The organism is Pseudomonas sp. TE21435 (assembly GCF_056279265.1).
Genome location: NZ_JBWBQZ010000001.1, coordinates 1072008 through 1129678, shown reverse-complemented (window position 1 = coordinate 1129678; position 57671 = coordinate 1072008). Strand labels below are relative to the sequence as shown.

Sequence of the window (57671 nt, the reverse complement as noted above, 5' to 3'; positions counted from 1 at the left end):
TCATGCTCGCCGTCGAACAGTTCCTCGACATTGACGTTCAACGCCCGCGCCAGCTTCAGCGCCGCAGCGATCGACGGCGTGTTGAGGCCACGCTCGACCTTGGACATATAGCTCTTGGTCATGCCGGACTTCTCGGCCAGCTGCTCAAGGGTGATGCCCAGTTTCTTTCTCAGCAGTTTCAGTCGGATAGACATGTGAAGCAGGTTTCCCGAACAAACGCACTTGCGCATGACACTTTGTGTCATATAGGATTATTTGTGTCATCTGATGGTTCGCCCCCTCACCGTCCAAAGCTCGGGGGCGAGCCAGCCCTGACATCCGTCATCACGCCACAGAGGAAAGCTCCCCATGGCCAATACCCTTACCCTCAGCAAAGACCAGCTGGTGCAAAAGGCACTGACACAGATGCAAGGCTCGCTTGCCGATAATACGTGGACTGTGCGCGAAAAGCTGGCCCTGACCTGCCGAATTCTCTTCGATAACGGCCACGACTCGGGCCTCGCCGGGCAGATCAGCGCCCGTGGCCCGCAACCAGGCACCTTCTACACCCAGCAACTGGGCCTGGGCTTCGACGAAATCACCGCCGGCAACCTGCTGCTGGTCAACGAAGACCTCGAAGTGCTGGAAGGCGAAGGCATGCCCAACCCAGCCAACCGCTTCCACAGCTGGGTGTACCGCGCCCGCCCCGACGTCAACTGCATCATCCACACCCACCCTACCCACGTCGCCGCGCTGTCGATGCTGGAAGTGCCGCTGCAGGTCTCGCACATGGACCTGTGCCCGCTGTACGAAGACTGCGCATTCCTCGAAGCCTGGCCGGGTGTGCCGGTGGGCAACGAGGAAGGCGAGATCATCAGCGCCGCCCTGGGCGACAAGCGCGCCATCCTGCTTTCGCACCACGGCCAGCTGTCCACCGGCACCAGCATCGAGCAGGCCTGCGTCTACGCCCAACTGATCGAGCGCGCCGCGCGCCTGCAACTGCTGGCGATGGCCGCCGGCACCATCAAGCCAATCGCCCCGGAGCTGGGCCGCGACGCCCACGACTGGATCGACCGGCCCAAGCGCCACGGCGCCGCCTTCAACTACTACGCCCGGCAGGCCCTGCGCAGCCACGCCGATTGCCTGAACTGATCCCTTTACGCCTTGCTTGCGGAGCCTTGCACAATGACTAATCAATTCCACGGCATCATCGGCTACACCATCACCCCGTTCAGCGCCGACGGCGAACAGCTCGACCTGCCCGCGCTGGGCCAGTCCATCGACCGCCTGATCGCAGGCGGCGCCCACGCCATCGCCCCGCTGGGCAGCACTGGCGAAGGCGCTTATCTGAGCGACAGCGAATGGCAGCAGGTCGCCCAGTACAGCCTGGAGCGCATCGCCAAGCGCGTGCCGAGCATCGTCAGCGTCTCCGACCTGACCACCGCCGGCGCCGTGCGCCGCGCCCGCTTCGCCCAGCAGCACGGCGCCGACGCGGTAATGGTGCTGCCGGCCGCGTACTGGAAGCTCAGCGAAGCCGAGATCCTCCAGCACTACCGCGCCATCGGCGCGGCCATCGACATCCCGATCATGCTCTACAACAACCCGGCCACCAGCGGTACCGACATGCCGGTGGAGCTGATCCTGCGCATCGTGCGCGAGGTGGACAACGTGACCATGGTCAAGGAGAGCACCGGCGACATCCAGCGCATGCACAAGCTGCAACTGCTCGGCGAGGGAGAGGTGCCGTTCTACAACGGCTGCAACCCGCTGGCACTGGAAGCCTTCGTTGCGGGTGCCACGGGCTGGTGCACGGCGGCGGCCAACCTGATTCCCGAACTGAACCTGCGGCTGTACCAGGCGGTGCAGAACGGTGAGCTGGAACACGCCAAGGCGCTGTTCTACCGCCAGCTGCCGTTGCTCGATTTCATCCTCAAGGGCGGCTTGCCGGCGACCATCAAGGCTGGCCTCGAGATGACCGGGCTACCGGTAGGCGAGCCACGGCGGCCGGTGTTCGGGCTGGATGCACGGGGCCGTGACAAACTGAAGACGCTGCTCGACGCTTTGCGTCAGGGCTGATGTAACAAACGCACCTGTGGAGGTTCGCTTCCACAGGTCATTGCACACGCTTGAGAAGCCAACCCCAAACCCGGAGAATGCCCCAACCCAAACGACCAGAAGCCATGGAAAAGGACCTTTCCAGTGAACCAGAAACAACGCGACGCCCTCAGCAAGTTCCTCAGCTACGTACTGCGCCACGCCCCCGAATCCATCGAATTGTCCCTCGACCGCGACGGCTGGGCCGATGTCGATGCGCTGATCCACGGCGCCGGCAGGCAAGGTCATGTCTTCGACCTGCACGCCCTGCGTGAAGTGGTCGAGACCAATGACAAGCGCCGTTTCACCCTTTCCGACGATGGCCGCCGCATCCGCGCCGCCCAGGGTCACAGCAGCGCCCAGGTCGAAGTGCGCCACGTCGCCAAGGCGCCACCCACCCTGCTCTATCACGGCACCGCCTGCCGTTTCCTGGCCTCCATCGAAACACAGGGACTGATTCCTGGCAGCCGTCACCATGTGCACCTGAGCGAGGATCCGCAGACTGCGTTGGCGGTGGGCAAGCGCTATGGCCAGCCGGTGCTGCTCACGGTCGATACCCAGGCCATGTGTGCAGCGGGAGCAGTGTTCTATCAAGCGGACAACGGTGTCTGGCTGGTAGACCAGGTGCCGCCGGTGTATCTGTCACGCCAGGCAGAAGAATAAGCCGGCAGGAACGGCCTTGCGCCGCACCTGCAGGCGGACGCGGAGATCCGTGGGCTAATGCGCCATCCCCAGCTCCGCATCATCCATCAGCGCCTTGGCCAGGGCACTTAGGTAGTGCGCGGCCCAGACCATTCGCGGGTCTTCATCCATCACCCCGACCAAGGTCAGGTGCCGCACATAGTCCATCAGCTCCGACGCCTGTTCGCGGGCATGCAGGCAAGGGATGCCAGGTTCGATGCAGAACAGCGGTTGGGCATGCTTGCCCTCGCCCTGATAGTAACGGGTCTTGCCCGGCGTGAGCGGGGTCTTGCCATCGTCTGTGGTCATGATCGATCTCCCTGAAAACGTCGTCGGCTAGTGCAGCGTGCGGGGCTCGCCCGGCGCTTGGGCCGAGTGCTGTACCTGGGTCAGGGCGGATTCGAGCAACGTGCGCACCGCCTCCATCTCGTGGGCGGCGGCCAGCATCAGGATCGCGCCGGGTGACCGGGGCTTGAGCTGCACGGCCTGGTTGGCCACCGTGAGGGCGCAGAAGGCGTACTCGATGGCGCGTACCAAGGTGTCTTCGAGGAAGTGGGCGTGGTCTTGGGAGGAAGGTGGATCGGGGACAATCTTCAGCATGTCTTGACTCCAACGTGTGAAATGGAGCCGCCAAACTTTGCTTTTCAAAACTATTTTGCCTGGGGCAGGCGCGCCCTCTGCAGGAGCAGCCTTGCACCGCGAAGCGGCCACAGGTTTCAGCGCTGACGCATCAATCGCGGGGCTGCTACGCAAGGCCGCTCCTAAAGAGCAAGACGATCATCATCGGTTTACCGCGATGACACGTCACCACACCTCGTGCGTGTGCGCCCGATAACCTTGCTCGATGCGTTGCACCAGCAACGGTGCACTGATGATGCCCCTGACCGGATAGTACTGCTCTTGCGCGGTCAGCCCGCGGTCGAGCCGGACCTCATCTTCCCCATCCCACAGCCAGAGCGAGCCCCCCGGGCCGCCCGCGCGCGCGCGGAAAGTCGGCAGCGCCTGCAGTACCGGACTGACTGGCACATTGCCGACCACCGTCAGCAACCCCTGGTTGACCGCCGACTGAACCGGGAAAAACACAGAGAACTGCGGCTCGGCGTCGGCCAGGGCGGTGTAGTCGCTTGGCGGTTGCGCATGGAAGCCCGGTAATACCCGGATCAGGAAACCATACTCCGGGTGCTTGTGCGTGACCTGCGCATAGGCCACGCCTTCGCTGGTCAGTACTTGCAGGATGTCGCCCAGCTTTACTTTCTTTGCCATTTAAAAACCTTGGTATCCCACTTTTTTCAGTAGTTCGGCGCCGCGAACCAGAGCCCGCTCGTATTTACTCGGGTTCTTGGTCGCCGAGATTGAATTGATCTTGTTCAGTAGCGTACCGCCATCCTTGCCCAGGCCATGGTAATTGATCAACGTCTGTTCGACAGCACGGGCATCGGAACGCGACAGGTTCTTCAAGCCCGGGATCTGCTCGATGACGATGCCCTTTTCGCGCAAATGTGCCTGGCCACGCTTGGTAATGTCGCTGGTGATCCCGACATAACGGGTCACCCCATCGACCACACAGGAGTAGACGCAGTTCTTGCCACCGATGATGGTGCTCGCTCCGGCGGTTTTTGCAGTTTCCAGCGCCTCGGTCTCGGCCTTGCGGATCGCCTTGATCTCAGTTGCCCGCTCTACCGCCGCGCGCACGCCTGGCGATTTCATCGCGCCTTCCGTGACACCCAGCACCCGCTCTGTAACCAGCTTGCGACCTGGCAGTTCACCAATCAGTTGCAGGAACGGCTCCCAACTGCCGGTGACTTCCGCCAATGTCTGCATGCTAGTCACAGCACGCTCGATCAACTGGTCCTTGTAACCCTGGCACGTGGCATTGGTGCACTTGAGGCCTTCAAGCACCGTCAGGCCAGCTTCGATATCCAGCTGTTGAGAGCGTGCGAACGCCACGCCTCCGGTTTTCAGGGCCTGCTCGTAGTTCTCGTCGCTGAGTTTCTTGTGGCCATTGGCGATCCAGAACTTTTCCTGGCACGCGGTGTTGTTGCCGCAGTCGTTCATGTCGGCGACAAAGTCGCCCATGTCGCTGTGATTGAGGTTGTTGTACTGCGTCGCGGTACTGGCGATCCACGAGCCATCCTGCAAGCGCTTGCCATCACCCTCATCTCGCGCCGCCGCCGTCACCACACCCACCAGCTGAGAAGCGATCAGCATAAGCGCGTCGCGATTGACCGGGTCCATCTGCGTGGCGATCCGGCGCAACTGGTTGGCCAGCAACTCGTTGGCACCCGCCGCGATGGCCCCGGTGGCGAAGTCGCCGCCAGCGGCCTGGGCGACAAAACCACCGACCAGCGCATGCAGGGCGACCTTCTCCGGGCTGCCGGTACGCAGGTTGGCGTCCCCCACAGTGCTGAAGGCCGTCGCCGCCAGGGTGTTGAACACCGCCGACTGGAGGATCGCACGCACATCGGCGTCACGCCCGAACGCTTGCCCTACCGCGCCGGAAGCCGCACCGATGGCCAACTGCTGGGCGCCGAAACGACCGATACCTTCCAGCGACCCGAGGTCGACCACCGACTTGCCATCGACGATCTTGGTCTTGGCGATGTCGCCGAAGTAGCTTTCTGCGATGCCGGCAGTGATCGCAGCGATCGCGGCGTTGGTCAAGCTGTCCTTGCTCAGTGTGTCCTTGAGTGCCTGGCCAAGGTCGCCCTTATTGCTGATGGCACTGTTGAGCGCGGTGTTGGCCAGCGCCGCCGCGCCGGCCAACTGGGCGCCGGCAAGGCCGAGACCGGCCGGGCCGAGCACCGCTGCCAGGAGGATGGCCATGACCATCTGTGCGCCGGCGCCGAGCCCCGAGTTTTCATACTTGAAGCGGGTATGGATCTCCTGCACCTGGCGCCAGTCGACGCCGCCTTGAGCCTCGAGCTCCTTCAACCAGCCCAGGCTCGGATCGGCCTCGACCATCGCATCGATGGACTCGGACACCGATTCCTGGCTGACCTGCCTGACGTCTGCATGGATCTTGCCGGCGGCCTTGATCACCAGGTCGCCCTTGGCCGTCAGCTCACTCTGGCGGAAGGTCTCGTCGGTGCTGCCCTTGCCCTTCATGCTGAACCAGGCCAGGCTGCTCTTGCTCTTCTCGTGGCTCTCCTGGATGAGGTCCTTGACGCTCTGGAAGTAGATATCGCCGCCGCTGTCGAGGGTCAGGTCGCCGCCGCTGTCGAGCTTGGCCGCCTGATAGCGCTGGTCGCCACTGCTGACCAGGGTCAGGTGGCTGCCACTGCTGATTTCGCTGCCCACGTGGGTGACTCGGGTCGACTCGTCGCGCTTGGTCGCCTTGCTGCCCCAGCTGCCCTTGGACTTCTTGTCGTACAGCGAGTAGTCACGGTCTTCGGCCGACAGCAACGCCAGATCGTTGCCCGCCACCAGGTAGGCTTCGTCGCCCGCCTGGACGCGGCTGGCAATCAGGGTCAGGTCGTTGCTGGCCGACAGGTCGATGTTGCCGCCGGCCTTGAAGCTGGTGGCAACCTGGCGGACATGATCTTCCTGACGCGTGACTTTCTTGGTCTTGGAATAGAAATGGTCCTCGTTGGCGGCAGAGGTCAGCGTCAGGTCATGCCCGGCGTTGACGGCGATGTTGCGCTTGGCCTCGACCTCGCTGGCAATCGCGGCGAAATCGCGACCGGCAGCCAGGGTCATGTCACGGCCCGCCTCGATCGTACCGACGTGCTGGGTGATCGATTCTTTCTGGTGCCAGCGGCCCCAGTTGTCGCTGTTCTGCTGCTCGACCGAGCTGAGCACCAGGTCGCGCCCGGCATTGATGTCCAGGTCACGGCCGGTCTTGATCACGCCGCCCATGTTCATCACATCGCGCCCGGCACCGATGCTCAGGTCATTACCGGCCTCGATGCGCGCGGCGCTGTCGACGTAGTCGCGGCGGCTACCACCGACTTCGAAACTGGTGACACTGCGCTCGTTGACCACATCGCCCAGCAGCGCATTGAGGCTGACATCGCGCCCCTTGAGGATGCCACCGGCGCCATTGAGGATGCTGTCGCCGGCCAGCAGGTCCAGGCGATTGCCCGCCTCGATCAGGCCGGCGTTGACCAGGTTCTTGCCTGCGCTGGCCGACAGGTTGTTGTTGGCCTTGAGCGTACCGGCGTTGGTCAGGCTGTCACCGGCGATGAGGGTCACATCGTTGCCCGCGATCAGCGCGCCGTTGGGCGCCAGGCGATTGTTCGCCTGGGCCAGGTAGAGCACCGGCACCAGCACCTTCTCGCCGTTGACCACATGCTCTTCGAGCCAGACGATGTCGTGGGTCAGGGCTGCGACCTGCTGGGCGGTCAGGGTCACGCCTACGCTCAGGTTCAGTTGCTGCTTGCTGGCGATGGCGTTGTCCATCAGGTACTGGTACAGCGCTTCATTGCTGGTCTGGCCATCGATGAAACGTTGGCCGGTGCGCGCCAGCACCGCATCCTGGAGCAGCCGCTGCTCATAGAAACCGTCACCCAGGCGCTTCCAGCTCTTGTCCGGGTCATAGCCCAGGTTGCCGAGCAGATAGTCCGAGCTCATGAACGACTTGAGGTCGGTGAGTACCGGGTTGGTTTCGATCAGGTATTTGTGCGGCTGCGAGCGACCGCTGTTGTCCGGCAGGCCCTGGACCTGATGGATGCTGGTCGGCGGTACCACTTTGGACTGGCCCCACGGCGCCGGCCGGCTCAGTGCCAGCGGATCGAGCGCGGTCAGGCCCACGCCCTCGGTAGTGCGGCCCGGCAGCCGGCCACTGCCGTTGCCATTGTTGTCGAGGGCTACCGAGGTGGCACGGGTATCGAGATCCAGGCGTTCGCGCTGGGTGGGATCCACCGCGCGGACGCTCGCCTCCACCTGCGGCAGGTTGGCCAGTTGCGAATCCCGCCCCGGGGTAATCGGCAGTGGTCGGTCACGGTCGGCCAGGCTGATGCTCGAGCCGCCCAGGGTCCAGCCCGACGAAGACGGCACGCTGACCACGCCCTCGCTGGTGCTCAGGCGGAACAGCCCGTTCTGCCCGGTGGGCAGGCTGAAGCCCGGCAGCTCCAGCGGATTGACCTGTTGCTGGGCCAGCTCCGGCGGCAACTGTTTGTGGATGCTGATCAGCGTCGGCTGGGCGGAGGTGGCTGCCGTATTGGTCCCGCGCCCCCCAAAACCATTGGGCGCGCTGAACGGTTTTTCCACACCGTTGCCCAGCCGCTGACCGGCATTGATGGTGACATTGCCACCCGCCTGGATCACGGCAGGCACATAACTGCTGACGGTGCCGGTCTCGATCACCTTCTCTTCGAATACCCGCGCATTGGCGACGTAGGCGGGAAGCTCCATGCGTTGCCCGGAGCTGAACATCGACTCACCCATGCCCCTGGCGCCGATGATATGGTCGTCGCGGGCGAATACCTCCAGGCCATAGGCGACGAAGGTTTCACTCGGCGTGGCACAGCATCGGTAAACGACTGTCGGCGCCCGAGACACCTCCCCTGCCGGGTTGATGAACCACCAGTCCTTGGCGTAGGAAGCATCGTTGTACTGGTTATAGGTGATCAGTTCGCTGATCTGGCCGAAGCCTTTGGGCTTGACCTCCAGGTATTTGGCACTGATGTAGTCACCCAGCGCAGTGCCGGTGTTCTGGAAGTTCGCCACATTTACGGTGATGTTGCCCGTGGCCGATACCGTCGAATTGCTGTTGCTGAAGCTGGTCCCCTGAACGTCCAGGTTACCGCCTGCATTGATGCTGGCCGCAACCGAGCTTGGGTCGCCGGACACGGTGGTCTTGTATTGCTGGATCCATACCAGGTGGTAGGGCCACTTCTTCGAATTCGAAACTCCATACGGCAGGCTGGTACAGCTGTAGCAACGCTGGCCGATGGCCGACGAATACAACTCCGAGGTCACCTTGAAGTTGTTACGTTCGTTGATGAATTGCTCGGCCCTGATGTTGAAGTCGCGGGCGCTCTCCATCTTGCCGGAGATGTTCTTCAGCACCGCGGCGCGGGTGCCGGGCGAACGGCCCTCGACGGTGAGGTTGCCCAGGCTGTAGATCTCGCCGAGGGTGTTGCTCAGGCTGCCGACCGACCAGGTCATGTCGGTGCCGCTGAAGATCAGGGCATTGGCATTGTTCAGTGCCTCGGCGCTGTTGATCTTCAGGGTGGTGGCACTGGCGAGTGTGCCGTAGTTGTCCAGGCGCGACGCGCGTACATCCAGCGCCTGGGCCGAGGTCAGGCGCCCATGGTTGGTCAGGCTGGACAGGGTACCCAGGCCGCCGATGGTGGTGGTGCCACCGCCGGCAATGCTGGTGCTCGCCCCCAGGACGATGCTGTTGGCATCGAGCTTGAGATCGCCCAGGCTGCTGGCGCGACCACTGCCGCTGTAGCTGCCGCCGAGGTTCAGGCTGAAATCGCCGTCACTGGCGATCAGGCCATTGTTGACCCAGTTGCCGCCGCTGCCGACGAAGCTGCGCGAAGCCAGCAACCGCCCTCCCTGGTTCAGGGTCAGTTGGCCCACGTTGACGGTCAGGCGCCCGGCCTGGATCACGCTGTTGGTGGTCCAGTTGGCGGCATTGATGGTAAGGCCACCGAGGGTGGCCATTTCGCCACCGGCCGTGGACAGGTTTTCCAGGCTCACGCCGAAGTCGCCCTGGCCACCATGCAGCAAGCGACCACCGGTGTTGAGGAAGCTGCCGGCGCTCAGGCCCAGGTCATGGTTACTGGTTTCCAGCACACCCGAGCGGTTGTCGAGCAGGCCGGCAATACGTAGGTCGGTCTTGCCTGAGTTGCCCAGCGCGCGCAACTGACCGCCCTGGTTGTCGAAGCTGTCTGCGCCGATACTCAAGGCGGTATCGCTTTCGATGACCCCGCCACGGTTGTACAGCGCATTGCCCAGGCCGAAGTTCAGGCTCTGCCCGGCGATCTGTCCACCGGCGCTGTTGTCGAGGCGACCGCCGATCACGCTGATCAGGCCATTGGCGTAAAGGCCGCCGCCCTGGTTGATGAAATTATTGCTGCGAATGGTCGTTGCGCCGGCCTGGGAGGCCATGCGCCCGCCCTGGTTGTGCAACCCGGCCAGCGCCGTCAGGGTCAGTTGCCGGGCCTGGATGACACCACCCTGGTTGCTCAGCAGGCCGCCCTTGATCTCGGCCTGCAACGCCCCCTTGAGGCTGGCCAGCACACCGTTGCCGTTGTTCAGGTCGCCAGCGGTGAGGCCGACATCGCCTTGCCGGGCGATCAGCTGACCATTCTGGTTGACCAGACTGGCACTGGTGACGACGGTGATGTCAGTCAGGCTTTGCAGCTTGCCCTTGGTGTTGTCCAGGCTGCCAGCAACGATGTTCAGTGCTGCGGTGTCACTGTGCAGCAAGCCCTCATCGCTGTTGTTCAACAACCCTTTGCTGTCGATGTCCACGCCAGCCACGGCGGCCAAGGTGCCGCGATGACTGTTGTCGATACTCTGGGCGTGCACGGTCAGCCCCGCCTGGCTGCCCAGCTCGCCGCCCTGGTTGGTCACCTGCCCGGCTTTGGCCACGTGCAGCGAGGCGGCGCTCAGCAGCTTGCCGCGGCTGTTGTCCAGGTCACCGTCCAGCACCAAGGTCACGGGCCCCTTGGCTATCAGTCGCGCATCGCTGTTGTTCAGGCCCGCAGCCTTCAGATAAACCTCGGCGGCACTGTCCAGCAACCCACCCTGGCTGTTGTCGAAGCTACCTTGGGTTAGGATCAGGCGCTGGCCGGCACCACTGGCCAGCACACCGCCGCGGTTGTCCAGCGCCGTGGCCTGGATCGCCAGTTCCTGCCGGCTGGCCAGGGCGCCGCCCTGGCCATTGAGCAACACGCCATCAAGATCGACGACGACGCTGCCATCGCGACTGGACACTGTCCCGCTGTCGCGGTTGTCGACCTTGCCGCCGTCTAGGCGTACACCCTGCCAACCGGAGACCAGGCCCTTGGCGTTGGTCAGTTGCGTGGCATCCAGGTTCAACTGGCGATGACTGATCAGGCGGCCGCCGCTGTTGTCGAGGGTGCGCGCAAGTAGACTGAACTGCTCGCTGCTGGAGATTTCGCCGTCACGGTTGTACAGGTCGCGCAACTGCTTGATCAGCAGCAGCCCTGGGGTGTTGATCGTGCCGCCCTGGTTGTTCAGGTCGCCATTGTTCAAGTCCAGGGTGAGGCTGTCGGCGCCGAACAGCTTGCCGCCCTTCTGCTCCAGGCCCGTGACACTGGCCAACACGGACTTGCCGGCAATCTGGCCTGCGCCGTTGTTGCGTAGCTCGGCGGCATTCAGTTGCAAAAGGGTGCCGGCGATGATCCGTCCGCGCTGGCTGTTGTCCAGCTCAGCCGTTGTCAGTGTCACCTGCCCCTTGGCCGTGACCACGCCGTCTTCACGGTTGTCCAGGCCAGCGCTGGTGAGCTTCAGGTCGCCATCGCCGACCAGTTTTCCGCGCAGGTTCTCGATCTTGCCCTGGCTTTCCAGAATCAGGTCAAGGGCGCTGGAAAAACTACCGCCACTGTTGTCCAGGCTTGCGCCCGCCACGCTGAGACTGTCTTCGCTGCTGATGCGTCCGTCCACGTTGCGCACCGCGCCGGTCAAGGTCAGCTTCACCGGCCCGTCGCCGGACAGCCTGCCGCCGCTGTTGTCCAGCGAGCTGAGCGGGCCGCTGCCGATCAAGGTGATAGCCTGCTTGGCCGACAGCTCGCCCTTGTTCAGATTCAGCAGCCGATTGAAACCTAGATCCAGGGCAGCGTCGGTATGGATCCGGCCACTGTCGCTGTTGTCCAGGACCTTGCCGGTGAGCGTGAGTGCACCTTTGCTGGCGATCTCGCCATCGCGGTTGTCCAGGTCGTCGACGGTCATCTGGGCGTCAAGCCCTGCCTTGACCAGGCCTTTGTCACGGTTGTCCAGGCGCTCGCCGGTCAGCATCAAACCGCGTTCGGCAATCAATTCGCCGGCCTGGTTGTCGATCTGTGCGCCATGCACCTCCAGGTCCTGCCGGGAGGCCACATGCCCCTTGGCGTTGTCCAGGGTCTCGCCGCGCAGCAACAGCTTGCCATCGGCAAACAGCGTGCCGGCGGTGTTGCGCAACTGCCCCTGTTCACCGAGGTCGATGGTCATCAGGCCACGGCTGCTGAGCAGACCCTCCCGATTGTCGAGGCTGGCGGCTTTCACAATCAGTGACGCGGCGTGGATCTGCCCCTTGAGCGAGGTCAATGCCTGTTCGAGCGTCAGGGTCAGCGCCTGCTTGCTCAGCACCTTGCCTTCGCTGGTATCAAGCTGTCGCGCAACCATCTCGAAAGCCTGGTCGCTGGAAATCTCACCGCCTTGGTTGGCAACCTCCTTGAGCTGCTTGAGAGTCAGCTTGCCGCCGCTGTGAATCAGCCCCCCCTGGTTGTTCAGTTGGCCATGCTGCACGTCAAGGCTCAGGTCGCCGGGGCTGTACAGTTCACCGTTCTGCTGGTCCAGCCCGGTGACGTGGACCTGCAGTACCTGGCCTCCGGCAATCCGCCCCTTGGCGCTGTTGTCGACCTGCCCGGCGTCCAATTGCAGCTTCCCTGCGCTGCTCAGGCGGCCTTGCTGGTTATCGAAGCGGTCAGTGGTTACCGTCGCTGCGAGACGACTGTTGATCACCCCTTGGGTGTTGTTCAGCTTGGAGCTGGCAAGTGTCAGCCCGGCGTCGCTTTCAAGCGTGCCTGCGGCATTGTCGACATCCGTCGACGTGGTCACCGTCAGTTCTCGCGTACTGGAAACGACCCCTTTGCGGTTATCGAGCCGCACGGTCTCGAGCAGCAGCTCACCTTCGCTTTCCAGATGCCCCTGCTGGTTGTCCAGCACGCCGCCACGCCCCGGCACGCCGCGATCCTGCAGGTGGATGTCGAGCCGATCCCCCGCCGAAATCACCGCGCTGTTGTCCAGGCGTGCACCTTCAAGCTTGATCTGCCGAGCGGAAACCAGCCCGGCGCTGCCGTTGATCAGATGCTCCAGAGCAAGAGCCAGGCGGGTACCACCCAGCAGCTTGCCGCCACTGTTATCCAGTACCTGACCGGCGCTGTCGATGCCGTTCTGGGCAGAGATCTCGCCACCACGGTTGTCCACCTCGGCCACACGCAAGATGCTCGACTGGTCGCTGCCGATCAGGCCGCCAACCCGGTTGTCGGCCTTTGTGGCATGCAGCTCCAGGCTGCCCAAAGCCGCGACAGAGCCGTTGCGGTTGTCCAGGACGCCATCGAGCCGCAGCTCAAGCCGGCCGTCGGATGCCAGGCTGCCCTGTGCCCGGTTGTCCAGGCTCAATGCCTTGACGTCGAGCAGGCCGGCAGCGCCGAGCACCCCGGCCTGGTTGTTCAACGCCCCGCGCAGCTTGACGCTCAGTTGCGTGTCGGAGAGCACGTGCCCCTTCAGGTTGAACAGGCTACCCGCCTCCAGGTGGTGCGTACCCGCAGCCGAAATTTCACCCTGCTGGTTGTTCAGCACCTGCTGCACGTAAACTTGCTGCCCCGCGCGACTGGCAACGGTGCCGTCCAGATTGTTCAGCGTGCCACTGCGTAGCTCTATGCCGGCTGCTGCGATACGACCCTTGGTATTGTTCAGCGCCTGGGTAATCAGCAGTGTCACCGCCTGGTCACCCAGGACTTTGCCCTGGGTGTTGTCGAGGCTGTCCGCACTCAGCACGAATGACTGGCCGCTGGAAATCTCACCCTGGCGGTTGAAGACATCGGCCAGTCGTTCGAATACCAGCGGCCCCGTCGCCGCGACAAGACCACCGTCGTTGTTCAACCGCCCACGAGCCAGGTCAAGCGTCAGCCCCGCCTCGCTGAATACTCTCCCGCCCTGCTGGTTGAGCAGTTCTCCCGTGGCCAGTTGCATATCGCCCTTGGCTTCGAGATGCCCTTTGTTCTGATTGTCCAGCTTGCCCAGTGCCAGGGTCGCCCGCTGCCCGGCGACGATCTTGCCCGCCTGGTTGTCCAGCAAGTCCGACTGATTCAGGGTGAGGTCGGCAACGCTGTGCAGGCTGCCTTGCCGGTTGAACAGCCTGGCGGAAGTTATCGCCAGCGTGTTGCCATCGACCAGGCCGGTCTGGTTGTTCAGCAGGCCGGCGATATGCAGGGTCAACGCCTGAGCCGCCAATACCTTGCCAGCCTCGCTGTTGTCCAGGTGATCCGCCTGCAGGTTGGCAGTGCCACGGCTCGACAACTCACCGCCCCGGTTGTCCACCCGGGCCGCCGCGACCTCCAGCGCCTGCGCCGTGACCAGCCCGCCCCGATTGTCCAGCAACTGGTTGCTGTGGATCGTTTGCGCTCGCGCACCAAGTACACGCCCCTGGTTGCGGTTATCCAGGGTAGCGGCGTTGATCCGCCCGTCACGCCCGGCACTGAGGGTACCGCCCTGGTTGTTCAGGGACTCGCGAGTGGTGAGGATCAGGTCACGGCTGGCGACAAGCGTCTTGCCACGGTTGTCGAGGTTCTGCGCGTTGATCGTCAGGTCGCCCTCGGCGTTGCGACCGGTATCCGGGTTGACCCCGGCTTCGATCACGCCGTGGTTGCTCAGCAGGCCGCCAACTTCCAGGGTTACACCGGAGCGGGCGGCCATGCTGTCGTGGTTGCTCAGGTTGCCGCTGGTGACGACTTTGAGGGTCGACTCGCCGTATAGCGGGCCTTGAGCTTCAAGGCTGGCAGCCTTGATGCTCATTGCGCCGGTGGCACGCGTCTGCGCCAGGTTCAGCTGGCCATTGGCATCGAGCTGGATGTCCCCTCCGCTGGCGATCAGGTCCCCGGCCAGGCGCACACCGACACCCGCCTCGGTACCCACCAGGCGAATGGCCCCGGCGTACATGCCGCCCAGGGCGCTGGAATCGATGGCCAGGGCCGGCGCATCGGTGGTATTGCCGGCGCGCGGTGTCGCGGCCAGGGTCTGGGCGTCGACATCGTTGCGCCCGGTGATGACGTTCAGCTCACGGGCGCGCAACTGCGCGTTCAGGCGCGCCGAGCGGGTGATGATGTCGAAGCGCTCGACGTTGTCGGCATTCAGCCCGGCGCCTTCCAGCGCAACGCTGCCGCCCTCCACCTGATAGCCACTGAGCGCGCCACGGCCATCGAGCAGCGGTTTGCCGGTGCTCAGGGTCACCTGGGGCGTGTTGATGAAACCACAACCATCGCAGGTGATGCCGTGAGGGTTGGCGACGATGACCTTGGCCGCATGCCCGGCCACTTCGGTGTAGCCGCGCAGCTGGCTGGCGTTGGCGCCGTTGACCTCGTTGAGGATGGTGCTGGCCGCCTGGCCTTGCAGGTTCGGGTTGCCAAGGATGATCCCGCCCAGCTGGGTAGCCTGGGTACGCTCGGTGGCGTTGTTGAGGATCAGCCCCTGCTGGCCGACGTTGTAGTCGCTGAACTGGTTGTGTGACAGGCCGCTGCCGTTGGGCGCGGCGATGTTGATGATCGGCACGCCGTTGCCCGCCTGGTCCAGCCGGGTGCCCGGCCCGCTGACCACAACGCCCTCGGCGGCCTGTGCCCACAACGGTTGCCAGAACATGGCGTTGGCCAGCAGGAACGCCAGGCCGCGCTTGGGCAGCCCGCAGAAGCGCTCACGGGGCTGAATGGCGGCCGAGCGTTGGCGGGCCAGGAAGGCAAACAGGCGGACGTCCATGTCAGGTCTCGTGAGTCAGGGGATCAGGTGGATCAGATGAAGAAGTCCAGGCGGAAATACACCGGGCGTTCCTTCTCGGTCAGCACGTCGGGGCGTTCCAGGCTGTGGGCGAAGGTCACGCTGGCGGCCATGTGCTGGCCGCGGGCGAACAGCTCCAGCGAGTGGCTGCTGGCACGGCCATGATACTCGCCGTTGTAGCGATCGTTGCGGATCACCCCGAGGTCGTAGCCCAGGCCCAGGCCATACTCGGCCACGAACGGCTGCAGCAGCGGCCAGTTAACCGGGCGGGTCAAGCGCAGGTCGTTGCGCCAGTAGCCACCGCTGTCGCCGGACAACGACTGGTCCTTCAGGCCGCGTACCGACGACAGCCCGCCAAGGCTGATGCGCTGAGGGCTGAACAGCACGTCTTCGCTGCGCTGGCCGGTGGCCAGGCTGGTGAAGCTCAGGCGCTCGCCGAACAGTTCGAAGCCCTGCACATAGCTGACCGTGGCGCTGTACTTGCGGTAGCGCGCCACCGGTTGGCCCGGACGCGGGTGGGCATTGTCCTGGGCATCGAAGGCGCCGATGCCTTCCTGAGTGCCCAGGTCGATGTTGACGAAGGCATTGCCCAGGCGGCGGCCGTGGTTGATGCCGAACTGCGCCTCGCTCAGGCGGTTACTGCTGCCCTCCAGGCGGCTGTCCTCGATGTAGTTGTTGGTGCGCAGGTGGGCCACACCGGCATTCAGCGAGGTCTTGCTGGTGGCATCGCGATGTACCACGCGCTCGGCGCGCAGCTGGTGGTTCTGGCTGTCGCCGGTCTGCTTGAAGGCAAAGCCGTTGGCCTGGGCCAGGGAGCGGTATTCGCTCTCGCTGTAGCTGTAGGTGAAGTTCCACCAGCCCCACGGCAGGTTGTAGAACAGCACGCCGTTCTTCGAGCCCTGGGTGTGATCACTGACCACATCGTGGCCACCACGCAGCATCAGCTGGTCGGCCAGCCCCAGCGGGCTGTCCCATTCCAGGCCGAGGTTGAGCATCTGCTCGCCGGTGCTGCGCTGGCCTTCGTTGTTGCGCGACAGCGAGGCGCGCCAGGGTTTCTGCTGGGTGTTGCGCACCAGCACTTCGCTGCCGCCGACGGCCTTGCCAGGGGTCAGCTCCATCTGCGCCTTGTTCGACGGCAGACGGTTGAGCTGGTCGACCATCTGCTCGACTTCGCGCAGGTTCAGGCGCTGCTCGACTTCGCCGGGGAACACCATGGCCAGTTCGCGCTCGCTCAGGCCGCTGGCCGGGTCCGGGCGCAGCCCTTCCAGGCGCCCTTCCACCACCAGCACCTGCAGGTGGCCCGAGGACAGGTCCTGCTGCGGCAGGTAGGCGCGGCTGGTGACCAGACCGCGGCCCAAATAATGGTCGGTGATGGCCTTGAGCAAGGCATTGAGCTGGGTGACGCCCAGGCACTGGTCGATGAAGGGTTTGAGCAGGCTGTCGCGGTCAGCGGCGGACAGGCTGTCGGCGCCCTTGAGCTCGATGGTGTGGATATCGAAGCAGCGGGTGTCTTCGGGCCGTTGCTGCTGGGCAGGTTGCGCGCTTTCGCCGGGCAGGTTGCGCAGGTCCTCGAGGCGCCGTTGCTGCTCTTCGAGCAGGCGGTTCTGGCGTTCGCGGATCAGGTCCTGGTCACCGGGAGACACGGCCCAGGCAGGCATGCTGCACAATGCTGAAACAAGGACGGAAAGGGCCAACTTGCGCGTGGAAAGACGACGTACTGCCATACCTGTCCTTGGTGATTAAGGCAAAGAGGCGCGCATACTATGCGGCCATCATATTGACGTCAATTTGCCATCACTTCATTTTTTGCGGGAGCCTCCCTCCATATCGCTCAGAAGCACTGAGATAGAGCGGTCTGCCTATAAAAAACATCCTGTGTACTTTGCAGGGCCCGCCTCGCTCGCGTCCCGATTGCTCCTGCAGAAATGCGCGTTCTCCTGCAGGAGCGACCTCATGTCGGGAAAGGACTGTGCAAGCCCTACGGCATTACCGGCGGTACATACTGCAAGGTCGTGCCCAGCGCCCACAGCAACACCAGCACCAGCGGCACATGCACCAGCAACTGCACGAACGAGAAGCCGATCAGGTCACGCGCCTTGAGCCCCAGCACCCCCAGCAGCGGCAGCATGTAGAACGGGTTGATCAGGTTCGGCAGCGCCTCGGCGGCGTTGTAGATCTGCACCGCCCAGCCCAGGTGGTATTGCAGGTCGTTGGCCACCAGCATCACGTACGGCGCCTCGATGATCCACTTGCCACCGCCGGACGGGATGAAGAAGCCGAGCACCGCCGAGTACACGCCCATCAGCAAGGCGTAGGTGTCATGGGTGGCGATCTGGGTGAAGAACAGCGAGATATGGTGAGCCAGGGTCTGGGCGTCCGCGCCCTTGACCTGGGTGAGAATGGCGGCGATCGAGCCGTACAGCGGGAACTGGATCAGCACCCCGGTGGTGGTCGGCACGGCGCGGGCCACGGCATCGAGGAAGCTGCGCGGGCGCCAGTGCAGCAAGGCACCGAGCATGATGAACAGCAGGTTGTAGGTGTTCAGCCCGGAAATCGCGGTGATCGCCGGCTTGGTGGCGAACTCCTGGTACAGCCAGCCGGCGGCCAGGGCCACCAGCAGCAGGATCAGGATCGGGCTGTATTCCAGCCACTCACCCGGGCGCGTGCGCTGGGGCGAAGGTGGTGCGCTGAAGCTCGGGTCCACTCCACAGTCCTGCGCGCTGCGGGCGCTGTTCGGGCCAGGCGCGGTGGCATAGGCGACGATCAGCGAGACGATCACCAGCGCGGCGAGCATCACCCCGGACTGCCAGAGGAAGATGGTCTCGGTGAACGGGATCACCCCGGTAATCGACAGGATCGACGGCGGCAGACTGGCCGGGTTGGCCTGCAACTGCGCGGCCGACGACGACAGGCCCAGCGCCCACACCGCGCCCAGGCCCAGGTAGGCGGCGGCGCCAGCGGCGCGGTAGTCCATCTTCAGGTCGGTGCGGCGCGCCAGGGCGCGCACCAGCAGGCCGCCGAACACCAGCGACAACCCCCAGTTGAGCAAGGACGCGAGCATCGAGATCAGCGCCACCCAGCACACCGCCGAGCGGCCGTTTTTCGGTAGCCGCGCCAGGCGGTCGATCAGCCGGGCGGCAGGTGGCGAGCTGGCCACCACATAGCCGCCGATGACCACGAAGGCCATCTGCATGGTGAACGGGATAAGGCTCCAGAAGCCGTCACCGAAAGCCTTGGCGGTGTCGGTGGGCTTGCCGCCCATGGCCAGGGCGCCGAGGGCCACCAGCATCACGGCCAGGGCGGCGAACACCCAGGAATCGGGGAACCAGCGTTCGGCCCAGTTGGAGCAGCGCAGGGCAAAGCGGGCGGAGCGGCTGTCTTGGATATCAGCGGCCACGATGTTTTCCTTTTTCTGATTTTTATAGGACTGAAACGGCGTCGCCCCATCGCGGGGCAGGCCCGCTCCCACGAGGGATACGTGGTCCTTAGGCTTTGTACGAAAAGTGCCTGCGCGACGATCATGCTGCGTTGAAAACAGGCTCGGAATGCTCATTGACAACCAGTCAACTCCGCTTCCTCGCCTGTTTTCGCCTTGCCTGATCGCCGCTCGGCGACTTTTCGTACAAACCCTAGTGGGAGCGGGCCTGCCCCGCGATGGGGCGCTTGCAACGGTGCTGCTTAGAAGGTCATTTCCTGCACATCGTCCGGCACGATCAGCTTGCCGGCGGTCTTCGCGACGATCTCCTCCACGCTCACGCCCGGCGCGGTCTCGCGCAGGATGAAGGCGCCGTTGTCGATCTCCAGGTAGGCCAGGTCGGTCAGCACCTTGCGGATGCAGCCGGCGCCGGTCAGCGGCAGGCTGCACTTGGGCAGCAGCTTGGACTCGCCGTCCTTGGAGGCATGGGTCATGGTGACGATGATGTTGTCGGCGCCGGCCACCAGGTCCATGGCGCCGCCCATGCCCTTGACCAGCTTGCCGGGGATCATCCACGAGGCGATATTGCCTTCCACGTCCACCTCGAAGGCGCCGAGCACGGTGAGGTCGACATGCCCGCCACGGATCATGGCGAAGGATTGCGCCGAATCGAAGATCGACGCGCCACGGCGGGCGGTAACGGTCTGCTTGCCGGCGTTGATCATGTCGGCGTCGATGGTGGCTTCGGTGGGGAACTCGCCCATGCCCAGCAGGCCGTTCTCCGACTGCAGCATCACTTCCATGCCGTCGGGCACATAGTTGGCCACCAGGGTGGGGATGCCGATGCCGAGGTTGACGTAGTAGCCGTCCTTGAGTTCACGGGCGACGCGTTGCGCCATTTGTTCGCGGGTCAATGCCATGGTCAGGATCTCTTTGTTGTTCTTGAGGGCGGCGCTCAGGCCTTGACGGTGCGCTTTTCGATGCGCTTCTCGAAGGTGCCGACGATGACCCGGTCGACATAGATGCCCGGGGTGTGAATCTCGCTGGGCAGCAGCACGCCGGGCTCGACGATCTCTTCGACCTCGACCACGGTGATCTTGCCGGCGGTGGCGGCCAGCGGGTTGAAGTTCTGCGCGGTGTTGCGGTACACCACGTTGCCGTAGTGGTCGGCCTTCCAGCCTTTGACGATGGCGAAGTCGCCGGTGATGGACTCTTCGAGGATGTACTTGCGGCCGTTGAACTCGCGTACTTCCTTGCCTTCGGCAACCGGGGTGCCGTAGCCGGTGGCGGTGAAGAAGGCTGGGATGCCGGCGCCGCCGGCGCGCATCTTCTCGGCCAGGGTGCCTTGCGGGGTGAGCTCCACTTCCAGTTCGCCGCTGAGCAGCTGGCGCTCGAACTCGGCGTTCTCGCCGACGTAGGAGGCGATCATCTTGCGGATCTGCCGGTCCTCGAGCAGCACGCCGAGGCCGAAGCCATCGACGCCGCAGTTGTTGGAGACCACGGTCAGGCCCTTGACGCCGCGGCGCTTGATTTCGGCGATGAGGTTCTCGGGGATGCCGCACAGGCCAAAGCCGCCGGCCAGCACGGTCATGTCGTCGGTCAGGCCCGCCAGGGCCTCTTCATAAGTTGCTACACGCTTGTCCAGTCCGGCCATGCTCAGTCGCCTTTTGTAGTTGTTGGAACCGTACGGTCATCTTCACTGTAGTCGACTGATTTGTTAATTTTGTTTTCGTCATCGATTGATAACTTTTCCAAAACAAAGGGCCCGCCTCTCATGAACGTCAAGCAGCTGCGTGCCTTCGTTACCGTGGCCAAGTACCAGAGCTTCGCCCAGGCCGGCGAGCACCTGCACGTGTCGCAACCGGCCTTGAGCCTGACCATCAAGGCCCTGGAGGACAACCTCGGCGGCGCCCTGCTCACCCGCACCACCCGCAGCGTCAGCCTGACCCCCGAGGGCGAGGTACTGCTGCCCCTGGCCAGGCGCCTGCTCGCCGACTGGGACGATACCGAGGAGATGCTGCGCCAGCGCTTCACCCTGCAACTGGGTCGGGTGTCGGTGGCGGCCATGCCGGCCTTCGCCGGCAACCTGCTGCCACGGTCGCTGAAGGTGTTTCGCCAACGCTACCCCAAGGTTAATGTCACCGTGCACGACGTGATCAACGAGCAGGTGCTGGAACTGGTGCGCCATCGCCGCGTCGAACTGGGCATCGGCTTCGAGCCTGATAGCAGCGAGGCGCTGCGCTTCCACCCGCTGTACATGGACCGCTTCGTCGCCGTGGTGCCGGCCGACTCGCCCCTTGCCCAGCAGCCCCAGGTGCGTTGGCAGGAGCTGCTGGCCGAGGACTTCATCGCCTTGCAGCGGCCATCGGCGGTGCGCCTGCTGCTCGAACAGCACCTGGCCGCCAACCATGGCAAGCTGGCGGTGGCCTTCGAGAGCCATCAGCTATCGACCATCGGCCGCATGGTCGCCAGTGGCCTGGGGGTCAGCGCGGTGCCGGCCCTGTGCATCGAGCAGATGCAGGAGCTCGGCGCCCGTTGCGTGCCGCTGGTCGAACCCACCGTGGAGCGGCGCATCGGTGTGATCGCCCTGAGCGATCACAAGCTGTCCAAGGCCGCCGAGGCGCTGCTCGATGTACTGCTGACCCATACCCACCCACAGGAGGTGACATGCGTTACGTGAATCTGGCGGGCTCCCGCGTTCCGGCCATCGGCCAGGGCACCTGGTACATGGGCGAGGACCCGGGCCGCAGGGCCGCCGAGGTGGCGGCCCTGCAACAAGGCATCGACCTGGGCCTGAGCCTGATCGACACGGCGGAAATGTACGCCGAGGGCGGCGCCGAGCAGGTGGTCGGCCAGGCCATCGCCGGGCGCCGCGACCAGGTGTTCCTGGTCAGCAAGGTCTATCCGCACAATGCCAGCCGACGCGGTGTACCGGCCGCCTGCGAGCGCAGCCTCCAGCGCCTGGGCACCGACTGCATCGACCTGTACCTGCTGCACTGGCGCGGTCAGTACCCGCTGGAAGAGACTGTGGAAGCCTTCGAGCGGCTGATCGAGCAGGGCAAGATTCGCCGCTGGGGCATGTCCAATTTCGACCTCGACGACTTGCGCGAACTGGATGACAGCGCCTGCGCCACCAACCAGGTGCTGTACAACCCGGCCGAACGTGGTATCGAGTTCGACCTGCTGCCGTGGAGCCGCGAGCAGGGCTTGCCGACCATGGCCTACTGCCCGTTGGCCCAGGCCGGGCGCTTGCTGCGACACCCGGTGATGGCGCAGATCGCCGAACGCCATGGCGCCACGCCGGCACAAGTGAGCCTGGCCTGGGTCACGCGCAATGATGGGGTGATCGCGATCCCCAAGGCGGTGGATCCGCAGCATGTGCGCTTGAATGCGGCGGCGGCCGACCTGGTGCTTGCCGAAGAGGACCTGCAAGCCATCGAGCAGGCGTTCCCGGCTCCGACACGCAAGCAGCGACTGGCGATGGTCTGAGCTGCCTGCACCAGGGGCCGCGCTGCGGCCCTATCGCCGGCAAGCCGGCTCCCACACCGACCGCGCCGCCTTCAAGCCAAACGCTATTTCTAGTGAAAGTCCCGGCTGCGCACATCAAGCCCCTGCAACAGTGGGCTGATGTCTTCCAGGCGCCGGGCGATCAGGTGCCGCACCCCGCTCTCCTGCTCCAGCCGCCCGCTCACCTTGAGCAACTTCGAACCTACCAGTTCGCGCCGTTGGCGCTCGGCCAGGTCGCGCCAGACCACCACGTTGACCATGCCATGCTCGTCCTCGAGGGTGACGAAGGTCACGCCACTGGCGGTCTGTGGTCGCTGGCGACCGACCACGATGCCGGCGACGGCGATGCTGTCGCCATGCTCGACCCCTGCCAGCTCCCTTGAACTGCGACACCCCAGCGCACGCAAGCGTGTCCGCAGCAGGGTCAGGGGATGCGGCCCGAGGGTGGTGCCCAGGGTGTCGTAGTCGGCGGCCAGGTCTTCGGCAATGCTTGGTGCAGGCAAGGCCACCGCCTGTTCAAGTGTCGATTCAACCTCGGCGAACAACGGCAGTTGCGCCTGCACCGCCGCCACCTGCCAGCGCGCCTGGTGGCGGTCGCCGGCCAGCCCGCGCAATGCCCCGGCGTCGGCCAGGCGCGCCCGGGCCCGGCCATCGAGCCCGGCGCGCAGGCACAGGTCCTCGACATCCCGCCAGGGGCGTAGCGCCCTCGCCTGCTCCAGGCGCCGGGCATCGTCCTCGCTGAAGCCGCGGATCTGGCGCAGGCCCAGGCGGATGGCCAGTTCGTTCTCGCCCAGTGCCTCCAAGGTGCAATCCCACTCGCTATGGAACACATCCACCGGGCGCACTTCGATGCCCTGGCGGCGCGCCTCCTGCAGCAACTGGTCGGGGCTGTAGAAGCCCATCGGCCAACTGTTGACCAGCGCACAGGTGAAGATCGCCGGCTCATGGCACTTGAGCCAACTGCTGGCGTAGCACAAAAGTGCAAAGCTGGCGGCGTGGGATTCAGGGAAGCCGTAACTGCCAAAGCCCTTGATCTGCTCGAAGATACGCTCGGCAAAGGCCAGCTCGTAGCCATTGCGCAGCATGCCCGCGATCAGCCGCTCGCGGTGCGGTTCCAAGCCGCCATGGCGCTTCCAGGCGGCCATGCTGCGACGCAACTGGTCGGCCTCGCCGGGGCTGTAGTCGGCGGCGACCATGGCCAGTTCCATCACCTGCTCCTGGAACAGCGGCACGCCCAGGGTGCGCTCGAAGACGGCCTGCAGCTCTGCCGAAGGATAGGTGACCGGCTCCTGCTTCAACCGGCGGCGCAGGTACGGGTGAACCATGTCGCCCTGGATCGGCCCGGGGCGCACGATGGCCACCTCGATCACCAGGTCGTAGAACTTCTCCGGCTTGAGCCGGGGCAGCATGGCCATCTGCGCCCGCGACTCGATCTGGAACACGCCCATGGTCTCGGCGCGGCCGATCATGGCGTAGGTGGCCGGGTCTTCCTTGGGCAGCGTCGCCAGCGTGTACTCGCGCCCCCGATGTCGGGCGATCAGGTCGAAGCAGCGGCGCAGCGCGCTGAGCATGCCCAGCGCCAGCACGTCGACCTTGAGCAGGCCGACCATGTCCAGATCGTCCTTGTCCCACTGGATCACCGTGCGCTCGGCCATCGCCGCGTTCTCCACCGGCACCAGCTGGTCCAGCGGCTGCTCGGAGATGACGAAGCCCCCGGGGTGCTGCGACAGGTGTCGGGGAAAGCCGATCAGATCCCCCGCCAGCACCAGGATGCGCCGCAGCGACGGGCTGTGCGCATCGAACCCGGCCTCGGCCAGGCGAGCGGCATCAGGGATGCGGTCGCTCCAGCGCCCGCAGCACTTGGCCAGGGCGTCCACCTGGTCGGCCGGCAGGCCGAGCACCCGCGCCACGTCGCGCACCGCGCCGGCGGCATGGTAGCTGCTGACCACCGCGGTGAGCGCGGCACGGTGCCGGCCGTAGCGCTGGAACACGTACTGGATCACCTCTTCACGGCGCTCGTGCTCGAAATCCACGTCGATGTCCGGCGGCTCGTTGCGCTCGCGGGAAAGGAAGCGCTCGAACAGCAGGCGGTGTTCCATGGGATCGAGCTCGGTGATGCCGAGGACGAAGCACACCACCGAGTTGGCCGCCGAGCCGCGCCCCTGGCAGAGGATGCGCTGGCGGCGGGCGAAGGCGACGATGTCGTGGACGGTGAGGAAGTAACTCTCGTAGCCCAGTTCCTCGATCAGCGCCAGCTCCCGCTCCAGCACCGCGTGGACCTGGTCGCTCGGGCCCTGGGGCCAGCGCTCGGGCAACCCTCGCCGGCACAGCTCGCGCAGCCAGCTGGCCGGGGTCTGCCCCTCGGGCACCAGTTCCCGTGGGTACTGGTAGTCCAGCTGGGACAGATCAAAGGTGCAGCGCTCGGCAACCTGCAGGGTCTGCGCCAGCAGATCGTCGGGGTACAGCTCGTGCAACTGGTCGAGCGACCTCAGGTGACGCTCGCCATTGGCGAACAGAAAGCGCCCCGCCTCGGCGACCGCGCAATGTTCGCGGATGGCGGTCATGCAGTCCTGCAGCGCCCGCCGTCCGCGCACGTGCATGTGCACATCGCCGCAGGCCACCAACGGAAGATCGAGCCGCGCCCCCAGCGCGCGCAGGTGGGCCAGGCGCTGAGCGTCGTCGGCCCCGCGGTGCAGATGCACCGCCAGCCACAGGCGCCCGTCGAACAGGGGCTGCAGCCAGGCCCCGGCGCTGTCGTCCGGCTCGGCCACCCACAGCGCCAGCAAGCCCTGGTGATGGGCCTCGAGGTCCTCGACGAGCAACTGGTAGCTGCCCCTTCTGCGAACGCCGCCGGGCGCGGGTGATCAAGGCGCAGAGGCTTTGGTAGCCAGCAAGGTCCTGTGCCAGCAGGACCAGCTTCGGCCCCTGGTGCACCCGCACCTCGCTGCCGACGATCAACCGCACCTGATGCTGCTTTGCCGCCTGCCAGGCCCGGACGATGCCCGCCAGGGTGCATTCATCGGTGATCGCCAGGGCCTGGTAACCCTGCTCGCGGGCGCGGCGGAACAGCTCGTCGGCACTGGAGGCACCACGCTGGAAACTGAAGTTCGACAGGCAGTGCAGCTCGGCGTAGCCGGGGGCGCTCATGCGAACCAGCCTTGCAGCCACAACGGCCCCGGCGCCGCGAGGTCGCGGAAGGCCCAGCCGCGCAGGCCATCACGGGTTTCGATGCGGTAGTAGTCGCGCCGCACATCACCACCGTCCCACCAGCCGGACTCGATGCGCTCGGCCTGCCCGAGCAGTTGCAGGCCAGTCTCGGACAGCGCCTGAGGCACCGGCAGCAACCAGCCGGGACGCCGACCGGGGGCCATCACCAAATGGCCCTGCCCACCCTGCTCCACCCCTTGCCAGGCGCACTCGGGGCGATGATCGGCCTCGGCGCGCAAGCCCTTGACCGCGTCATCGCCCAGCCGCGCGCGCAGGCGCTCGCGCAGCTGGTCCCAGGGCTGAGCCTGTTGCGCACGCGGATCGAACAGCGCCTGGTGCTGGGGCACGAACGGTGGCAGGTCGGCGGCCAGCAGCCGCAGGTTGCGCACCGGCGCCGGGATGCGCAGCGGCTCCAGGCGGCCACGGGCAAGCTCGAACAAGAGCGAGGCGTCGCGCTCGGCAGCCAACAGGCCGACCTTGAGCACGGTGTCCGCGCCTTCGGCATGCTCCAGGTGCAGTTCGAAACGCTGCACGCCACAGTCACGCCCGGCGAGAAATGCCGCCAGGTCGTGAATGAGACGACGCAGGGGGAAAAGCAGGGCCTGGTGTGATTCGACGTCGAAGTTCAGCTCCAGCCGCGCTTCGAAACGGTCGGGCGGCTGGTAGAAACCCAGCCCCAGGCTGCGCAAACCAAGCAGTTGGTCCAGGTGCAACTGCACCTGGGCACTGAAGCGCCTGGCCAAGGCATCACGGGGCAGCGCCAGTACCTGCCCGAGGCGGCGCAGGCCCATGCGGATGAAGGCTTCGGCTGCCTCACTGGGCAGGCCGACACGCTCGACGGGCATGTCGAGCAAGGCAGCGCGGGTCGCCTGCGGGCAAGTCAGTGCCAGGCCATCGTGACCGTTGGCGAGCATTCTCGCCGCCACCGGGTTGCTGGCCACGACGATGCGCTGGCGCAAGCCGAGTGCCGCCAGTTCCTGGCGCAGGCGCGCCTCGAACGACGGCCACGGGCCGAACAGCTGCAGACTCGAGCCTACCTCCAGCAGCAGCGCACGGGGATAGTGCAGGCTGACCTGGGCGCTGAAACGGTAGGCCCAGGCCGCGAGCAGCTGCTGCAACTGCTCGAGACGCGCCGGCTCGACCTCGACGCAGGTGAAACCGTCGGCCAGGGCGCGGGCGGCGGTCAGGGCCTGCCCGGCGCGCAGGCCCAGCGCACTGGCCGCCGGGTTGACCGCCCGCAGCACGCGGCGCTGGGGCGGCCCGCCGAGCAGCACCAGCGGCGCCTCGGGGTCGTCACGTTCGCGCAGGACAGTGTCCAGCGCCAGCTGGGGTAACAGGATGCAGGCCCAGAGCATGGTGCATCACCCCTGCCCAGGGCAGGCGATGGGTGCGGCAGGTGGCAGGCCACCCCGGCACTTGAGCACGCGCCATTGTGCCGGGCGCAGGTCGAGGGCGATGCGCAGGGCGGCAGGCGATGGGTTCAGCGCGGCCTGCCGCGGACGACAGGCGAATGCCAGCGCGTTGCCGGTTTCCGCGGCCACTTGCAAACGCCGCAGCGCCCGATCATCGGCACGCTCCGGCCAGCACAACACCGCCGCGCAACTGCCCGAGCGCAGGCACTGCTCGGCTGCCCACAGGGCATCGCCGGCCTCGGCGTCGATCTGCACCAGCCAGCGCAGGTCCACCCCGGCAGCCTGCCAGGCCGGCGCATAAGGGATGAACGGCGGCGCCACCAGCACCACCCTCTGCCCTTCCCCGCTCAGCCGGGCGAGCGTGGGCCAGAGCAACTGCAACTCACCGCAGCCGGGGCTGGCCAGCAGCAGCTCGCTGAGCGACGCCGCCGGCCAACCGCCTTCCGGCAGCCGACCATCGAGGGCGGCATGCCCGGTGGGCTGCAGGCCCTGCGGACGCGCCTGGGCCTGCCGCCCACGCCATACCTGGCGCTGATCGAGCAGCCGGTCGAGTTCGACCACCGCGCCCATCAGTCACGCCTCAGCAAGCCGCAGAACACGCCTTCGATGAAGAACTCGCGCTCGGGGCTCACGTCGATGGGGGCATAGGCCGGGTTGCGCGGCAGCAGCCGATAGCCGTCGCGGGTGCGCTGCAGGCGCTTGATGGTCACCTCGCCGTCGAGCCGGGCGACCACGATCTGCCCGTCGCGGGCCTCGCCCTGCTGGCGAATGCCGACCAGGTCACCGTCGAAGATGCCGTCGTCGACCATCGAGTCGCCGCGCACCTTGAGCAGGTAGTCGGGGGTACGCCGGAACAGGCTGGGGTCGAGCAGCAACTGCTCGTGGATATCGAGGTCGGGCCCGATCGGCGCACCGGCGGCAACCTGGCCGAGCACCGGCACTTCGAGGATCTCGGGCCGACGCAGCGGCTCGGCCAGGCGGATACCCCGCGCCTGATTGGGCGTGACGTCGATGAAGCCGCCCTGGCTCAGGGCGGTGATGTGCTTGCGCGCCACGCTGCGCGAGGCGAAACCGAAACGCTCGGCGATGTCGGCCAGCGACGGCGGCTGGCCTTGATCGGTGATGCGCTCGCGGATGAATTCGAGGATGGCGCGGCGTTTGGGAGATAAATTGTCCATGGAGCACATTTGTACTCCTTTCTGCGAAAACTGAACAGTCCCCTTCGTCGTCGGCCCTCCTCGCCCAGGCTCAGTAACGAATGGACAAGGCGATCGCCTCGTTTGGCGTCTGGTGTTTCTCCAGCAGGCCGAGCACGTCCTTCTTCAGTTGCGTCTGCTTGTCGATCAACGGCAGGTCGCGGAACTTGTAGTCCAGGTCGGCATAGCTTTCCGAGACACCGGCATTGAGGTGGTTCTTGCCGAAGGTGTGCACGATGTGCTTGGACTTCCAGATGTCGTACTGGCTGAACACCTGGTCCGCTGGCAGGTGCTTGGCGACCGCGAACGGCAGCCGGGTCAGCAGGCAGTAGTTCATCTTGTACTTGTGGAACTGGTAGTGCTCCAGGGAATGCACGAACGATACGTACCAGATGTAGGTGGCGATCACTTCGATGTTGAAAGCCTTGTCATTGGCCGGGCACGGCAGGTTGACATAGCGGCACAGCTCGGCGACCCAGTTGTTGATATAGGGCTCGGAACCGTCGCGCAGCAGGTCGTCGTAACTGGTCGTGACGAACTTCAGCACCGCCGCGTAGTAGTCGCGGTATTGGGCATTGAGCGCGTGCTGGCCATTGAGGTACTGGTCGAACGGGATGGTGAACTTGATCTCGAATTTCTGGGTCAGCGCCTGGTCTTCGGTGTCGCGCTTGTTGTACATGTTCAGGGCGTTTTCATAACCGACCTTGTAGAAGGTCTGCGCCGAGTAGTAGCCGATGCAGCTGTAGAGGAACTTGTCGGCGATACCGGTGGTTTCGCGCAACGACAGCGGCGATTCCTTGAACTGGTGATTGAGCATCAGGATATAGGCGGTGTGCGGATCCATCAGCTTGTGGAAGTTGGAATCCTTGGGCACCAGGTTGAACAGGAATGCCGCGCCCATTTCGGCGAAGAACAGGTGGTGGTGCAGGTGCGCGCCGAGGATGAAGAACACCATGGTGTTCGACATGAAGTACACCTTGGCCAGGTCCCAGTGCGGCTCGCCCGGGCCGACGCTGAAGCCGTCGCGCAGGGTGATGCGCATGCTGTCGGTGGCGAAGTCCTGGGCGATGGAGATGCTGGCCACGTCGAACACCGAACTGGACAGGCGGATCTCGCGGGTGAAATCACGCATGTCGAAGGTCGATACGCCATCGACCGTCTGCAGGTAGTGGGTGATCTGCGACGACATCAGGAAGACTTTCAGGTCCTCGTCGGAAATCGCCGTCGGTTGCGGGAACTGGCCCAGCGGCACTTTGTAGTAGTCGCGGTTGGCCTTGATGATCGACTGGATATAGTTGTGGTAGACCTTGTCTTTCCTCCAGCGATAGACCAGTTCGGCGGGCAGTTTCTTGGGGATGTAGCCCATGTGGTAGTCAGTGCCCGGGATCGGCGTGCTCTCCATCGAGATGGAGTCACGATTGTAGTGGCGATAGCCAAAGTAGCGAGGCAGCAGCCACTTCAGCTGGACCCACTTCCAGGCCAGGAAACTGGCGCTGAGGTTAATCGCGTACAACGACAGCAGCAACGGCACGAACTTCACGTAATACAGGCCGATGTACACATGCTTCAATGGCTCGGCCCGGGTCTTGCTCATCAACAGGATCACGGGGCTGACGGTGATGAAAAACGCCAGCAGGATAACTTCCAACATGCTTCAGACTCCTTGTTCGATCGCTTTGTTCTTCTTGCGGCTTGCGCCGTAGCTGTACAGGCAGGCGCCTGTGAAAATCACGTTGACGACGCTCCAGGCGAGCGCGGCGTCGGGGCTGTACCAGGTCGTCAGGTCGAAGGCCGGCAGGTTCATCAGCGGGGTGTCGCCGGCGATGGTGCGCACGAACAGGTAGAAGCCGAAGGTGTAGGCGCGGGCCTGGAAATACAGGTCGGTGCGGCGCAGGAGCAAGGCGTAGGCCACTGGCGCCAGCAACAGCGGCAGTGCATAGCCGAAGGTGGTGATCCGTGCCGAGTACAGGAAGCACAGGTTCCAGGTGGTGTACAGGTAGGGCCAGTAGGCAGGGACGCGCACCACGAAATCGTGATGACGGCCAGAGATCTCCCAGTGCTGGCGCGAGTACGGCAGACACAGGATCAGGCCCACGGCGGCGACGATGTTGAGGACGTTGCCGGTTTTCCAGTCGATCACCGAGGCTTCGATGATGTTGAGCACGATCACCACGTAGATAAGCTTGTAGATGAAACCCTCGATTTTCGGCCTGTACCTGGCATACGCCAGGAAGCACATGGGCAGCAGCACGCTGATGGTCTTGATGCGCATGAACAGGTTGGCGTTCGGCACCAGCAACGCCGGCAGCGACAGCACGAAGAAGGTCAGGCCCACCAGGCGGTAGCGCCTGAACAGCTCGGCGACCAGTAGAAAGACCGCGAAAAGAACCAGCATCAACAACAAGGTGTTCGGCATGAGGTGTTTCCCTACTCATTCATGGATCGACGTGGGGCAGGCGCGAATGCCGGGCACGGCAAAGCCTGCCGCGCGCGGCGCCAGGCCACAGGCCTGGGGCCGTGGAGCAATGGACGGACGACGTGGGTGTCAGGTGTTTGCCAAGAGGGCCGCGGCGCGGCCTGGTTCAGGCCTTGCCGAGCACGTGGGCCTCAGCCTCCAGCCATTTCCTGATGGCTTCGGGCATCGGCGCGGTAGTGGGTTCGACCTTGAGCTTTTCGGCGATCACCGCGTTGGCGACCAGCCCTTTGCGACCGACCCAGGCGCCCTTGGAATAGCCAGTCACCACCACTTCACCGGCACGGTTGAAGAAGGTGTACTGGAAGTAGGTCCAGTTCTCGTCGAGGCAGCAGATGCTGAACTCGGCGGTGTACTGCTCGAACATGGAAAGTTGCTTTTTATAGACGACCAGATTACCGCCGAGCATGGGCTTCCAGCCCAACTTGAAGGCAGGAATGAGGATTTTCGCGCGCAGGCAAAGTTCCAGCATGAACAGATCGGCAATCGTCATGTAACGGCCATTGTTCATGTGTTTATTGATGTCTATGTCGTTCGGCCAGACCCGCAGCGTTCGCTGCAGTGTGTCGGTCAGGGCCATCGGCGGCTTGAAGAAACCGCGTAGAACAGCCAGCAACAAACGGATGTAGAGATTCATCCGGTTATCCCTCCCTAGGATTTTTATTATCGTTCCCTGTTCGATCGCCCGTTGTTTGTTCGGGTGACCGCAAGCGGCGCGTTGCAGGCCTGCTTGTTTAATTCCTGAGCGAGGCGAAAGCTAACAGCTTTCAGCAGGAGCAACCAGTGGCAACAGCCTCATTTAAACGGAAAACCGCAACTGAATAACCGGTCACGTTTGGACTTTATATCCAATTGATGCTGAATCGTTTGTTTGTTGATGAAATATCTATCCGTTGTGATGCGCATCAGCCTGTAGTGCTGCACAGTGCCTGGCGCAGTGCCTCGGGCAGCTCAACCGGTTGCTTGCTTTCGGGGCAGACGCACACTTGGGTCATGCTGGCCCGAAAACACACTTCGCCACCGGCCCCGAGCCCCTCTACGGCAAAACTGAACGATGTGCGGCCGAGCGGCCCACTGCTGACGTGCACGCGAATCAGGTCGTCCCAGGCCATCGGCGACAGGAACTCGATGGACAATGCCCGCGCCGGCGGCATCACGCCCATGGCGAACAGCTTGCGCAGGCCTTCGCCGCCCAGCCGGTGGGAGAGAAACTCGTGTATCGCCTCGATGACGAAGTAACCGATACGCGGCGTATAGACGATCCCAGCGGGGTCGCAATCGCCGAACAGGATCTTGCGGGTGGTGACAAAAGACATGGGGTGAGTGCTCCGTGCTGTAATGCCTGGCAGCCGATATTAACCGTTCAGGGTCTGTTGAGGCTGAGGCGTTTGCTCGGCAGCCCCACGCCTGTGAGTCTTGCGCCGAAGATGCGCAGGAACAGGCCAACTGCACTTTCCAATGCTGATGGCATAGTATGCTGCTGAATGGTTTCTCCCCTTTAAGGATGCCCGATGCTGACCGCCCTGCTGTTCGATCTCGATGGGACCCTAACCGACACCGACACCCTGCACTTGCAAGCCTTCCGCAAGCTGCTGCGCGACCACGATGGCCGCGAGCTTACTCAGGAGCAGTTCAACACCCAGGTCAGCGGCCGCTCCAACGGCCTGCTGTTCGCCGAGCTGTTCCCCCATTCTGATGCCGCCCACCGCCAGGCCCTGGCCGAGCGCAAGGAGGCGTTGTTCCGCGAACTGTCGCCAACCTTGACGCCGATGCCCGGCCTGCTGCGCCTGCTGGAACATGCCGAGCGGCACGGCATCGGCATGTGCGTGGTGACCAACGCCCCGCGCCTGAACGCCGAGCACATGCTCGGGGCCCTGGGCCTTGGCGAGCGTTTCGCTCATGTCCTGGTCGCCGATGAGCTGGCACGGCCCAAGCCCGACCCCCTGCCCTACCTCACCGGGCTGCAGTACCTGCAGGCCCAGGCCGGGCAGGCGCTGGCCTTCGAGGACTCGCTGCCTGGCGTCAAGGCAGCTGTCGATGCAGGCATCTTTACCGTGGGCCTGGCCACTACCCAGCCGGCCGAACGACTGCTGGAAGCCGGAGCGCGGTTGGTGATCGAAGACTATGCCGATCCGCGGTTGTGGGACATCATCGCGCGGATGCAAGCCACGGCCTGAACGATTGGTGCCGCTGGCATTGCGCGGTAGGTCGAGTTGAGTCCTGCGAGCGTTCGAGCTGTTGCTGTTGCTGTTGCTGTTGCTGTTGCCGTTGCCGTTGCCGTTGCCGTTGCCGTTGCCGTTGCCGTTGCCGTTGCCGTTGCCGATCAGGAGTCTAGCGCCTTACCCAGCTAGCGACAGCTGTGCTAGTCCAGGCGCCGCCCGTAACTTCGCGACTTCAGGAGGCCGAACGCAGGTCTTGCGGAGGGAGGTGACGGGCATGGATGCCCGTCAAGCGCTGCGCCCCAGGATGGGGCGTTCAGCGCGGTCCTCCCGGGAGCAAGGCCGGAGTGAGGGGACCCGGAGCGAAGCGGAGGGCCGGATGAATGGAGCGCCACGGCTTTGCTTACTTTGGCCACGACCAAAGTAAGCCGCCGTAAGGGCGGAAAGGTGACTGTGCGTCGACATCGCAAATGAATGAACTTATATCTATCAAAACCGATGCCGATTGACTTTGACTTTGACTTTGACTTTGACTTTGACTTTGACTTTGACTTTGACTTACACAGCGTGTGTTTTAAAAGTTATATGCGCATTCATTCGCCATGTCGACGCATACTCACCTTTTCGCCTTTACGGCGACCTCCTTTTCTCTTGGGAAAAGGAGGCAAAACCGTTCGGCTCCGTTCATACGGCCCCTACGCTTCGCTCCGGGGTCCCCTCACTCCGGGCTTGCTCCGGGAGGACGCGCCGACGGGCCATCCATGGCCTGATCGGCGCTTGACGGGCATCCATGCCCGTCACCTCCCTGCGCAAGCCCTCCGTTCGGCCTCCTGAAGTCGCAATTTGTGTCGCCTGAACTATCGCGCGCTTAGAAGCAAAAGCAGAAGAAGAGGAAGAGGAAGAGGAAGAGGAAGAAATACAAGTTTCTGCTTGGCGCTTTAATATTTAAAATGCTTCAGCCATCACACTAACTTAACACCACTGACACCTCACGCAATTTAACTACATGACTCACCGCTTGCGCGCACAAATACCGAAGGCGACATCACCGATATAGATATCCTGCGACCGTCGCCGCTCGGCATCCAACCGCGCCTGCAGGGTGTCGATCCCCACCTGCCGCGCCGTGGCCACGCCATGGGCAATGATCCGCGGCAGGCAAGCGCGGATGATCTCGCCCAGCGGGTAGGCGTTGCCGGGCGTCTGCACCAGGCATTCGGCACGCAAGTCCTCGACCATCAGGCCCGCTTCGCTGAACACACGGTGCAGGTTGAAGCCGATATGCAGGTCCGCCCCCTCATAGGCAAGCATGCGCCGCAACCATTGCTGGGCCTTGTGGTGCAAGGGGAATGATGCCTGGCTGGCCGGAGCCAGGCTGCCGTCGTGCTCCTGGAAGATCATCAACCCGCCAGGCAGCAGGGACCGGGTCATCGCCCGCAACGCCTTGGCCGGATCCGCCTGGTACATCAGTACCCGTCGCCCGACGATGGCGCCGAACAACCCAAGGGTCGCGGGTAACGCACACAGTTCGGCAGCCACGAACTCAGGTACAGCCGCCCCTTGGCGGCCTTCACGCTGGCGCGCAACCTCCAGGGCGCCAGCCGCCCGGTCGATACCCACCACCGCGCCGTCACCGCCTACCAGGCCGGCCAGCAGCCAGCTCACATCGCCACTGCCGCACCCGACATCGAGCACGCGCATGCCGGGGCCGATGCCGGCATCGACCAGCAGGCGCGTGGTGAAATCCGCTTTCGCAAGTGCCATGCCATGCTCCTTCCCAGGGACGCCAGTGTGCAGAGCAAAGGGGCATGCGCACAAGACTGGCCTATCCTAGTGTGGTGTTTCACAAATAACGACCATACCTCGCGGTGCTTTTTGCGCTCATGCGGCGTTGTCACTCCTCGCCGTAGCTGAGCTACGACTCGTCGCGACGCCTTGCCTGAGCGCAAAAATCACTCGCGAGTTATTGGTCGTATTTGCAAAACACCACACTAGAGCCACCCGCCACCCTCGGACCCGAGCACCCCCATGGTTACCGACCCACTGCTGGACAGCTGGCAGCACAACGCCCAGGCCTGGATCGAAGCCGTACGCTCCGGCGCCATCGAGTCCCGCCAGCAGGTCACCGACCAGGCGATACTCCTGGCCGTGCTCGGCCAGCAGCCCGGTCGGGTGCTGGATCTGGGCTGCGGCGAGGGTTGGCTGCTCCGTGCCCTGGCCGCACGGGGGATCGATGCGGTCGGGGTGGATGGCGATGCGACTCTTGTCGCCGCCGCACGCGCAGCAGGTTCGGCGCAGGTCCACCTGGCCAGCTATGAACAAGTGATCACAGGCGTGCAGGGCATCAACCACGAGCATGACCTGATCTGCGCCAACTTCGCCCTGCTCCAGCAAGACATCATTCCCCTGCTCACGGCCATGCGGAATCTGCTGCGGCCCGACGGCACGCTGCTGATCCAGACCCTGCACCCCTGGACGGCAGCCGCCGGCAACTACCAGGATGGCTGGCGCGAGGAGTCATTCGTCGGGTTCGCCGGCGACTGGCGCCCGATGCCATGGTACTTCCGCACCCTCGGCAGCTGGCTGAAGGCACTGGAGCTGGCGGGCTTCACCCTGGTCGAACTGCAGGAGCCGCAACATCCGCAGAGCCAGGTGCCGCAATCCCTGCTGCTGGTCGCGCGTAAAACGGCCTGACCCCTGCGGCCTCTCGTCGCAGCCTTTTCCCTCTTGGCAAATCCTGTACAGGCCTTAAAATCCCGCCTCCTTTTCGCCCGTCGCCCCAACCGGTGGCAAGCCCCCGCAAAGACCGCGTCCGTGCCTCACACATCGCGCATGTGCCACAGGCTCAACCGCCCCGCCCGGCCTTCACCCAACAGGCCCCGCGGTTGACTCTTGCCAAGCTCGCATCCCGCCCAGGCCGCACTGTACGTCGCTGTCCGGCACGTGCAGCCGAAAAGGTGCTTCTGAGCTCTTTCCAACCTTGAGGTAACTATGTCTGTGCGTTTGCTGGCGATGGCGCTGGCACCCCTGCTCGGCCTGTTCATCATTGCCCTGGGCAATGGCGTGCTGTCTTCCCTGACCACCCTGCGCCTTGGCGCCGCCGGCGAATCGGCGACCATGATCGGCGTGGTGTCCTCGGCCTACTTCATCGGCCTGACCCTCGGCGCAGTCTTCAACGACCGGTTGATCCTGCGCATCGGTCATATCCGCGCCTACAGCAGCTTCGCTGCCTTGATCGGCGCAACCATCCTGCTCCAGGGCTTGTTCTACGACACCACCTGGTGGTTCGTGCTGCGGCTGATCAACGGCTGGGCGGCGGTCGGCGTGTTCCTGGTGATCGAGAGCTGGTTGCTGCTGGCCGGTGACGCGAAGATCCGTGGGCGTCTGCTGGCGCTGTACATGATCGCCTTCTACGGTGCCGGGGTGATCGCCCAGGCCGCCCTGGGCGAGGTCACTGGCTGGGGCGAGACCGCGCCGTTCATGGTCGCCGGCATGCTCGCCACGCTGTCGGTGCTGCCGATCGTGATCCTGCCCCGGGTATCGCCACTGCTGGATCAGGTCGAGCCGCTCAAACCGCGGCAACTGCTGGGCGTGGCGCCGACCGGGCTGGTTGGCTGCTTCGGCTCGGGGGTCGCCATCGCCGGGATCTATGCCTTGCTGCCGCTGTACCTGCAACGCATCGGCCTGGACGTCGGCGAGACCGGCGACATGATGGCCTGGGTGATCCTCGGCGCCATGCTGCTACAGTACCCGGTCGGGCGCTGGTCCGACCGCAAGGATCGCCAGGACGTGCTGATCGCCCTGGCCGCCCTGTGTACCGTGCTGTCGGTTTTGATCGTGCTGCTGCCAGCCGACACCGTGCTGCTGCCGGCGCTGCTGTTCCTGCTCGGCGGCGGCGTGTTCGCGCTGTACCCGGTGGCCGTCAGCAGCGCCGCCGACCGCGCCCCGGCCGACGCGCTGGTGCCGATGATCCAGGGGCTGCTGCTGATCAACTCGCTGGGCTCGGCCATGGCCCCACTGGCCATTTCGCCGATGATGACTGCCTACGGCGAAGTCGGCCTGTTCTGGGCCTTCGCCGTGATCAACCTGGCCATGGTCGGGTTCTTCCTGTGGCGTCGCGGCAAACGCCCGGCACCGGAGCACCCGGCGCCGTTCGCGCCGACCGCAACCTTCTCGCCAACCGGCGCGGAACTGCGGGTGACCGAAGACCTGATGCACGCGGCGCAGGAGCATCCGACGCTGGAGGCGATGGATGCCATGCCCGGCCAACAGACGCCTCGTCCTGACGCCCACTGACGGCTGACGCCAAGGACCGCCCGTCGCTTGACGGGCACCTTGGCGTCGCCGTGATAGCCCAACCATGACAGTCATCCGACAGGAGATTCATCATGGTCAATCCACGTCCCCTCGCCTTGCTGCTGGCCTTGATACTGGGCAGCAGCACCACCCTCGCCCTCGCCGCCACCGACACGAACGGGAGCGGCACGCACAAAGAGCACACTACCGAGCAAGGCAAGACCGCCGGTGAAGGCAGCAGCGTCAACAGCCCCGGTGGCAAGGATAACGACAGCAGTGACACTGGTACCGACTCTGACGCCGCCGACGGTGCCGCTGGCGGCTCCAACAGTACCGGAGAAGCCACCGGCAGCGGCGCTGGGGCTTCTGGTGGCAGCGCCGAGGATCAGGACAGCCGGTGACCCGCGAAGCGCACGGCCTTCAACGCCAGTATCGGGGCTCGTCCACCACGCGCTGGTGCTCGGCGAACAACAACGGCAGCTGCTCCTTGAGAAAGTCCAGCCAGGTGCGCACCTTGGCGTCCAGGTAATGCCGTGACGGATAGATCGCATAGATCTCGCGCTGGCGCAGCCGATGCGGCGCCAGCAACCGGCACAAGCGCCCCTCCTGCATCGCCTGGCTCGCCGAGTAGTACGGCAACAAGCCCACCCCCATGCCCAGTTCGGTGGCCTTGAGCATGGCGTCTGCAACGTTGGTGAGGAAGGTGTCCTGGGGCACGATCACGCAATTGTCGGGGTGGCCTTCGAACGACCAGTCCTCCTCGAACAGCGGGTCGACGGTGCGCAGGCAGACGTGCCCGTGCAAGTCCTCGGGGCGCTCGGGTACGCCGTGACGGGCAAGGTAATCCGGGGATGCGCACAGGATGCTGTGGATGCTGCCCAGCGGGATGGCGATCAGTTGCGAGTCCGGCAGGCCCTGGCCGATGGTGATCACCACGTCGTGCCCTTCGGCAAGTGGGTCGGGGTTGCGCTGCGACAGGGTCAACTCCATCACCACTTCCGGGCAGGTCGCGTTGTAGCGCGCCACCAGCGGCATCATCAATAGCCCCAGGCCATGGGTGCAGTGAAAACGCAGGCGGCCACGGGGGGTGAGGTGGGCGCCGCGCGCCTCGTCCACCGCCTCCTCGGTGAGCAGCATGATCTGCCGGGTGCGCTCGAGAAAACGCTCGCCCGCCTCGCTCATGCGCAGGCGCCGGGTGGTGCGGTGCAGCAGGCGGGTCTGCAGCTGGTTCTCGAGCTCGGCGACGATCCGCGACACCTGCGCGGCGGAAATATCCAGGGCCTGGGCGGCCCCGGCGAAGCTGCCGCATTCCACTACCCGGGCGAAGGTTCGCATCGCATGCAGCATGTCCATGGGCAGGCACCCTCATTCATACATGAAAGGCAGGAATCTATCACGGGATAGCCCATTTATTGTGAAACACAAATGAATGGATCATTAGCTATCCGCAATAAATGAGGTACCTGTCATGAAACGTTCGATTGCCCTGCTCGCCCTCAGCGCCACCCTCGCCTCGTTCGGCGCCTTCGCCGACAACAGCCCCAGCACCTACGAATACGGCATGCCGCTGGACATCGCCAAGGTCATTTCGATCACTCCGGCCAGCAACGACGCCGATTGCCAGGTCGGTACGGCGCACATGGTCTACGTCGACCACCAGGGCCAGACCCGCGAAGTCGACTACCGCCAGATGGGCAACTGCTCGCAGCTGTAACCCCATGGCAAAAATACCAGCCATCTTGCTGAAAGTGCATTTGCCCGCCTGACACGGCGTCGCATGATCTGCCGGGACAACAACAAGAACGTCCCGGACCATGAATACGATCGATACCTCCACGGCGCCGTCCGTGCGCGCCTGCGACGCTACCCACACCCGCATCACCTGGCGGCTGATGCCGCTGCTGCTGGTGTGCTACCTGTTCGCCCACCTGGACCGCATCAACATCGGCTTCGCCAAGATGCAGATGAGTGCCGACCTGGGTTTTTCCGACACTGTCTACGGCCTGGGGGCCGGCCTGTTCTTCATCGCCTATGCGCTGTTCGGCGTGCCCAGCAACCTGGCCCTGGAGCGGGTCGGCCCACGGCGCTGGATCGCCACCCTGATGGTGGTCTGGGGATTGTTGTCGAGCGGCATGATGTGGGTGCAGGACGCCGCCGGGTTCTATGCCTTGCGCTTTCTGCTGGGAATGGCCGAGGCCGGTTTCTTCCCCGGCATCCTCGTGGTGCTCAATCGCTGGTATCCGGCCCGGCGCCGCGCCCAGATCACGGCACTGTTCGCCATCGCCGTGCCCTTGGCCGGAGTGGTCGGCGGGCCGCTGTCCGGCGGCATCCTGCAGGCGTTTCACGATCAGGGCGGCATGCGGGGCTGGCAGTGGATGTTCCTGATCGAGGGGCTGCCGGTGGTGTTGCTCGGGCTGGTGGTGCTCAAGGCCCTGCCGGACAGTTTCGAGCAGGTGGCTTGGCTCACCGCCGATCAGAAGCGTGCAATGCGCGAGGAAATGGCCCGCGAGGAGCGGCACAAGCCGATCGACTCGATGCGCGGGCTGCTGGGCGACGCCCATGTCTGGTTGCTGGTGGCGATCTATTTCGCGGTGATGCTGGCAGTCAACACCCTGGCCTTCTGGATGCCAAGCCTGATTCACGGCGCCGGCATCGGCAGCGATGGCCAGGTCGGCCTGCTCAGCGCCATCCCTTATCTGGCCGGTTGTCTGTTCATGCTCGGCTGCGGACGCTCGTCCGACCGTCACCGCGAACGCCGCTGGCACCTGGGCGGGCCGTTGCTGATGGCCGCCGCCGGCATCGCCCTGGCCGGATGGGCACCGGACGACCCCTGGCTGGTCATGAGTGGGTTGGTGGTCGCAGGCATGGGCGCCAGCGCCGCGCTGCCGATGTTCTGGCAACTGCCGCCGGCCTTCCTGGCGGGCGGCACCCAGGCCGCCGGCATCGCCATGATCAGTTCGTTCGGCAGTATCGCCTCGTTCGCCGCGCCTTACCTGATCGGCTGGATGCGCGACAGCACTGCCAGCCCGGGCCTGGCCTTGCAGGTACTGGCCGTGGCCATCGTACTGGGCGCCGTACTGGTGATGAAGGTGCCAGCCAACGTGGTCAACCCAAGGTGAGGCGCTTCACGCCAGCAACTCGGTAATCCACAGCGCCTGACGGGTGATATCGCGCACCTTTTCCTCGGGCACTGGCTGGCGCGCCCGGGCGAAATTGGCCAGGGTCTGGTGTTTCTGGCGCAGCATGCGTTGCCACTTGAACAGGAACGCCGGGCTGCGCGCCTGCATCAGCAGCGGGCCGAAGTACAGCTGCTCGGCGCTGTAGCTGACCGACTCGGCACGTTCGGCGACGATGATTTCGTAGTCGAAACGGTTTTCACGCAACACTTCCTCGCAGACGATCCGATAGCCGTTGTCCATCAGCCACTGGCGCAGCGCCTGTTCACCGCCGTTGGGTTGCAGTACCAACCGCTCGTGGCCGCCCAGGTGTTGCCTGCCGACCTCGAGGATGTCGCGAATGGTCTCGCCGCCCATGCCGCAGATACTGACTGCGGTGATGCCATCATTTGGCTCGATGGCCGCCAGGCCACTGGCATGGCGCACGGTGATGCGGTCTTCCAGGCCGTTTTCGCGCACTGTGCGCTGCGCGGCCTGGTAAGGCGTCAGCGCCACTTCGCCGGCCACGGCCGCGACAATCGCGCCTCGACGCGCCAGCGCCACCGGCAGGTAGCCATGGTCCGAGCCGATATCGGCCAGTCGCGCACCCGCCGGCACATGGGCTGCCACGCGCTCCAGGCGCATGGACAATGTGTGTTCGTTCAACGCAAGCCTCTTTTCACGACCAGGGCCCGGCGCCTGTGGCCGGGTGGGGCGCGATTCTGCCGGTCCCGGCCAGGTATTTCAAATGCCCGCGACCGACCGCCCTGCCTCGACCTGCCCTGCCTGCTCGCGTAGGCTTGGCGGTTTCCTTCCGTTGCAAGGCGAAACCCCATGGCACACAGCGACATCATCTACACCCCCGACCCGGACGCCGACTCGATCTCCTCGGACGTTGCCGAGTACAACGGCATCCTGGTCAGCACCCAGATCCCCGTGCACGCCGACGGCAGCCTAGAGCTGGGCGACATCACCAAACAGTGCGAATGCACCCTGCAGGCTTTGAAAGATGCCCTGGAGCGCGCCGGCAGCTCGATGGACCGGGTGTTGCACCTGACCATCTACCTGACCGACATGGCCGATCGGGCGGCGTTCAACGAGGTGTACCAGCGGTTCTTCAGCAAGCCATGGCCGGTGCGTGCGGCGGTGGGCGTGGCTTCGCTGGCGTTCGAAGGGATGCGTGTGGAAGTAACGGCGATGGCGGCCAAGGGCTGAGATCTGCTCATGGGCCGCCTATGGCGCGGCCCTATGACGACTGGTCCTTCATCAAACGCTGCTTTCTTGTGGTCCATCGCGCAATGCCGCATTAAGCGTCTCACCAACACCAATTGCCACCTGGCCCATAGGTGACGTCTGAGCTCGCACCCTTTTCTCTTGGTACATATCGTTGATATCAACCTGCAACGCCTTTGCCTTGGCGCCAAAATTGACCTCTTGGCTAGATGAGAGCATGTCAGAAATCTTGGAAATCGAAGCGGCACCGACGACCGCGCCAAGCAAGCCCAACTCCGTAGCCCAATGACCACCGCCCTCCTCCGTGGCGCCTAGATATAGGCCTGCCCCCCATCCAACAACAGCTGAAGTTGTACTAGTCAGCGCTCCAACAACATGGGTAGCCCTCTGCATGAATGTCACAGGTTGACCCGCCAGCTCTTCAAGCTGGTTGTCTATCAGTATTTGCCGATTTTCCGAGTAGACGGACATGTCCCATAACTGTTTTAAATGATGGGGTGCCTCGTTCGCACCAGCCGTGCCTACTGCAGAGGCCGCCGTGACCAGGAGTGATCTGACAAAAGTCCTCTCAGTACCCCGGGAATCATGGAAGTTGATCGGATCACCCTGACAGTACGCAAAAGCATTGATCCCCCCCGCCCCAAACGGACTCAACCGATCAGGCGAGTTGAACCGCATCAGCAATGGATTGAAGGTCCGATACCCGTTGCCCAGGTGATAATGGCCCGTCAACGAATCGCGGGGCTGGCCGCAATAGGCCAACAGAGCCCCGCGCTTATCGGAAACGGCCCCATACGGCGCATAAGCCCTGGGCAGGCTGGAGCTCCCCAGCACTGATCGCTGCTGGTCGATCACGGACAAACGGCTGGAAGTCATCGCATAACCTTTTTGCAGAACGATTTTGGACCCGACGCTATCACTATCGCGCCGCACGCATAACTGACAAAAATGCCAGGCCCTTTACCACCGTTTGGGCAAGTTCATCGGTTATGGATGCCCCCGCCCCGTTTCACCGCTACAATGCCCGTCTTACCGTGACAGCCCGAACCTATAACGACATGTCCCTTCCAAAGCACCACCTGGAACTGCTCAGCCCTGCCCGTGACGTGAGCATCGCCCGCGAGGCGATCCTGCACGGCGCCGACGCCATCTACATCGGCGGCCCGAGCTTTGGCGCGCGCCATAACGCCTGTAACGAAGTGAGCGATATCGCCGAGCTGGTCGAGTTCGCCCGGCGCTACCATGCCCGCGTGTTCACCACCATCAACACCATCCTCCACGACAACGAGCTGGAGCCAGCACGCAAGCTGATCCACCAGCTGTACGACGCCGGTGTCGACGCGCTGATCGTGCAGGACCTGGGGGTGATGGAGCTGGATATCCCGCCGATCGAGCTGCATGCCAGCACCCAGACCGATATCCGCACCCTGGAGCGGGCCAAGTTCCTCGACCAGGCCGGTTTCTCCCAGCTGGTACTGGCCCGCGAGCTGAACTTGCAGCAGATCCGCGCCATCGCCGCCGAGACCGACGCGGCCATCGAGTTCTTCATCCACGGCGCGCTGTGCGTGGCCTTCTCCGGCCAGTGCAACATCTCCCACGCCCAGACCGGGCGCAGCGCCAACCGCGGCGACTGCTCCCAGGCCTGCCGCCTGCCGTACACCCTCAAGGACGACCAGGGCCGCGTGGTCGCCTTCGAGAAGCACCTGCTGTCGATGAAGGACAACAACCAGACCGCCAACCTGCGCGACCTGGTCGATGCCGGCGTGCGCTCGTTCAAGATCGAAGGTCGTTACAAGGACATGGGCTATGTGAAGAACATCACCGCCCACTACCGCAAGGAGCTCGACGCCATCCTCGAGGACCGCCCCGAGTTGGCTCGCGCCTCCAGTGGCCGCACCGAACACTTCTTCGTGCCGGACCCGGACAAGACCTTCCACCGTGGCAGCACCGACTACTTTGTCAGCGACCGCAAGATCGACATCGGCGCCTTCGACTCCCCAACCTTCACTGGCCTGCCAGTGGGCGTGGTCGAGAAAGTCGGCAAGCGCGACCTGCTGGTGACCACCGATGTCCCGCTGACCAACGGCGACGGCCTCAATGTGCTGGTCAAGCGTGAAGTCGTGGGCTTCCGCGCCAACATCGCCGAGCTGAAAAGCGAATCCGAGGAGGACGGCCAGAAGCGCTACCGCTACCGCGTCGAGCCTAACGAGATGCCCGAGGGCCTGTACAAGCTACGCCCCAACCATCCGCTGTCGCGCAACCTCGACCACAACTGGCAACAGGCGCTGCAGCGTACGTCGTCCGAGCGCCGGGTGGCTGTCGAATGGCATGCCGTGCTGCGTGAACAGCGCCTGATGCTGACCCTCAGCAGCGAGGAAGGCGTCAGCGTGCAGGTCGCATTGGACGGCCCGTTCGGCGCCGCCAACAAGCCGGAACAGGCGCTCGAGCAACTGCACGACCTGCTCGGCCAGTTGGGTACCACGATGTACCACGCCGACGCCATCGAACTCGATGCGCCCCAGGCGTTCTTCATTCCCAACTCGCAACTCAAGGCCCTGCGTCGCGAGGCCATCGAGGCACTGACCGAAGCGCGGATCAAGGCCCACCCGCGTGGCGGGCGCAAGGCCGAGACCACGCCACCGCCGGTGTACCCCGAGTCGCACCTGTCGTTCCTGGCCAACGTCTACAACCAGAAGGCCCGCGACTTCTACCACCGCCACGGCGTGCAATTGATCGACGCGGCCTACGAGGCCCATGAAGAGCACGGCGAGGTGCCGGTGATGATCACCAAGCACTGCCTGCGCTTCTCCTTCAACCTGTGCCCCAAGCAGGCCAAGGGTGTGACCGGCGTGCGCACCAAGGTGGCGCCGATGCAGCTGATCCAGGGCGATGAAGTGCTCACCCTGAAGTTCGACTGCAAGCCCTGCGAGATGCATGTGATCGGCAAGATGAAGAGCCATATCATCGACCTGCCGACCCCAGGCAGCGCAGTGGCCCAGGTGGTCGGGCACATCAGCCCGGAAGACCTGCTCAAGACCATCCCGCGCGCGCCGCACTGAGGCATGACCCGTCGTCGCTCCAGCGGACTTCACCGGCGACGGGTCTAGACTGAACAGGGGGCTGCCACACGTGGAGGTGTGAGATGAGCCAGTTCAAGCGATTGTTGGTCATGCTCGGCCCGCAGATGCGCCATACGCCTGCCCTGCAGCGCGCTGCGGCGCTGGCCGAATCCAGCGGGGCCCTGCTGGACCTCAATGTCTTCGTCGACGATGTCGACACCTTCGGCCTGATGAGCGACAGCCGCGAACGCGAGCGACTGCTCGACGACAATCGCCAGTGGCTGGCCGACGAGGCCGAGCAACTGCGTAATGCCGGCCTGGATGTCTCTACCGAACTGCTGCTGACCCGTGATCCGCTGGGCAGCGTGCTGGAGCAGATCGAACGCCTAGGCTGCGACCTGCTGGTCAAGGACGTGCAGCACGAACCCATCCTCAAGCGCCTGCTGGTCACCCCGCTGGACTGGCAACTGCTCAAGGACAGCCCGGTGGCGGTGCACCTGGTCAGCGACATCCGCCTGCCCCTGCCCCGACAGATCGCCGCCGCGGTCGACCTCAACAGCCATGGTGCCGGCGAGCACCTGGACGACGCGGTGATTCGCAGCGCCCATGCCCTGGCCCTGCAGTGCAACGCCGAACTGCACCTGTTGCATGTGTGTGATGCGGCCAGGACCCATATCGCCGACTTCGGCGCCGGCACCGTGACCATGCCCGGTTTCGATACCAGCGTGCGTACAGCCCAGCGCACGGCATTCAACCGCCTGGGCGATCACTACCAGATCGACCTAGAACGTCGCCACTTCCTCGAAGGGCCGGCGGTCAAGGCGATCACCCAATACATCGCCGCTCACCGGGTAGATGTGATCGTCATGGGCAATCACCGACACGATGCGTTGCAGGCGTTTCTCGGCGGCACCACGGCGCATGTGCTGGAGCATCCGTTGTGTAATGTGCTGGCGATCAAGGCGGTGCGCTGAATGCCATCGAGGGGCAAGCCCACTCCCGCAGTGCGGGAGCAGACCTGCCCCTCGATCGGTAGCTTGCGTGGACTCAGAACGCCTTGCTGTAGAACAGCGAGTACGACTCGATCCCGTCGTTAGGCTGCTTCAGCCCGGCGTTGGAGTAGTGCATGGCGCGAATGCCGATCTTCTGCTCCGCCGGCAGCTTCAGGCCGAAACCGATCCGGTCCTCGAAGTTCACCGACGAGCCAAGGCGCTGGTCGCCCACGTCGGTCTTGGAAAACGCCGCCAGGCCGATACCCGCTTCGATGAACGGAGTGTAGGTAAAGCCACTGAATTCATAGACGAACACCGGGCTGATCGACAGCGAGTGAGCCCCACTGGCCTCGCCGCCTTCCCAGTAGGTGTAGGCCGCATCCCAGTATCCGGTCAGGTGCCCGGTGCTGCTTTCCAGCCATTTCTTGTCCCAATCGAAGGACAGGCCGATGCGGTAGGTCATGTCGCCCTGGCCAGTGGCGCCCACGGCACCAGACATCTGCGCGGCCTGGGCCAGGTTGGCGCCGGCGAGTGCCAGCACGGTGGCTGCCAACGTTGTGGCGAAACGGGTTCTCATCAAATGACTTCTCCTGATGGTCTTCACGGACAGGTCCGCGAGGTGCGCGTACCTGCGACAATCGGGGGCTGGGCCCCTCGTTCTGCACCCGCCACCCGGCACATCCAACCGGGTTACAAGTGGTAATACTTCTTTGATTATTGTCCGAACAGTCTGAAAGTTGAAAGTGATTTGCCACTATTGGCTAAGGACAGTGCGCTCGCTTCACAGGTTCATTCGTATTCCACTTCGTGCTTGCCTGGCAGCCTTCGCTCACGCGGCGAGGCCTGTGCCAGCACATGGGGTTGAACTGCCAGTGGAGATGCGGCGAAAACTTCTGCGCCACCCTGCGCCGGCCAAAGTGCACCTGGAGCCTGTCATGCACGTGCCCGATCTGCAGCCCCTTGTGGGAGCGGGCTTGCCCCGCGACAGGCACTTAGCGCCAGTTGAGATCAACCCGCGCAGGCGCCTTGCCGTCCACCGTCACCTGCTGCTGCACCGTCTGGCCCTCGGCATTGCCGACCACGCGGTAGTGCCCAGGGGGCAATTGCACGAAGATCAACGGACCGACGTCCTGCAATGTCAGTACCGACTGGCCCTGGGCCGATTGGATATCCACCGCGGCACCACTCTGGAACTTGCCTTCGGCACCGGTCGAGAGGGTGATGTGCAGGTCGTAGCCGGGTGTGCGGCGCAGGGCATCGGCTTCATCCTGGCCGATACCGCCCTGCAGGTAACGGATGCCGTTCTGTTCCTGGGGCTGCAATTGCACGCCCTGCGGATCGATGGGGGTATTCAGGTCGGTGGCCGCTGCAAGGTTCCAAGGCATGGCCAATGCCAGCAACAGCGCGGCGCAAAGGCCGTAATGGTGAGTGCGCATGGTGCATTCCTCCCTGGTGGGATGATCTACACAATTTGGAGGGTTTTCCGGGGCTCGGGTTCGCCCGTTGACGCACCGTTAGTCCGCGAGGCGTTGCCCTCAAGACAAGGGCAGCTCACGACGCTCCTCCAGCAACTTGATGAACATGCTCAAGCTGCGCGACACCGTCCCCCGTCGCCACACTAGCCAGGTCTTCAAGTAGCGAAAATCCTCGGCCATCGGCCAGGCGCTGACCGTGCTGCACCCCGGCATGTTTTCGAGCATGCTGCGCGGCATCATCGCCAGGCCTGCGCCTGCGCTGACACAGGCGAGCATGCCATGGTACGACTCCATCTCGTGGATCTTGCCCGGCACCGCCTGGTCATGAATGAACCAGCTTTCGAAATGGTGGCGGTACGAGCAGTTGGCGCGAAAGGCGTAGATGCTCGAGCCGTTGACGTCCCGGGCACGGGTCACGGGCGGGTGGTTGAGCGGTGCGATGACCATCATCTCTTCCTCGAACACCGGCATGCCTTCCAGCGTCGGGTGCAGCACCGGTCCATCGACGAAAGCCGCCACCAGGCGCCCGGACAACACCCCTTCGAGCATGGTCCCCGACGGCCCGGTGGACAGGTCCAGGTCGACCTTCGGGTAGCGCTGGTTGTAGGCCGCCAGCAAGGCCGGGATGCGCACCGCGGCGGTGCTTTCCAGCGAACCCAGGGCAAAAGTGCCCTGGGGGTCCTCCCCCGCCACGGTCAGGCGTGCCTCGTGTACCAGATCGAGGATGCGCCGGGTGTACTCGAGGAAGTTCCAGCCGGCCGGTGACAGGCGCAGGCGGCTCTTCTCGCGGATGAACAGCTCGACACCCAGGTCCTCCTCCAGCTGCTTGATACGGGTGGTCAGGTTCGACGGCACCCGATGGATCTGCTGGGCGGCGGCGCTGATGCTGCCGTGCTCGGCCACGGCCTTGAACATCTCGAGTTGCACCAGGTCCACAGTCATTCTCCAAACGTGAATGTTTCGCTCATTATTATTCAGTTTTCATTAAAGCGCGCCACCACTAGTCTGCGCTCACCCCATCAGAACAATGAGAGTCCTGCCATGAGCGAGATCAGCAGCCTGACCCACGCCATCTCCGTCGACCCCTACAGCGGCGAACGGATCGGCCATTACGCCTTCGACACCGAGGCCGCACTGGACGCGGCGCTGCAACGCGCCAAGGCCGGCTACAGCCAGTGGCGCAAAGTGTCGCTGGGTCAGCGCAGCGAGTACCTGGTCGCGCTCGGGCAGGCCCTGCAGGCCAACGCCGAGGCCTTCGCGCAGATGATCGCCCGCGAGATCGGCAAGCCGATCAGTCAGGCCCGCGGTGAAGTCAGCAAGTGTGTCGGCCTGTGCCAGTGGTACGCCGAACACGGCCCGGCCATGCTCGCGCCGGAGCCGACCCAGATCGAAAAGGCCCGTATCGAATACCGTCCGCTTGGCCCGATCCTCGCCGTGATGCCGTGGAACTTCCCGGTCTGGCAGGTGCTGCGCGGCGCGGTGCCGGCGCTGCTGGCGGGCAACACCTACGTGCTCAAGCACGCGCCCAACGTGATGGGTAGCGCCTACCTGCTGGCCGACCTGTTCAAACGCGCCGGCCTGCCTGAGGGCGTGTTCGAAGTGCTCAATGTCACCCCAGAGGGCGTCACCCGCGCCATCAACGACCCGCGCATCGCCGCCATCACCCTGACCGGCAGCGTGCGCGCCGGCATGGCCATCGGCGCGCAAGCCGGTGCGGCGCTGAAGAAGTGCGTGCTGGAGCTGGGCGGCTCCGATCCGTTCATCGTACTGGCCGATGCCGACCTCGATGCCGCGGTGAAGGCCGCCGTGATCGGCCGCTACCAGAACACCGGCCAGGTCTGCGCCGCGGCCAAGCGCCTGATTGTCGAAGAAAGCATTGTCGAGGCGTTCACCCACAAGTTCGTCGAGGCCACCCGTGCGCTGACCGTCGGCAATCCGCTGGACGACGCCACCTACATCGGCCCGATGGCGCGCTACGACCTGCGCGATGAACTCGACGGCCAGGTCCAGGCGACCCTCGCCGAAGGCGCCACGCTGCTGCTGGGGGGCAAAAAGGTCGAGGGCGCGGCCAACTTCTACGAGCCGACTGTATTCGCCAACGTCACCCCGGACATGACCGCGTTCAAACAGGAGCTGTTCGGGCCGGTGGCGGCGATCATCAGCGCCCGCGACGCCGACCACGCCGTGGCGCTGGCCAACGACAGCGAATTCGGCTTGGCCGCAACCATCTACACCGCCGACTATGCCTTGGCCGAGCGCATGACCGCTGCGCTGGACACCGGCGGCGTGTTCATCAACGGCTACTGCGCATCCGACCCCCGCGTGGCGTTCGGTGGCGTGAAGAAAAGTGGCTTTGGCCGTGAGCTGTCACACTTCGGCGTTCGCGAGTTCACCAATGCCCAGACGGTGTGGCTGGATCGCAACTGATCCCCGCTCCCCGTTACCACCGCTGCGGGAGCGGCTCCAGCCGCCCCGCACCTGCCGTTGCCGCCTGGCCATGCGCAACTGGGCTGCAAATCGGCCCGATCCTGTATCTTGAATCCCCTTCCCATACACGAATAATCGAGCACCTCCCCAGCGAACCGGAGGTACCCATGAGCCTGCAACCCGACACCCGTCGCCTGACCGTCCCTGAACTGGCCGCCATGAAGGGCCGGCAGAAGATCGCCGCCCTCACCGCCTACAGCACGCCGATCGCTCGCCTGATCGACCCGTTGATGGACTTCATCCTGGTGGGCGACTCGACCGCCATGGTCGCCTATGGACGGCGCTCAACCTTGGCCATGCGGCTGGAGGAAACCATCAGCCACACCCGTGCCGTGGTCGACTGCACCCAGCACGCCTGCGTGATCGCCGACATGCCTTTCGGCAGTTACCAGGAGTCCCCTGAACAGGCACTGCGCAGCTGCGCCAGGGTGCTGGCCGAAACCGGATGCGACGCGGTGAAGCTGGAAAGCAACCGGATACTGGCCGCCACGGTGGCGTTTCTGGTCGAGCGGGGTATTCCGGTGATGGCTCACGTCGGCTTGATGCCGCAGTTCGTCAATGTCCTGGGCGGCTACAAGGCACAAGGGCTGACCGAGGAAAGCGCCGCCACCATCCATGCCGATGCGCGCGCCAACCTGGCCGCCGGCGCCTTCAGCCTGCTGCTCGAGGGCGTGGCCGAGCCACTGGCCCGACGTATCAGCGAAGAAAGTCGGCAGCCTTGCATCGGTATCGGCGCCTCCCCGGCCTGCGATGGCCAGATCCTGGTCACCGAGGATCTCCTCGGGCTGAGCGGGCCGCGCAAGGCGAAGTTCGTCAAGCAGTACGCCGACGTGTCGACAGTCATCCGCTTAGCCTGCGCCCGCTATGCCAATGAAGTGCGTCAGGGTGAGTTCCCTGAACGCGAGCATTGCTACGGCAGCTGAGGTGCCTGACGGATCGCCCGGGCCAGCTTGACCAGCGCAGCTTCGATGTCCAGCTGCCAATCGACGGTAAAGCTCAGCCGCAGATGGTCGCGCCAGAACCCGGCCTGGCTGAACAACGCCCCCGGCACGATCACCACGCCCTGACCCAGCAACTGCTTGCACACGGCCTGCATGTCTACCGGGCGCACCGCCTGCAGCCAGAACGTGGCGCCCGCCACGGGCATCGCCAGGCGCAGGCAGTCGGCGGCGTGACGCTCAAGCAACTGCGCCATGCGCTGACGGCTGCGTGCCAGGTGCCGAATCAGCTGGCCCTGGTGCCGGGCCAGGCGTCCGGAGCTCAACAAACGGGCAACGGCCTGTTGCCGATAGCTCGGCAGGCGAAAACCCTGGGCAAGAAAGGCTTGGGCCAGGCTCGACGCCGCGCCACGGCACAACAGGTAACCGAACGGTGCCTCCGCGCCGATGCACTTGTCGAAACCGGCCAGCACCAGCAAACGTTCCGGGTCGGCATGGTCACGGTATCGCTGGCCCGCCGCAGCCTCGCACAGCGCGCCATAACTGTCGTTTTCGATCAGCCACGCCTGGTGCTCGGCCAGCAAGGCGCACAGATGCTGCTTATCCTGGATCGGCATCGCGCCGCCCTGGGGTATGTTGACGGTCGAGGACAGTACCGCCGCCCTGATCGGCTTTTCGCTGAATACTCGCGCCACGGCCTGCAGATCGAAACGACCGTCCGCGCCAAGGGGTGCCTCGACGATCTGAATCCCCGCCGCCTGCAGCAGCCGCAGGACCAGCCAGGAGCAAGGCGACTCGACCAGTACCCAGGCACCCCGTGGCAGCAGTGTGCGCAGCGCAAGCTCGAACACGCTGCGCCAATCGGCGCCGACAAACACCTGGTCGGCCTGCCAATGATCATCCACGCCACGGCTGTAGCGGCGGGCCAGGGCCTCGCGCAGCGCCGGTTCGCCAAAGGGCGCGAACGGTGGTGCGTCGGCACGGGGCAACTGGCGCAGCAACTCGCGTTCGACACTCAGCAATGGCCCCTCCAGGGACGCCAGCATGGTCGGGGAGTCGCTGCTCAAGGCCAGCATGCCCGGTTGCCGGGCGCTGGCATACAAACAGTCGATCAGGCTGAGCGCAGGCGGCAGCCGCGACGATGCTGCACCGGCCACGCTGAAGTAACCAATCTTGGGGCGTGCCTGGATCCGCCCCTGGGCTTCAAGCAGGGCGAAAGCCTGTTTGCTGGACGACAGCGAGACGTTCAGGTGCCGGGCGACATCGCGCAGCGAGGGCAACCGATGCGCCAGCTCCGGTGCGCGGGCATCAAGCCAGTCGCTCAGGTAGCGGTGGACTTTCTGGTAGGTGAAACGGGGCGTCTGCGCGGTGTCCATACCGGTCCTCCGAAAAACTGCGGCAGGCACACTAGCAAGCTTTGCCGCACTGTCCTAGGCTCTGCACCAAATGTATCTGCACTCGCCCATACTGCGTTGAAACGGGGCTCGGAATGCTCATGTACGCCAGTACATTCCGCTTCCTCACCCCGTTTCGCCTTGTCTGGCCTTCGCGCAGACACATTTGCTACAGACCCTAGCTTGCCCGCCGCCGCTTGAGCGTTTCGCTCGGCAGTTCGCGAAACAGCTGCCGGTAACTTTCGGAAAACCGTCCCAGGTGCCAGAACGACCAGCGCATCGCCACTTCGGCCACGGTCGCGTCACCAGCCAGCAGATCGCGCCGCGCGCCGTTCAGGCGACGCAGGCGCAACCAATGCGCCGGTGGCAGGTTGGTGAAACCCTTGAAGGCTTGCTGCAATTGACGCACGGAAACCCCGGCGACCTTGGCCAGTTGCAGCAGGTTTAGGGTTTCGTCGGGGCAGTCGGCGGCCCACTCGCTGACCCGGCGCATGATCGCCCGCTCCTCGTCGCGCCGCCCCAGCGCCTCGCCCTGCAGGCGCTGGCCGGCGTTGTCGAGGATGAACAGGCAGTCCTCCAGCAACTGCTCGCCCAGCGCCCCGCCCTCCAGCGGGCAATCGGCCTGTCCCAGCTGCGTGAGCGTGGCGCTCAGCCAGTTGCCGAACAAAGCGTTCTGCTGGCAGGTCAGCGGCACCATGAACAGACCGCGCAGGCGTTCCAGGTCGAGGCCGTGGCTGGCCAAAAACGGCTGCTCGAACACCACCGCCACTTCCTGGTAGTTCTCCGGGGTGATCCAGATATTGCGGCTGTCTTCATTGAGCAGATAGAGGCTGTTTTCACTGCGGTCGAAGCAGAACGCCAGGGCGCCGCTGGGCGCGCGAAAGAACTGCTCGACCCGGGTGTTCAGGCGCTCCTCGTAGACCTCCACGCCATCGAGGCCCAGCCAGCGCAGCTGGCCGTTGAAATGCCCGGGCGACATCTGCCGGTATTGCTGCTGCCAGCCAGGGGTGACGCGGGTCTGTTCGGTCACATCGGTGGTGCGGTAATCCTGGACCTGCAAGGCGGTTGGCGTTGTCACGCGCTGTCCTAGTTGCACTCTTTTGGTGCATTAATTGCCGAAGAAAGTGGATAGATCACCCTGGGGGGCAGCGACCAAGATAGTCCTCAGCGTCACCTGTGGGAAGTGCCCCTCGGCACTGAACGCCTTGCGTCCCACCACAACTACCCAACCAAGAGGTTTGTATGAACGCCCCCTTCGATCAGCTGTCCACCTGGCTGAAAGAACACCGGATCACCGAAGTCGAATGCGTGATCAGCGACCTGACCGGCATCGCCCGCGGCAAGATCGCCCCGACCGCCAAGTTCCTCCACGAGCGCGGCATGCGCCTGCCCGAGAGCGTGCTGCTGCAGACCGTCACCGGCGACTATGTCGACGACGACATCTACTACAGCCTGCTCGACGCCGCCGACATCGACATGGTCTGCCGCCCCGACCCCACGGCGGTGTACCAGATCCCCTGGGCCATCGAACCGACCGCGATCGTCATCCACGACACCTTCGACAAACAAGGCAACCCCATCGAGCTGTCGCCGCGCAACGTACTGAAGAAGGTGCTCAAGCTGTACGCCGACAAGGGCTGGCAGCCGATCGTCGCGCCGGAGATGGAGTTCTACCTCACCCAGCGCTGCGAGGACCCGGACCTGCCGCTGCAGGTGCCGCTGGGCCGCTCGGGCCGCGCCGAAAGTGGCCGTCAGTCGTTTTCCATCGATGCCGCCAACGAATTCGACCCGCTGTTCGAGGACGTCTACGACTGGTGCGAAATCCAGGGCCTGGACCTCGACACGCTGATCCATGAAGACGGCCCGGCGCAGATGGAGATCAACTTCCGCCACGGCGACGCCCTGGACCTGGCCGACCAGATCACCGTATTCAAGCGCACGATGCGCGAGGCGGCGCTCAAGCACAACGTCACCGCCACCTTCATGGCCAAGCCGATCACCGATGAACCGGGCAGTGCCATGCACCTGCACCAGAGCGTGGTCGACATCGCCACTGGCAAGCCGATCTTCGCCAATGACGACGGCAGCATGAGCGAGCTGTTCCTGCACCATATCGGCGGCCTGCAGAAGTACATCCCCAAGCTGTTGCCGATGTTCGCGCCGAACGTCAACTCGTTCCGCCGCTTCCTGCCTGACACCTCGGCGCCGGTGAACGTCGAATGGGGTGAGGAAAACCGTACCGCCGGCCTGCGCGTGCCAACGTCGAGCCCCGAAGCGATGCGCGTGGAGAACCGCCTGCCGGGCGCCGACGCCAACCCCTACCTGGCCATCGCCGCGAGCCTGCTGTGCGGTTACATCGGCATGGTCGAGAAACTCGAACCCAGCGCCCCGGTACAGGGCCGCGCCTATGAGCGGCGCAACCTGCGCCTGCCGATCACCATCGAGGACGCGCTGCAGCACATGGAAGACTGCGAAAAAGTGCAGCAGTACCTCGGCCAGCAGTTCGTCCAGGGCTACGTCGCGGTCAAGCGTGCCGAGCATGAAAACTTCAAGCGCGTGATCAGTTCGTGGGAGCGCGAGTTCCTGCTGTTGAGCGTCTGATCCGCTTTCTGGCAGGCCAGATCCCACGGCAGAACCAAGATGCCTGTGGGAGCCGGCTTGTCGTGGCGACGAACCGCGGCGATGGGCTGCAAAGCAGCCCCTACACCACCGAACTCGAAGAACAAGACCAACGAGGTGTCGACATGCGTCATCCGCAAGCTTTGATCCCCGCAACCTTCGCCCTGCTGTTCGGCGCGGCCGTCCAGGCCCAGCCGACGGTGAGCGTCTACAACTGGACCGACTACATCGGTGACACCACCCTGGCCGACTTCCAGGCCAGCAGCGGGATCAAGGTGGTCTATGACGTGTTCGACTCCAACGAAACCCTGGAGGGCAAGCTGCTGGCCGGGCGCACCGGCTACGACGTGGTCGTGCCCTCCAACCATTTCCTCGCGCGCCAGGCTCAGGCCGGCGCGTTCCTGCCGCTGGACCGCAGCAAGCTGCCGAACTGGCGGCACCTGGACCCGAAACTGCTCAAGCAACTGGAGCAGAACGACCCGGGCAACCAGTACGCCGTACCGTACCTCTGGGGCACCAACGGCATCGGCTACAACGTCGACAAGGTCAAGGCGGTGCTGGGCATCGACAGGATCGACTCCTGGGCCGTACTGTTCGAAGCCGAGAACCTGAAGAAGCTCAAGCAGTGCGGCGTGGCGTTCATGGACTCGCCCGACGAGCTCTACCCCGCCATGCTCAACTACCTGGGCATGAACCCGCGCAGCGAGAAGGCCGATGACTACAAGAAGGCCGAGGCCCGCCTGCTGGAGCTGCGCCCATACATCACCTACTTCCATTCCTCCAAGTACGTTTCGGACTTGGCCAATGGTGATGTCTGCATCGCCTTCGGCTACTCCGGCGACGTACTGCAGGCCGCGCACCGCGCCGAAGAGGCCGGCAACGGCGTCAAGGTCGCCTACAGCATTCCCAAGGAAGGCAGCAACCTGTGGTTCGACCTGCTGGCCATCCCCAAGGACGCCAAGAACCCCGAGCAGGCCCTGGCCTTCATCAACTACCTGCTCGACCCCAAGGTGATCGCCAAGGTCAGTGCCACGGTCGGCTATGCCAACGCCAACCCCGACGCCAAGGCCGACATGGACCCGGCGCTGGTCGACAACCCCGAAATCTACCCGCCGCAGGAGGTGCTGGACAAACTGTATGTCTCGTCCATGCAGAGCCCGCCGATCCTGCGGCAGATGACCCGCTCCTGGAGCAAGATCAAGTCCAATCGCTGAGTCGAGCCCACCCATGCCCCACATGACTGAACACACTGCCTCCTACTACGCCGCCTCGGCGCGCCAGGCGGCGACCTACCCCGCGCTAGACCAGGACCTGCAGGCCGATGTCTGCGTGGTCGGCGGTGGCCTGACCGGGGTCAACGCGGCCCTGGAGCTGGCCGAACGCGGCCTCTCGGTGATCCTGCTGGAGGCCCGCCGTATTGGCTGGGGCGCCAGCGGGCGCAACGGCGGGCAACTGATCCGCGGCATCGGCCATGACGTCTCGGGCTTTGCCCGCCATGTCGGCCAGGACGGCGTGCGCTACCTCAAGCAGGCCGGGATCGATTCGGTGGCCCTGGTCGCCCGCCGTATCGCGCAATATGGCATCGACTGCGACCTGCGCTGGGGGTTCTGCGAGCTGGCCAACACCCCCGCCCAGTTCGCCGCATTCGAGGACGAGCAACGCGACCTCGCCACACTGGGCTACCCGCATGAGACCCGCCTGGTCGGCCCCGAGCGCATGCACGAGATCGTCGCCAGCGACCTGTACGCCGGCGGCCTGGTCGACATGGGCTCGGGCCATCTGCACCCGCTCGACCTGGTCCAGGGCGAAGCCCACGCCGCCCATGGCCTGGGGGTGCGCATCTTCGAGCAAAGCCCGGTACTGCGCATCGAACATGGCAGTACGGTGACCCTGCACACCGCCCGCGGCAAGGTGCGCGCGCAGAGCCTGGTACTCGGCTGCAACGCCCACCTAGACGAACTGGAGCCACGCTTGACTGGCAAGGTGCTGCCGGCGGGCAGCTACGTGGTGGCGACCGAGCCACTGCCTGAAGACCTGGCGCGTACACTGATCCCGCAGAACATGGCGCTGTGCGACCAGAAAGTGGGCCTGGACTACTACCGCCTGACCGCCGACAACCGCCTGTTGTTCGGTGGCGCCTGCCACTATTCCGGCCGCGACCCCAAGGACATCGGCGCCTACATGCGGCCCAAGGTGCTCAAGGTGTTCCCGCAACTGGCCGAGGTGCGTCTGGACTACCAGTGGGGCGGCATGATCGGCATCACCGCCAACCGCTTCCCCCAGGTCGGCCGGCTCAGCCAGCACCCCAACGTGTTCTATGCCCAGGGCTACTCCGGGCATGGCCTGAACGTCACCCACTGGACCGCGAAACTGCTCGCCGAGGCCATCGCCACCGAGCAAAGCCATGGCTTCGATGTGTTTCGCGCGGTGCCGCACCTGACCTTCCCCGGCGGCAAGGCACTGCGCTCGCCGCTGCTGGCACTGGGGATGCTGTGGTACCGCTTGCGCGAGGCACTGGGCTGACGGCCCACCTTCAAAGGATGGCTTGAAGCCCCTTGTCGGCAATGATGTTCAGCAGCTTCAAGGCCGGCCCGGCCGGGCGTGTTTCGCCCTGCTCCCATTTGCGCACTGTCGATGCGCTGGTGTGCAGGTGCAGGGCGAACACCGGTTGGCTGAAGTTAAGGGCTTCACGCAGGTCGCGGATGTCCTGGGCAGTGAACGCTCGCACCGGAGCCGGGCAGATCGCCTCGAAGTCCCTAAGTGTAACCTTGCCGACAGCACCGGCCTGTTCCAGGGCCGACAGGTCGGCACGCAATGACTCAATGAGTTTGCTGGTCACAGTGGACCTCCATCAATACCCCGCAACCCAATGCCTTGGCCAGGGCGTGGGGTGATAATTCCAGAAATACCTTGCCGGTAAACTGCAGGGCCTTTTGCTCGGCCGGCGTGACATTGGCCAGGTCGCTTTTGGCGAATCCATGCAAGAACACATATCGATCGCCTATACGAGCCGACAGTAGCGTGCGGTAACCACCCCGCTTGCCACTGCAAAGGCCAGCAATGCGCTTCTTGAATAATAAACCGCCAAGACTCGCGTCAACCAACCCACTCTGCATTTCTGCAACTGCTCGGCAGAGCAGGTGGTCCGGCAAGCACTCCCTGGCTTGCCAGCGGGCAAACTCCCTACGCTTGTAGACATCCATGATCGGCACTCTAAACATACCCGTAAAGGGC

Annotated in this window: 46 protein-coding genes and 2 pseudogenes (1 of these 48 only partly in view); 19 read left to right on the top strand and 29 right to left on the bottom strand. The window is 64.4% G+C overall.

The annotated features are described in order from the left end of the window. On the bottom strand, window positions 1-194 hold the 5' end (the start) of the coding sequence (locus tag ACZ9C1_RS05070; RefSeq protein WP_476253683.1) for a helix-turn-helix domain-containing protein. The gene continues 349 nt to the left of window position 1, outside the view; only the first 194 of its 543 coding nucleotides appear in the window; its start codon is at window positions 192-194; its stop codon lies off the left edge, out of view. Window positions 195-348: 154 nt separating this feature from the next. Between ACZ9C1_RS05070 and ACZ9C1_RS05065 the strand changes: the two genes are divergently transcribed. From ACZ9C1_RS05065 to ACZ9C1_RS05055, 3 genes are all read left to right on the top strand, one after another. Then, the gene (locus ACZ9C1_RS05065) at window positions 349-1131 is read left to right on the top strand and encodes an aldolase (RefSeq protein ID WP_430943779.1); all 783 of its coding nucleotides are present in this window, start codon (window positions 349-351) and stop codon (window positions 1129-1131) included. A gap of 33 nt (window positions 1132-1164) precedes the next feature. Then, a complete protein-coding gene (locus ACZ9C1_RS05060; protein ID WP_476253682.1) occupies window positions 1165-2055 on the top strand; it encodes a dihydrodipicolinate synthase family protein in 891 nt (296 codons plus the stop codon). A gap of 123 nt (window positions 2056-2178) precedes the next feature. Beyond that, window positions 2179-2736, top strand: coding sequence for an RNA 2'-phosphotransferase (locus ACZ9C1_RS05055; protein ID WP_457378724.1), 558 nt, complete (start codon window positions 2179-2181; stop codon window positions 2734-2736). A 54-nt stretch (window positions 2737-2790) separates the two neighbouring features. On the opposite strand, the gene ACZ9C1_RS05050 is transcribed toward ACZ9C1_RS05055, so the two are convergent. The 8 genes from ACZ9C1_RS05050 to ACZ9C1_RS05015 form a co-directional block, all read right to left on the bottom strand. After that, window positions 2791-3063, bottom strand: a complete 273-nt coding sequence (locus tag ACZ9C1_RS05050) for a DUF3077 domain-containing protein (protein WP_277503902.1) — start codon at window positions 3061-3063, stop codon at window positions 2791-2793. 27 nt (window positions 3064-3090) lie between these two features. Continuing rightward, window positions 3091-3354 (bottom strand): hypothetical protein, encoded by a 264-nt coding sequence (locus ACZ9C1_RS05045; protein WP_277503901.1) that lies wholly within the window; start codon window positions 3352-3354, stop codon window positions 3091-3093. A gap of 204 nt (window positions 3355-3558) precedes the next feature. Continuing rightward, window positions 3559-4017: a hypothetical protein gene (locus ACZ9C1_RS05040; RefSeq protein WP_277503900.1), complete on the bottom strand. Its 459-nt coding sequence runs from the start codon at window positions 4015-4017 to the stop codon at window positions 3559-3561. Further along, window positions 4018-15402, bottom strand: a complete 11385-nt coding sequence (locus ACZ9C1_RS05035; RefSeq protein WP_476253681.1) for a two-partner secretion domain-containing protein — start codon at window positions 15400-15402, stop codon at window positions 4018-4020. 32 nt (window positions 15403-15434) lie between these two features. Next, window positions 15435-17078 carry a ShlB/FhaC/HecB family hemolysin secretion/activation protein gene (locus ACZ9C1_RS05030; protein WP_457378723.1) on the bottom strand — a complete coding sequence of 548 codons (1644 nt, stop codon included), beginning with the start codon at window positions 17076-17078 and terminating at the stop codon, window positions 15435-15437. Between the two features lie 320 nt (window positions 17079-17398). Continuing rightward, complete coding sequence (locus tag ACZ9C1_RS05025; RefSeq protein ID WP_094012630.1) at window positions 17399-18817, bottom strand: short-chain fatty acid transporter; 1419 nt, start codon at window positions 18815-18817, stop codon at window positions 17399-17401. Window positions 18818-19098: 281 nt separating this feature from the next. Further along, a complete protein-coding gene (locus tag ACZ9C1_RS05020; protein ID WP_102685419.1) occupies window positions 19099-19755 on the bottom strand; it encodes a CoA transferase subunit B in 657 nt (218 codons plus the stop codon). Between the two features lie 35 nt (window positions 19756-19790). Further along, complete coding sequence (locus ACZ9C1_RS05015; RefSeq protein ID WP_023632552.1) at window positions 19791-20489, bottom strand: CoA transferase subunit A; 699 nt, start codon at window positions 20487-20489, stop codon at window positions 19791-19793. A gap of 120 nt (window positions 20490-20609) precedes the next feature. Between ACZ9C1_RS05015 and ACZ9C1_RS05010 the strand changes: the two genes are divergently transcribed. Together ACZ9C1_RS05010 and ACZ9C1_RS05005 are read left to right on the top strand one after the other, a co-directional pair. Next, window positions 20610-21515 carry a LysR family transcriptional regulator gene (locus ACZ9C1_RS05010; RefSeq protein ID WP_277503896.1) on the top strand — a complete coding sequence of 302 codons (906 nt, stop codon included), beginning with the start codon at window positions 20610-20612 and terminating at the stop codon, window positions 21513-21515. Then, window positions 21503-22324, top strand: coding sequence for an aldo/keto reductase (locus tag ACZ9C1_RS05005; protein ID WP_277503894.1), 822 nt, complete (start codon window positions 21503-21505; stop codon window positions 22322-22324). The genes ACZ9C1_RS05010 and ACZ9C1_RS05005 overlap by 13 nt, the downstream gene beginning before the upstream one ends. An 89-nt stretch (window positions 22325-22413) precedes the next feature. Here ACZ9C1_RS05005 and ACZ9C1_RS05000 read toward each other — a convergent pair. From ACZ9C1_RS05000 to ACZ9C1_RS04965, 8 genes and pseudogenes are all read right to left on the bottom strand, one after another. Next, window positions 22414-25510, bottom strand: a pseudogene (locus tag ACZ9C1_RS05000) (error-prone DNA polymerase). Next, on the bottom strand, window positions 25486-26904 hold the full coding sequence (locus tag ACZ9C1_RS04995) for a Y-family DNA polymerase (RefSeq protein ID WP_258597998.1): 1419 nt from the start codon (window positions 26902-26904) through the stop codon (window positions 25486-25488). The pseudogene ACZ9C1_RS05000 and the gene ACZ9C1_RS04995 overlap by 25 nt, the downstream one beginning before the upstream one ends. A 6-nt stretch (window positions 26905-26910) precedes the next feature. Further along, a complete protein-coding gene (imuA, locus tag ACZ9C1_RS04990) occupies window positions 26911-27531 on the bottom strand; it encodes a translesion DNA synthesis-associated protein ImuA (RefSeq protein WP_102685452.1) in 621 nt (206 codons plus the stop codon). After that, window positions 27531-28139: a transcriptional repressor LexA gene (gene lexA / locus ACZ9C1_RS04985; protein WP_111532881.1), complete on the bottom strand. Its 609-nt coding sequence runs from the start codon at window positions 28137-28139 to the stop codon at window positions 27531-27533. Before lexA ends, imuA begins: the two co-directional genes overlap by 1 nt. Before the next feature lie 70 nt (window positions 28140-28209). Next, complete coding sequence (locus tag ACZ9C1_RS04980; RefSeq protein WP_476253680.1) at window positions 28210-29808, bottom strand: hypothetical protein; 1599 nt, start codon at window positions 29806-29808, stop codon at window positions 28210-28212. 3 nt (window positions 29809-29811) lie between these two features. After that, the gene (locus ACZ9C1_RS04975; RefSeq protein WP_476253679.1) at window positions 29812-30573 is read right to left on the bottom strand and encodes a hypothetical protein; all 762 of its coding nucleotides are present in this window, start codon (window positions 30571-30573) and stop codon (window positions 29812-29814) included. Between the two features lie 166 nt (window positions 30574-30739). Next, window positions 30740-31210: a thioesterase family protein gene (locus ACZ9C1_RS04970; protein ID WP_476253678.1), complete on the bottom strand. Its 471-nt coding sequence runs from the start codon at window positions 31208-31210 to the stop codon at window positions 30740-30742. 325 nt (window positions 31211-31535) lie between these two features. Continuing rightward, a complete protein-coding gene (locus ACZ9C1_RS04965) occupies window positions 31536-31946 on the bottom strand; it encodes an acyl-CoA thioesterase (RefSeq protein ID WP_198755020.1) in 411 nt (136 codons plus the stop codon). A gap of 195 nt (window positions 31947-32141) precedes the next feature. Between ACZ9C1_RS04965 and ACZ9C1_RS04960 the strand changes: the two genes are divergently transcribed. Next, window positions 32142-32807, top strand: coding sequence for an HAD family hydrolase (locus ACZ9C1_RS04960; RefSeq protein WP_277503884.1), 666 nt, complete (start codon window positions 32142-32144; stop codon window positions 32805-32807). Window positions 32808-33800: 993 nt separating this feature from the next. Here the strand turns inward: ACZ9C1_RS04960 and ACZ9C1_RS04955 are convergent. Beyond that, the gene (locus tag ACZ9C1_RS04955) at window positions 33801-34553 is read right to left on the bottom strand and encodes a methyltransferase domain-containing protein (protein WP_476253677.1); all 753 of its coding nucleotides are present in this window, start codon (window positions 34551-34553) and stop codon (window positions 33801-33803) included. Window positions 34554-34817: 264 nt separating this feature from the next. Here ACZ9C1_RS04955 and ACZ9C1_RS04950 point away from each other — a divergent pair, with 264 nt between their 5' ends. From ACZ9C1_RS04950 to ACZ9C1_RS04940, 3 genes are all read left to right on the top strand, one after another. Beyond that, complete coding sequence (locus ACZ9C1_RS04950; RefSeq protein WP_277503883.1) at window positions 34818-35483, top strand: class I SAM-dependent methyltransferase; 666 nt, start codon at window positions 34818-34820, stop codon at window positions 35481-35483. 297 nt (window positions 35484-35780) lie between these two features. After that, window positions 35781-37085: an MFS transporter gene (locus tag ACZ9C1_RS04945; RefSeq protein ID WP_277503881.1), complete on the top strand. Its 1305-nt coding sequence runs from the start codon at window positions 35781-35783 to the stop codon at window positions 37083-37085. Between the two features lie 92 nt (window positions 37086-37177). Further along, window positions 37178-37486 (top strand): hypothetical protein, encoded by a 309-nt coding sequence (locus tag ACZ9C1_RS04940; RefSeq protein WP_102682262.1) that lies wholly within the window; start codon window positions 37178-37180, stop codon window positions 37484-37486. A gap of 19 nt (window positions 37487-37505) precedes the next feature. On the opposite strand, the gene ACZ9C1_RS04935 is transcribed toward ACZ9C1_RS04940, so the two are convergent. Next, window positions 37506-38438: a LysR family transcriptional regulator gene (locus ACZ9C1_RS04935; RefSeq protein WP_046855759.1), complete on the bottom strand. Its 933-nt coding sequence runs from the start codon at window positions 38436-38438 to the stop codon at window positions 37506-37508. Between the two features lie 115 nt (window positions 38439-38553). Here ACZ9C1_RS04935 and ACZ9C1_RS04930 point away from each other — a divergent pair, with 115 nt between their 5' ends. Then, the gene (locus tag ACZ9C1_RS04930) at window positions 38554-38799 is read left to right on the top strand and encodes a DUF2790 domain-containing protein (RefSeq protein WP_046855760.1); all 246 of its coding nucleotides are present in this window, start codon (window positions 38554-38556) and stop codon (window positions 38797-38799) included. A 100-nt stretch (window positions 38800-38899) separates the two neighbouring features. Beyond that, entirely contained in the window at window positions 38900-40204 is a 1305-nt protein-coding gene (locus tag ACZ9C1_RS04925; protein ID WP_277503877.1) for an MFS transporter, read from the top strand. Between the two features lie 6 nt (window positions 40205-40210). On the opposite strand, the gene ACZ9C1_RS04920 is transcribed toward ACZ9C1_RS04925, so the two are convergent. Further along, window positions 40211-40906 carry a tRNA (adenine(22)-N(1))-methyltransferase gene (locus tag ACZ9C1_RS04920; RefSeq protein WP_346843260.1) on the bottom strand — a complete coding sequence of 232 codons (696 nt, stop codon included), beginning with the start codon at window positions 40904-40906 and terminating at the stop codon, window positions 40211-40213. A gap of 168 nt (window positions 40907-41074) precedes the next feature. Between ACZ9C1_RS04920 and ACZ9C1_RS04915 the strand changes: the two genes are divergently transcribed. After that, window positions 41075-41455 carry a RidA family protein gene (locus ACZ9C1_RS04915; protein ID WP_277503876.1) on the top strand — a complete coding sequence of 127 codons (381 nt, stop codon included), beginning with the start codon at window positions 41075-41077 and terminating at the stop codon, window positions 41453-41455. A 51-nt stretch (window positions 41456-41506) separates the two neighbouring features. Here the strand turns inward: ACZ9C1_RS04915 and ACZ9C1_RS04910 are convergent, their stop codons facing one another. Next, window positions 41507-42349, bottom strand: coding sequence for an RHS repeat-associated core domain-containing protein (locus ACZ9C1_RS04910; RefSeq protein ID WP_277503874.1), 843 nt, complete (start codon window positions 42347-42349; stop codon window positions 41507-41509). A gap of 182 nt (window positions 42350-42531) precedes the next feature. Here ACZ9C1_RS04910 and ACZ9C1_RS04905 point away from each other — a divergent pair, with 182 nt between their 5' ends. Together ACZ9C1_RS04905 and ACZ9C1_RS04900 are read left to right on the top strand one after the other, a co-directional pair. Beyond that, window positions 42532-44532: a peptidase U32 family protein gene (locus tag ACZ9C1_RS04905; RefSeq protein WP_277503872.1), complete on the top strand. Its 2001-nt coding sequence runs from the start codon at window positions 42532-42534 to the stop codon at window positions 44530-44532. Between the two features lie 83 nt (window positions 44533-44615). Further along, window positions 44616-45506, top strand: a complete 891-nt coding sequence (locus ACZ9C1_RS04900) for a universal stress protein (protein WP_476253676.1) — start codon at window positions 44616-44618, stop codon at window positions 45504-45506. Window positions 45507-45579: 73 nt separating this feature from the next. Here ACZ9C1_RS04900 and ACZ9C1_RS04895 read toward each other — a convergent pair whose 3' ends face one another. The 4 genes and pseudogenes from ACZ9C1_RS04895 to ptrR all read right to left on the bottom strand — a co-directional run bounded on the left by ACZ9C1_RS04895 (window position 45580) and on the right by ptrR (window position 47935). Next, window positions 45580-46101 (bottom strand): acyloxyacyl hydrolase, encoded by a 522-nt coding sequence (locus ACZ9C1_RS04895; RefSeq protein WP_277503867.1) that lies wholly within the window; start codon window positions 46099-46101, stop codon window positions 45580-45582. Between the two features lie 212 nt (window positions 46102-46313). Continuing rightward, window positions 46314-46453: pseudogene (locus ACZ9C1_RS04890) on the bottom strand (phytanoyl-CoA dioxygenase family protein); the annotation flags it as partial. Between the two features lie 63 nt (window positions 46454-46516). After that, window positions 46517-46960 carry a carboxypeptidase regulatory-like domain-containing protein gene (locus tag ACZ9C1_RS04885; RefSeq protein ID WP_198754581.1) on the bottom strand — a complete coding sequence of 148 codons (444 nt, stop codon included), beginning with the start codon at window positions 46958-46960 and terminating at the stop codon, window positions 46517-46519. 99 nt (window positions 46961-47059) lie between these two features. Then, on the bottom strand, window positions 47060-47935 hold the full coding sequence (gene ptrR, locus ACZ9C1_RS04880) for a putrescine utilization regulator PtrR (RefSeq protein WP_102682356.1): 876 nt from the start codon (window positions 47933-47935) through the stop codon (window positions 47060-47062). Between the two features lie 105 nt (window positions 47936-48040). Between ptrR and ACZ9C1_RS04875 the strand changes: the two genes are divergently transcribed. Both ACZ9C1_RS04875 and panB read left to right on the top strand, forming a co-directional pair. After that, a complete protein-coding gene (locus ACZ9C1_RS04875; RefSeq protein ID WP_476253675.1) occupies window positions 48041-49426 on the top strand; it encodes an aldehyde dehydrogenase family protein in 1386 nt (461 codons plus the stop codon). A 167-nt stretch (window positions 49427-49593) separates the two neighbouring features. Next, window positions 49594-50409: a 3-methyl-2-oxobutanoate hydroxymethyltransferase gene (gene panB, locus ACZ9C1_RS04870; protein ID WP_277503864.1), complete on the top strand. Its 816-nt coding sequence runs from the start codon at window positions 49594-49596 to the stop codon at window positions 50407-50409. Here panB and ACZ9C1_RS04865 read toward each other — a convergent pair. Beyond that, window positions 50397-51800, bottom strand: coding sequence for an aminotransferase-like domain-containing protein (locus ACZ9C1_RS04865; protein WP_476253674.1), 1404 nt, complete (start codon window positions 51798-51800; stop codon window positions 50397-50399). The genes panB and ACZ9C1_RS04865 overlap by 13 nt on opposite strands. A gap of 196 nt (window positions 51801-51996) precedes the next feature. After that, window positions 51997-52896 (bottom strand): helix-turn-helix domain-containing protein, encoded by a 900-nt coding sequence (locus ACZ9C1_RS04860; RefSeq protein ID WP_110699300.1) that lies wholly within the window; start codon window positions 52894-52896, stop codon window positions 51997-51999. Between the two features lie 164 nt (window positions 52897-53060). On the opposite strand from ACZ9C1_RS04860, the gene ACZ9C1_RS04855 reads away from it, so the two are divergent. The 3 genes from ACZ9C1_RS04855 to ACZ9C1_RS04845 all read left to right on the top strand — a co-directional run bounded on the left by ACZ9C1_RS04855 (window position 53061) and on the right by ACZ9C1_RS04845 (window position 56960). Then, the gene (locus ACZ9C1_RS04855; protein ID WP_028689491.1) at window positions 53061-54419 is read left to right on the top strand and encodes a glutamine synthetase family protein; all 1359 of its coding nucleotides are present in this window, start codon (window positions 53061-53063) and stop codon (window positions 54417-54419) included. Between the two features lie 143 nt (window positions 54420-54562). After that, window positions 54563-55651 (top strand): polyamine ABC transporter substrate-binding protein, encoded by a 1089-nt coding sequence (locus ACZ9C1_RS04850; RefSeq protein ID WP_023631637.1) that lies wholly within the window; start codon window positions 54563-54565, stop codon window positions 55649-55651. A 13-nt stretch (window positions 55652-55664) separates the two neighbouring features. Then, window positions 55665-56960 (top strand): NAD(P)/FAD-dependent oxidoreductase, encoded by a 1296-nt coding sequence (locus ACZ9C1_RS04845; RefSeq protein WP_277503859.1) that lies wholly within the window; start codon window positions 55665-55667, stop codon window positions 56958-56960. 10 nt (window positions 56961-56970) lie between these two features. Here the strand turns inward: ACZ9C1_RS04845 and ACZ9C1_RS04840 are convergent, their stop codons facing one another. Then, window positions 56971-57276, bottom strand: a complete 306-nt coding sequence (locus ACZ9C1_RS04840) for a helix-turn-helix domain-containing protein (RefSeq protein ID WP_198754575.1) — start codon at window positions 57274-57276, stop codon at window positions 56971-56973. Further along, the gene (locus tag ACZ9C1_RS04835; RefSeq protein ID WP_198754574.1) at window positions 57257-57640 is read right to left on the bottom strand and encodes a type II toxin-antitoxin system RelE/ParE family toxin; all 384 of its coding nucleotides are present in this window, start codon (window positions 57638-57640) and stop codon (window positions 57257-57259) included. The genes ACZ9C1_RS04840 and ACZ9C1_RS04835 overlap by 20 nt, the downstream gene beginning before the upstream one ends. Between the last annotated feature and the right edge of the window lie 31 nt (window positions 57641-57671).

Bases quoted from the DNA above. Each gene is read 5' to 3' on its own strand.
- ACZ9C1_RS05065 (WP_430943779.1), top strand. From the start codon at position 349: ATGGCCAATACCCTTACCCTCAGCAAAGACCAGCTGGTGCAAAAGGCA.
- ACZ9C1_RS05060 (WP_476253682.1), top strand. From the start codon at position 1,165: ATGACTAATCAATTCCACGGCATCATCGGCTACACCATCACCCCGTTC.
- ACZ9C1_RS05050 (WP_277503902.1), bottom strand. From the start codon at position 3,063: ATGACCACAGACGATGGCAAGACCCCGCTCACGCCGGGCAAGACCCGT.
- ACZ9C1_RS05045 (WP_277503901.1), bottom strand. From the start codon at position 3,354: ATGCTGAAGATTGTCCCCGATCCACCTTCCTCCCAAGACCACGCCCAC.
- ACZ9C1_RS05040 (WP_277503900.1), bottom strand. From the start codon at position 4,017: ATGGCAAAGAAAGTAAAGCTGGGCGACATCCTGCAAGTACTGACCAGC.
- ACZ9C1_RS05035 (WP_476253681.1), bottom strand. From the start codon at position 15,402: ATGGACGTCCGCCTGTTTGCCTTCCTGGCCCGCCAACGCTCGGCCGCC.
- ACZ9C1_RS05030 (WP_457378723.1), bottom strand. From the start codon at position 17,078: ATGCCTGCCTGGGCCGTGTCTCCCGGTGACCAGGACCTGATCCGCGAA.
- ACZ9C1_RS05020 (WP_102685419.1), bottom strand. From the start codon at position 19,755: ATGGCATTGACCCGCGAACAAATGGCGCAACGCGTCGCCCGTGAACTC.
- ACZ9C1_RS05015 (WP_023632552.1), bottom strand. From the start codon at position 20,489: ATGGCCGGACTGGACAAGCGTGTAGCAACTTATGAAGAGGCCCTGGCG.
- ACZ9C1_RS05010 (WP_277503896.1), top strand. From the start codon at position 20,610: ATGAACGTCAAGCAGCTGCGTGCCTTCGTTACCGTGGCCAAGTACCAG.
- ACZ9C1_RS05005 (WP_277503894.1), top strand. From the start codon at position 21,503: ATGCGTTACGTGAATCTGGCGGGCTCCCGCGTTCCGGCCATCGGCCAG.
- ACZ9C1_RS04995 (WP_258597998.1), bottom strand. From the start codon at position 26,904: ATGCTCTGGGCCTGCATCCTGTTACCCCAGCTGGCGCTGGACACTGTC.
- imuA (WP_102685452.1), bottom strand. From the start codon at position 27,531: ATGGGCGCGGTGGTCGAACTCGACCGGCTGCTCGATCAGCGCCAGGTA.
- lexA (WP_111532881.1), bottom strand. From the start codon at position 28,139: ATGGACAATTTATCTCCCAAACGCCGCGCCATCCTCGAATTCATCCGC.
- ACZ9C1_RS04980 (WP_476253680.1), bottom strand. From the start codon at position 29,808: ATGTTGGAAGTTATCCTGCTGGCGTTTTTCATCACCGTCAGCCCCGTG.
- ACZ9C1_RS04975 (WP_476253679.1), bottom strand. From the start codon at position 30,573: ATGCCGAACACCTTGTTGTTGATGCTGGTTCTTTTCGCGGTCTTTCTA.
- ACZ9C1_RS04970 (WP_476253678.1), bottom strand. From the start codon at position 31,210: ATGGCCCTGACCGACACACTGCAGCGAACGCTGCGGGTCTGGCCGAAC.
- ACZ9C1_RS04965 (WP_198755020.1), bottom strand. From the start codon at position 31,946: ATGTCTTTTGTCACCACCCGCAAGATCCTGTTCGGCGATTGCGACCCC.
- ACZ9C1_RS04960 (WP_277503884.1), top strand. From the start codon at position 32,142: ATGCTGACCGCCCTGCTGTTCGATCTCGATGGGACCCTAACCGACACC.
- ACZ9C1_RS04955 (WP_476253677.1), bottom strand. From the start codon at position 34,553: ATGGCACTTGCGAAAGCGGATTTCACCACGCGCCTGCTGGTCGATGCC.
- ACZ9C1_RS04950 (WP_277503883.1), top strand. From the start codon at position 34,818: ATGGTTACCGACCCACTGCTGGACAGCTGGCAGCACAACGCCCAGGCC.
- ACZ9C1_RS04945 (WP_277503881.1), top strand. From the start codon at position 35,781: ATGTCTGTGCGTTTGCTGGCGATGGCGCTGGCACCCCTGCTCGGCCTG.
- ACZ9C1_RS04940 (WP_102682262.1), top strand. From the start codon at position 37,178: ATGGTCAATCCACGTCCCCTCGCCTTGCTGCTGGCCTTGATACTGGGC.
- ACZ9C1_RS04935 (WP_046855759.1), bottom strand. From the start codon at position 38,438: ATGGACATGCTGCATGCGATGCGAACCTTCGCCCGGGTAGTGGAATGC.
- ACZ9C1_RS04930 (WP_046855760.1), top strand. From the start codon at position 38,554: ATGAAACGTTCGATTGCCCTGCTCGCCCTCAGCGCCACCCTCGCCTCG.
- ACZ9C1_RS04925 (WP_277503877.1), top strand. From the start codon at position 38,900: ATGAATACGATCGATACCTCCACGGCGCCGTCCGTGCGCGCCTGCGAC.
- ACZ9C1_RS04915 (WP_277503876.1), top strand. From the start codon at position 41,075: ATGGCACACAGCGACATCATCTACACCCCCGACCCGGACGCCGACTCG.
- ACZ9C1_RS04910 (WP_277503874.1), bottom strand. From the start codon at position 42,349: ATGACTTCCAGCCGTTTGTCCGTGATCGACCAGCAGCGATCAGTGCTG.
- ACZ9C1_RS04905 (WP_277503872.1), top strand. From the start codon at position 42,532: ATGTCCCTTCCAAAGCACCACCTGGAACTGCTCAGCCCTGCCCGTGAC.
- ACZ9C1_RS04900 (WP_476253676.1), top strand. From the start codon at position 44,616: ATGAGCCAGTTCAAGCGATTGTTGGTCATGCTCGGCCCGCAGATGCGC.
- ACZ9C1_RS04895 (WP_277503867.1), bottom strand. From the start codon at position 46,101: ATGAGAACCCGTTTCGCCACAACGTTGGCAGCCACCGTGCTGGCACTC.
- ACZ9C1_RS04885 (WP_198754581.1), bottom strand. From the start codon at position 46,960: ATGCGCACTCACCATTACGGCCTTTGCGCCGCGCTGTTGCTGGCATTG.
- ACZ9C1_RS04875 (WP_476253675.1), top strand. From the start codon at position 48,041: ATGAGCGAGATCAGCAGCCTGACCCACGCCATCTCCGTCGACCCCTAC.
- panB (WP_277503864.1), top strand. From the start codon at position 49,594: ATGAGCCTGCAACCCGACACCCGTCGCCTGACCGTCCCTGAACTGGCC.
- ACZ9C1_RS04865 (WP_476253674.1), bottom strand. From the start codon at position 51,800: ATGGACACCGCGCAGACGCCCCGTTTCACCTACCAGAAAGTCCACCGC.
- ACZ9C1_RS04855 (WP_028689491.1), top strand. From the start codon at position 53,061: ATGAACGCCCCCTTCGATCAGCTGTCCACCTGGCTGAAAGAACACCGG.
- ACZ9C1_RS04850 (WP_023631637.1), top strand. From the start codon at position 54,563: ATGCGTCATCCGCAAGCTTTGATCCCCGCAACCTTCGCCCTGCTGTTC.
- ACZ9C1_RS04845 (WP_277503859.1), top strand. From the start codon at position 55,665: ATGCCCCACATGACTGAACACACTGCCTCCTACTACGCCGCCTCGGCG.
- ACZ9C1_RS04835 (WP_198754574.1), bottom strand. From the start codon at position 57,640: ATGGATGTCTACAAGCGTAGGGAGTTTGCCCGCTGGCAAGCCAGGGAG.